This is a genomic window from Ketobacter sp. GenoA1, from assembly GCF_003671475.1.
Taxonomy (GTDB): Bacteria; Pseudomonadota; Gammaproteobacteria; order Pseudomonadales; family Ketobacteraceae; genus Ketobacter.
In genome coordinates this window covers 403,084-460,754 of the sequence record NZ_RCHM01000009.1, presented here as the reverse complement: position 1 = coordinate 460,754, position 57,671 = coordinate 403,084, and the positions used below count along the sequence as shown (strand labels likewise).

Sequence of the window (57,671 nt, the reverse complement as noted above, 5' to 3'; positions counted from 1 at the left end):
TCGCTGTTGGCGGAGATAGTGCCTACCTGGGCAATGGCTTTGGAATCTTCACAGGGAGTGGACAGCTTGTGCAGTTGCTCAACCACCGCAATGGTTGCCTTGTCGATACCCCGTTTCAAGTCCATTGGGTTCATGCCCGCTGCAACGGCACGCAGGCCTTCTGCCACGATGGCTTGCGCCAATACGGTTGCAGTGGTGGTACCATCACCGGCCACATCGTTGGCCTGGGAAGCCACTTCTTTAACCATCTGGGCGCCCATGTTTTCGAACTTGTCTTCCAGCTCGATTTCTTTGGCTACAGATACACCGTCTTTAGTGATGGTGGGGGCACCAAAAGCCTTGTCCAGAACCACGTTGCGGCCTTTAGGGCCCAGAGTTACCTTGACTGCGTCTGCCAGTACGTTAACGCCTTTGACCATTTTGGCGCGGGCGCTGTCACCGAATTTAACTTCTTTAGCTGCCATGATTGTTTCCTTTTAATTCCTGAGTTTCTTCAATCTGAGTCTTGTGTACTACGGTGAGGCTTAGCCTTCCAGAACACCGAAGATTTCGCTTTCGCCCATGATCAACAGCTCTTCGCCATCAATCTTTACGGTGCTGCCTGCATACTGACCGAAGATAACTTTGTCACCGGCTTTTACATCCAGAGGGCGGGTTTCGCCGTTTTCCGTTACGCGGCCAGGGCCTACTGCCAGCACTTCGCCTTGTGAAGGTTTTTCGGTAGCAGATCCGGGCAGAACGATGCCGCCGGCGCTTTTGGTTTCCTCTTCAACACGACGAATCACGACGCGATCATGCAAAGGACGGATTTTCATGAGTTTTTTATCTCCCAATTAGCCTTGTTTTTAGCCAAGTTGATAGTGCGTTTGGAGCGATACCAGTAATTAGCACTCCTAACCTTAGAGTGCTAATAATAGTGTCGCGAAAACTTCCGTCAAGAGCCCATTTAAGATTTCTGGGCTATTGAGCGGCGATGCCCCATAACTGGGGCTGCGAAAGGTTATTTCAAGGCCTGGGCAGAAGTTTTTTTCAGGTTCACAGAGAAACAGCGGCGCGGGTGGCCACGACCGGTTAGGGCGTGTCGTCCTTTTTCTCGACTTCCCCTTCGATTATGAAATGCCCTTGACGGTCTTCATACACCGCCGGGGCTTCCCGGGTATCGGAATCCTGGTTGAATGTCGCGCCCGGCCCGGTGCCGGTGCGCCCGGTGCTGCGCTGATACACCCACACGTTGCCCTGCCCGGGGGCCCGGGTAAACGCCTGCATCACCCCTTTCCTGACGATGTGACCGGCCATCAGGCGGCGACTCTGTGGCAGTAGCAGCAGGAAACCCACGCCGTCGGTTATGAACCCCGGCGTGATTAACAGCGCTCCGCCCAACAGCAGCATCACCCCTTCCACCATTTCCACACCGGGCATTTCACCCCGCTGCATACGGTGGTTCAGACGAATCCAGGTTTCCAGGCCCTGCCAACGAAACATCAGTGAGCCCATCATGGCCGTCAATACAGTCAACAATATGGTGACGCTCCAGCCAATGGCTTGGGCAACCTGCCCCAACACGATGGCCTCCAGCAGGGCAAAAACAAAAATAAAAAGGAATATTCGGCCAAAACCCATGCAATGTTCCCTTGACCCTCAAGGCCTTTGGTTGAGTGGTGTGCGGGCCATTTCCACCAAAATCGCCCGGGCATCTTCAGATGTGGTGACAGATCGGGCAAATTCAACCCTGTGCAGGTGATTATTCACCCACAAGACCATGCCTTCACTGTCCATGGCCGCCATGACGGCAGCCCGCCCGGGATTGGGGATGGCCGCCAGATCACAGTAATGCTGGATGGCATCGCTGTGGTCCTCATTCATATGATCCACGATGCGGGCCAATTGTTCCGTGCTGAAGGGATTCGCCAACACAACGTCCCCCGGAGACAACCAACGGGCCTGGCCAAAACCTTCAATAAATCGCAGCTGAATCAGGTTAAGCCGGTAGAACTCGAAATCCAGTTCATCATGATAGCCTCTGGCTTGGGGGAAACAACGATAATAGCGCTGCGCTGCCTCGTCCACCTGGTACACTTTCTCGGCATCGGCCAACAATGTCAGGCGCTCCACCTGCTGCACATCCCCCTGCTGGGGATTCGGCTCCAGCAAGGTCAGGGCCACCCTGGGATTGTCGGCAATATTCTGCGTGTGCTGGGCCAGCCGACTGATCAGGAGCAACGGTTGCCCGGTTTGATCCGGGCAAAACGGCACCACCGAGCCAAAGGGATAGCCGGCAAACTTTTTCGAATGGGTTGAGAGCACACCACTGAACACCGACTGCAATACCAAACGGGCCCGTTTTGCCACTGTCATGTACAGCCCCTCCTTGTTAAAAATCAACTGAGATAACCATGCTCTGATGGTAACATGCCCACTGTTTTTTTCAGTCCCGGGAGGAATCAGTGAACTCGGCAGCAAGGTGGGCAGTATGTGTCAGTGTGCTGGCAGCACTCCGGATGACAACCGCATCGTACGCCGCAGACCCACTGGAAAAAGAACCAGCCAACTATGCCTTCGCGACCTACATGGGCAGTGGCTTATACGGTGCCACCGATGCCTCTCTGTTCGTTTTGAATATTCCAATGACTTTTCAGTGGCGCGACCGTGACGATATCCGCATCCGGCTGTCCACATCGGCGGGATTTTTTGACTACGGCCCTGACCGTATTGAGGAGTTGGAGATTCCGGATTCCATTGGCACCTTGACCCTGATACCCGGTGTTGAAAAAGTGTATCGGGTCAGTGAACAGTGGGAGCTGATTCCCCATATTGACTATGGCTATGCGAAAAATTTTTCCACTAAGGAGGAAGCCCAGGTTTACTCAACCGGCCTGCATACCCGCTACTACATCAAGGGGGAAATCGACAATCATGTGTGGGTCAGCAAACTGGTTCTGGCAGGTTACCGCACCTTCAGCAGTGACTATCGCGACAACTACGCCAAAGTACTCACCGGCTTTGACTATAAAACCAGTGGGTACGTGACCTTAAAAGACGGTATTGCCGTACCCACCCTTTACGGTTTGATTTCCTGGAGCCACAACGGCATCGATTACAAAGAAAAGTGGAAGCAAGGTAACGCGCAGGATTTGAACTATGAAATCGGGGTTTCACTCTATGCGCCCAAGCCCATCGATTTGTGGATTACAGAGGTCAACCGGGTCGGGCTGGGCATTCAACGCAATCCGTTCGGAAAGGTGATACGCCTGTTCGCCGGCACCCCTTTCTAACCGGCAACCCTTCCTAAACAGCTGCCTAAACGGCTGCATTGATTATGCAAAGACTATTCATAATCCGCAGGTTTCAATAAGGGCTCACCGTCTGCATCCTTCTCCAGCGCTATGGCCATGGCTTCAGTATGCGTCAGCACCACGGTGTGACCAATCCGCAGCTTTTCCAGATTCTTGGGATCCTTGATGGCCACCGCCAGAAACTTGTTCTCAGGGCACTGCAGGGTCCCGGTCATGTTAACGCTATTGAGGGCAACGATACTGCACACCGAGCGGAACTGCTTCAGCATTGCCTGCCCCGGCAGCTGCTCGGTATTCGCCTGCACCCTATGATCCAGTTCAACGAAGGGTTCCTTAAGCTCCGCTTCCGTTGGCGCCCTGACTTCATAGAGATTGGAAACAAAAATGTCCACGGTAACCCGATCACCCACCTTGATCTCATCCAGCCGTTTGACGCGGTCATCCACTGTGACCTGTTTCAACTGACCGGAAGCATCACGCAGCACCACTTCACGGGTCTCATAATCAATAGCCTCAACTTCCTCGGTCACTGACAGGACGGAAACATCCTCCCGTACCGGAGTCTGGGCAAAGCTGCTGATGCTGCCAAACATACCGAGCAGCAGTAAAAGCCATCCCGTAAATCCTGTTTTCGAAATCATGCGTCGATCCTTCCTGCTCAATTGAAGATTAGCCCCGCAAAAGGCTGCCCTAGACTGATTAGCCTGCGTCTCAGGGCAAACATTACTCCAGTAACCAACCGCTGCCAACTGTTGCAAAGCGCCATGACGTCCCGGCCACCGACTTACGTGGCCGCTTCCCCTCTGGAAATCCGCCGCCAAAACAGGAATAATCGCGACTCGCAAGTCAAGCCGACTCATTCAGCGGACTCGTTTTCAAAGGGTCATGAGTGTTAAAGAGGGTTAAGTAGTTATGAATTTAAACGATAAAGTAGTGGTCATCACTGGGGCCGGCCGGGGTTTGGGCCGGGGTATGGCACTGGCATTTGCCGAGAAAGGCGCCAATGTAGCCGTAGTAGACCTGAACGCCGACGACATCGCGCAAACGGTGGCTCTGTGTGAGGCAAAGGGTGTCACGGCAAAAGGCTATACAGTGAATGTGGCCAAAGACGACGAAGTTGAGCAACTGTTCAGCGATGTGGTGGCCGATTTCGGCACCTTGAGTGGCGTGGTCAACAACGCCGGTATCACCCGTGACGGCCTGTTGATCAAAGCAAAAGATGGTGAAATCACCAAGATGTCCACGCAACAGTGGCAAATGGTCATCGACGTTAACCTCACCGGAGTGTTCCTGTGTGGCCGTGAAGCCGCCGCCAAGATGGTGGAACTGGGGGTGGAGGAAGGCGTCATTGTGAATATCTCCAGCCTGGCCCGGCAGGGCAGCTTCGGTCAAACCAATTACTCTGCCGCCAAGGCAGGCGTAGTGGCCATGACCGAATCCTGGGCCAAGGAACTGTCGCGCTACAATATCCGCACCGGTGCCATTGCCCCCGGCACCATCAACACCGATATGATCGCCGCCATGAAACCGGAGGCACGGGATCGCCTGATCAGCGCGGTGCCACTGAAGCGCCTGGGTGAGCCGGACAATATCGCCAAGGCTGCCACTTTCATATTCGAGAACGACTACTTCACCGGTCGGGTGATTGAGGTGGATGGCGGTCTGCGTTAATCACATCCAAGGCAACGGACTAAATTGAGGAGCGTGGCGCACCCTGTGCAGGCAGTCGCCACGCTCTTTCGGGTTTAGCTATGCCAAATGCCGAGGCGAAACACAGCGTTATTCAGGTGATCGGGGCCATTCCTGTGGGAAGGGTGTGTACTTACGGCCGGGTGGCGGAGCTGGCAGGGCTGCCGCGGCACGCCCGCTATGTGGGTACGCTGCTGAAACAACTTCCCGCCAACAGTAAGATTCCCTGGCATCGGGTGATCAACAGCCAGGGCCGGATTTCCTTTCCTGCCGGCAGCGACAAGTGGCAACGGCAGAAACAGAAGCTGGAGGCAGAGGGAATTGTATTTCTGGGAGAACGCGTGCCGCTGAAACAGTTTCTATGGTAATCAGCTGGGCTCGGTATTTCCTGCCGGATGGGCAATATCCAGACGTTTAGCCGCCAGATAAATAAAAAACAGCACAGGCACGCCCAACAAACCGGTGATGATGAAAAACGGGATGTATCCCACGGCTTCAACGATACTGCCTGAATAACCCGCCGTCAGCTTGGGAATCAGCGTCATCAGGGAACTGAAAATCGCATACTGCATGGCGGTGAAACGCACGTTGACCAACGCCGACAGGAATGCAATAAACGACGCACTGGCAATACCCGCCGCCAGGTTATCAGCCGACACCACGCCATACAGCACGTAAATGTTGTGTCCTGTGTGGGCCAGCAGAATAAAACATAAGTTGGTGAGCACCACCAGCACTGCACTGAATGCCAGCATGGCCATGACCCCGAAGCGCATGGTGAACACCCCGCCCACCAGGCCACCGAGAATGGTCATCCAGACGCCAAAGAGTTTCACCGCCGTTGCAATCTCCTCTTTGGAGAACCCCGTTTCGGTGTAGAAAATATTGGAAATTACCCCCAATACCACGTCGGAGATGCGAAACAGGCTCACCAGGCACAGCAGGATGACTGTGGTTTTGGCACCGTGACTTTCCAAAAAGTTTCGAATCGGAGCGATATAGCTGACATCCACCAATTGCCGATTGGCAAAGCCGATTTTCACCATCACCCTGGCGATTGCGTAAGCCGCTGCCACCGCCAGCGAAAACCGGGATGCCTCCAGCGAAAACGCCAGCAAAAGACTGTGGGAATAAGTGCCCGGCAACGCGCCTTTCAACTGGGTAATGGCGTCACCGGAGAGAAAAAACACACCGACAAACCCCGCCGCTGCCACTACAAACAACAGACACAGAGAGACATAATCGAAATGGGTGAATTGATCGTAGCCCCGCTTAGCCGCCAGAGGCTCCCTGATGCACAGCACCGTAACCATACCCACCAGCATGAACACCGGAATAATCAAATGAGTCAGGCGCCATGCCTCGTAAACATAATGTTCGCGGGTGGTACCGAAGTACGCTGCCAGGTACAACGCCCCGGCCCCGGTCACAATCATCCCCAGTCGATAACCGGCAATATAGGTGGCGGACATCATGGCCTGCATGTCCGCATCCGCCGCCTCGATGCGATAGGCATCGATCACAATATCCTGAGTGGCCGAGCTGAAGCCCAATAGCACCGCCGCCACGGCCATCACCAGCACCGCTGAAGCCCCCTGCGCCGGATCGGTCAACGCCATCATCACGATGGCCGCGACGATGCAGCATTGAGCCAGCAGCATCCAGGACCGCCTGGGGCCCAACAGCCGGGTCAACCAGGGGATGGGCACCCGATCCACCAAGGGTGCCCAGACAAACTTAAAGGAGTAACCCAGGGCGGCCCAGCTGAAATACGTCACCTCTGATTTCTGAATGCCGGCCTCCAGTAACCAGATGGAGAGAGAGGAAAAAATCAGCATAATCGGCAGGCCGGCGGAAAACCCGAGCAACAACATCACCCAGACCTTGGGCTGCATAAACACGGCCAGACTTTGACGCCAGGAGTGGTGAAAGGTCAGATTATTACTCATACGATGTGGGCCAAGGTAAAGACTCCGGCGGTGAAGGGCCAATGCATGCTACCCAAAAAAGCTGGCCAGGCCAAAAAAATCACATAAATCAGTGGGCTATTTCACTGAAGTTGTTGGCGTAATTAGACATATTAGCCACTCTCGACCAAACTTAATCACAATTAAACACCAATAGACGCCGCGCCAAATAATAACAAGCCGGGATTACCGAAGGTCTTATGCCAAACGCTGATTTGCCCATCATGATCGTGGACGATGCCAAGTTTTCCGGAGCGGTCATCGGCCGCACCCTGAAAGCCGCAGGGTTTAAGGATATCCGCACAGCCAGCAGTGCCCAGCAAGGGCTTGCCATGTTGGAATCCCGTCCGGTTAACGTGCTGATTGCCGACTGGCTGATGCCGGAAATGGATGGTCTGGAATTGGCCGGCAAAGTGCGCCAGCTTGACGAAGCCACCAACCACTTCACCTATATCATGTTGCTGACAGCGAAAGAAGGCGATCAGGCTTTGCGGCAGGCCTTTGACCAGGGTGTGGATGACTTCATCAACAAATCGGTGATGAACCAGCAATTGCTGCCCAGAATCTACGCGGCCGATCGGCTGTCCTGCCTGCATAACCGGTTGCTGCAGGAGAACCAATTGTTGGTGGATTCCAATCAACGCTTCAAAAAACATTCCCTGATAGACCCGCTGACCGGCATGGGCAACGGCCATTTCGCCATTGAACGGCTGAGTGCCACCATCAAGCATGCCCAGTCCCGCCAGGGGGCAGCCTGTGTCATGATTATCAACGTGGACAACTATAAGGAATTGATGAAAACCCACGGTAAAAACATCATGCGCGAGATCGTGGTGGGAACTGCCCGCCGCCTGCGCCAGTTGGTGCGTCCGCTGGATGTGGTTGCCCGCCTATCCAACGAACAATTTGCCATCGTCACCCACCAAACTGATATCATGCAGGCCAATGCCGTGACCTATCGCCGGATTTACGATGCGCTCAATGTTAAGGCGCTGAAAACGTCCAAGGGTTACGTCAACATCCGCGCGGCCATGTGCATGTCCGCCGCCGATGAGGAAACCGGGTTTCCCGCCGCCGACAGGATGCTGGCCATCACCCAGCAGCAAATCCCCACCGCCCGGGAAACCGGTCGTTTGATGGTGATACGCTGGCGTTCCGCGAAACCGAACGACTGAACCTGTTGTAACCGCCAGTAAAATTTGACACAACCCATGACAGCAGCCTTGAACAAGGACACCAGGGACACCTGGCACATTCTGGGGCCGGGTGCCATCGGTTGCCTGTTCGCCTGCCACCTGCAGCAGGCCGGGCTGGCGGTGCGATTGATCGGACGCCGGCCCGAACACGGCGTCCGGCGCATCAGGCTGAACACCGATAACGGGGAACAGGAGCAGGTGTTTGCCCCTGATCATCCCGCCCAGCCCATCACTCACCTGCTGATTACGGTGAAGGCCCACCAGACCACCGCCGCACTGCAAGCGGTGCGCCAGCGCCTGACGGCGCAAACCCTGATTGTGCTGATGCAAAACGGTATGGGTACCTGGCAGGCCCTGCAGGATCTTCCTACCCGCCGTATTGTGGTGGCCACCACCACCGAAGGGGCCCATCGCCCCGCCGCTGACAGGGTAATCCACGCGGGCCGGGGGGAAACCTGGGTGGGCACTCTGGATCCCCGGTATCAGGCAGATGCTGCCCGGGTGTGCCGGGATTGGTCCGCCACCGGCCTGGTGGTAGAAGAAGATCCTGAAATTTTGCACCGGCTCTGGCAAAAGCTCGCCATTAACTGCGCCATTAATCCACTGACGGTGCTTTATGATTGCCCCAACGGCGCGCTGCTGAACAACACAGAGGCCCTGGAACTGATGCAGCAGGTGTGCAGGGAAGTGGAACAGGTGATGGGGTCGGCACTGGGAGAGAAACCCTCCGGCCTGTTTGAGCTGGCCAAAGCAGTGTCTGCCAAAACAAGCAGTAACATTTCATCCATGTTGCAGGATGTACGCAAACAACAGCAAACGGAGATTGACCATATAACAGGGTATTTGCTGGACCAGGCCCGGCGCCTGGGGATTGCCTGCCCCTGCAATGAACGAATCCTGAAGCAGATAAAAGCCCGATAGCGTTAACACCAACCGGTGTTACACAGTGGTACTTACGGCTTTCTCCCGGGGTTTTCTGGTGGTGCCGGCAGAGTTGCAACTCAATTCGGAATGCCGGTTCAGCGCATCCAGCGCCAGCTGCTGGCAGAGTAATTCCAATTCATCATTGCCCGATCCGGCACACAGCACGTAGGCCATGTTGGCGGTGGCTTCCAGCTGCCCTAATACATAACATTCATGCTCGCTGCCACGATGAGTCAGTGCGGTTCTGGAAGCGGCATTGAGCAGTTCCCTGAGCAGCTCGGCATCAACATTCATTCGGTCCATACAGGCCTCCATCTCATTACTGCGGAGTGGCAATTACAGGTCAAATCGCGAAGCCGTCGACTTGACCCATCTAAAGCTTAGTCGTAAATTGCAGCCCAATTCTGTGACTTTTGATACAAAAGCCAGCCGCAATTCCGCATAAATTGCTCACTCAGCAGCCGATTCGTCCAAAATCTATCGCTAAAAGGAGTAACACCCATGGGCAACCGCCTTTCCAAGATATATACCCGCACCGGTGACAAAGGCAGCACCGGCCTTGGTGACGGCTCCCGAGTAGATAAGGATAGCCTAAGAGTGGAAGCCTATGGGACCACAGACGAACTCAATTCGGTCATCGGCATGATCCTCTCTGAGGCCCAGGTGACTGATCCCCTCAGGCACTGGCTGTTTGAAATCCAGCACGACCTGTTTGATCTGGGTGCCGAATTGTGTGTGCCCGGCCACAGTGTACTCACTGATGCCTTTGTGGCACGCCTGGAACAGCATATTGATGCCATGAACAGTGAACTGCCTTACCTAAAGGAATTTATTTTGCCAGGGGGTAACCGGGCCGCCACCACCTGCCACCTGGCCCGCACCGTATGCCGGCGTGCCGAACGGCGGGTGCTCACCCTTTCCAAACAAGAGCCGATCAATGACTGGGGGCTGAAATACCTGAACCGGCTGTCTGATTTTCTCTTTGTCGCCGCCCGGGTGCTGGCACGTGCCGAGGGCGGCACCGAAGTCATGTGGAACCGCACACGCTTCCAATCATGATTGACCTGATACTGGGCGGGGCCCGTTCCGGCAAAAGCCGGTTGGCAGAGCAACGTGCCCACGCCAGCGGCCAACAGGTGGTTTACATCGCCACCGCCCAACACCTGGACGGGGAGATGGCCGAACGCATTCAACATCATCAGTCACGCCGCCCGCACCAATGGACCACCGTGGAAGAGCCGGTGGCGCTGGCGCAGGCGCTGCAGACCCTGGATGCGCCGAACCGGCTGATTCTGGTGGACTGCCTTACGCTTTGGGTTTCGAATCTGCTGTGCCTGGACAACGGCAATCACTTTGCGGAACACAAGGCCGCGCTATTGACATGCCTGCCCGGATTACAAAGCGATCTTATCCTGGTCAGCAACGAAACCGGCATGGGCATCGTGCCCATGGGTGACCTGACCCGCCGCTTCGTCGATGAAAGCGGCTGGCTGCATCAGGATCTGGCCCAACTCGCCGATCGCGTTACCCTGGTGGTAGCCGGTTTACCTCATCAACTAAAGCCAGCCAATATTTCATGACAACAGACCATTGGTGGACAACACCCGCTGCACCACCCAGCGATACCATGGCCAGCCAAGCAACCGAACGCCAGAATCAATTGACCAAGCCACCCGGCGCCCTGGGCCGACTGGAGCAGCTGGCCATCCGCCTGGCTGCCATTCAAAACCGGCTCAAACCGGCCGTTGATCATGTCTTCATTTCGGTCTTCGCCGGTGATCACGGAATAGTCGAAGAAGGGGTTTCTGCCTTTCCCCAGTCGGTTACCGTGGAGATGCAACGCAATTTCGTGGCTGGCGGCGCTGCCATCAGCGTGCTGGCGAAAACCCTGGGTGCCTCCCTGGAAGTCATCAATACCGGCACTCTTGCCGATCCCCAGCAGCTACCCGGCGTCATACACGCACCCGTTGCCAGTCAAACCGCCAATTTTCTGCACCAGGAAGCCATGACGGAACTACAGTGGCAGCAAGCGCTGGCATTGGGGCGCGCCGCCGTTGACCGGGCCCTTTGCCAAAATACGCAGCTGTTTATTGGTGGTGAGATGGGTATTGGCAACACCACTGCCGCCACGGCAATGCTGTCCGCCCTGACCGGTATTCCTGCCGCTGACATTACCGGCCCCGGCACCGGCCTCAATTCCCATGGTGTGCAGCACAAAGCCCGCGTCATAAATCAGGCGCTGGCATTCCATCGCCCGTCTTTGACGGATGCCGGTCGTATTTCCCGCATTGTGGGAGGCTTCGAGATCAGCGCCCTCAGCGGTGCCTACATCGCTGCCGCCCAGGCCGGCATGGCGGTGATGGTGGATGGCTTTATCTGTACTGCCGCTGCTGCTGCCGCCCAGCAAATCAACCCCTCCATAAAACCGTATTTGTTCTACAGTCATTGCTCCGCCGAGCCCGGCCATCAACGCATCATCGCGCACCTGAACATTGACCCCATCGTGGATCTGAATCTGCGGCTGGGGGAAGGCAGTGGTGCTGCCACCGTGGTCCCGCTGTTACGCATGGCCTGTGCCCTGCACGGTCAGATGGCAACGTTTGCCGAGGCCGCCGTTTCCGAAAAGCTGGAAGACTAGACGATGTTTGGCTCCCCCACACAACAACGTAAAATTACCCTGGACCTGATGCGTCATGGCGAGCCGGAGGGCGGGATTCGCTATCGTGGCTCAATTGATGACCCACTGTCCCCCGCCGGCTGGCAACAAATGCAACACGCCACCGATCAGGCGCAGGCAAGCGGCACCCGTTGGGATGCCGTGGTCAGCTCCCCCATGCAGCGTTGCCAGGCATTTGCCGCCCGGCTTTGTCAGGCACGGGATCTGCCACTAACCGTGGTGCCCGATTTGCGGGAACTCTGTTTTGGTGAGTTGGAAGGGCTGACGCCCACCCAGGCCTGGGAACAGTATCCGGAGCTGTTGCAACGTCTGTGGGATGACCCTGAAGGCCATACTCCGCCGGCAGGTGAGCGCTTTACGGAATTCTCAGCCCGGGTCGGCAGCAGCCTGGATCGGATTCTGCAAACACCCCCCGGAACACATATTTTGATGGTGGTGCACGGCGGTGTCATTCGTTCGGCACTGTCGCATTTCATTCATATCTCACCCCGGGACAGTTTTCGCATCGACGTACCCTATGCGGGGATGACGCGCCTGAAATTGTATATAGAAGACAGCGGGCAGTACAACGCAGCGCTCACCTTCATCAATCGATTCAGCGGCAAAGCATGAACGCGCTGCTCATTGCCCTGCAGTTTCTGACCCGGCTTCCAGTGCCTGCGACGGATTACAACCCAGCGGACAGGCAAGCATCCATCTACTGGTACGCAGTGGTGGGGTTGATCATCGGTACCCTGTTGTGGCTTTCCCAGGCTTTGCTGTTGTGGATCGCGCCCCAATTGAACAACGGCATCACCGCTGCCGTGCTGTTGTGCCTGTGGGTACTGCTTACCGGTGCACTGCACCTGGACGGCTTGGCGGACAGCGCGGATGCCTGGCTTGGCGGCACTACCGTGGAACGCACCCTGGCCATCATGAAAGATCCCCGTAGCGGGGCCGCCGGCGTCACCAGCATTGTGTTGTTGTTGCTGCTGAAATTTGCCTGTTTGCAGCAGTTGCTGGAACAGGCGACGCTTTCGTTACTGCTGGCACCGGCTTTGGCGCGCAGCCTGATGCCGGTTTTGTTTTTACACACGCCCTACGTGCGCGAAGATGGGCTGGCGACACCGTTCTCATCCGGGCTGAGCAGCAAACGGAGTTATCTGGGTGTGGCCTGCATCAGCCTGCTCTGGTGTGTGTGGCTGGGGCCAATGGCAGCCTTTGCCCTGTTGCCGGTAGGCCTGGTTTTGCTGGGCCTGCGCTCGCTGATGCTGGCCCGAATCGGTGGCACCACCGGTGATACCGCCGGTGCCGCGGTGGAAATTCTGGAAGCCGTAGCGTTGCTGGCCATGGTGATTATGCTGGGTTAAACCAGCAGTGACCGCACCCTCGCCATGTCCAGGTGCTGCTCGGCGGCATCCGCCAGACGTTCAATCTGCCGCTCACGTTCGAGGTTGTAATCAAACCCCTGCACCTGGGTCAGCCCGGCCCACTGCAACAGGCTATCAAGGGCTGATTCCGTATCAAACACACCATGCAGGTAGGTTCCGATCACCTGATCATCGCCAGAACGGGCACCATCCTGTGCGCCGTCATCAAACCGGATCAACGGCCGTTGCAACGCCGCACCCCGGGTGACCCCGGCGTGGATTTCGTAACCGCTGCAAACCGCATCGCCGGGCAACAACACACCTTGCCGGCGCTTAAGCTGCTTCTCCGGCAACAGGCGGGTTTCCATGTCCAGTAACCCCAGCCCGGTCTCTTCAGAGCGCGCGCCTTCAATGCCCAAATCATCCAGCAGGCGCTGTCCCAACATCTGAAAACCGCCACAAATGCCCATCAGTTTGCCGCCATAGCGCAAGTGCTTGCGGATCACTTCCGGCCAACCGTTCTGTTTCAGCCAACGCAGATCCGCGATGGTGTTTTTGCTACCGGGCAGGATAATCAGATCGGCCGCGGGCAGGGTTGCACCCGCTCCTACATACTGAAAGTCCACCTGAGGATGCAGGCGCAGGGGGTCGAAATCCGTATGGTTACTGATGCGCGGTAACACCGGCACCACCACCTTCAACGGGTGCTCCGCTTTGGTGTCCGTTTCCAGCGGGTTAATGCCATCCTCACCATCGATGTGCAGTCCATGCAGATAGGGCAACACCCCCAGCACCGGCTTGCCGGTGTACTGCTGCAACCAATCCAGCCCGGATTGCAGCAAGGCGATATCGCCACGAAACCGGTTGATGACAAACCCTTTCACTCGTGCCTGTTCGGATTCGCTGAGCAACGCCAGCGTCCCCACCAAATGGGCAAACACACCACCCTTGTCAATATCCGCCACCAGAATCACCGGGCAATCCACGGCCTCCGCAAACCCCATATTGGCAATATCCCGCTCCCGCAGGTTGATCTCTGCCGGGCTGCCAGCCCCCTCCACCAGAATCAGTTCGTATTGCCGCTGCAGGCGTTGGTGGCTCGCCAACACCGCCTCCATCGCCAGGGTTTTGTACTGGTGATATTCCACGGCATTCATCTGGTAGCGGGCCTTGCCATGAATTATAACCTGGGCTCCGATGTCGGTGGTGGGTTTCAGCAACACAGGATTCATGTCCACCACCGGCTCCAGCCCGGCCGCCACCGCCTGCAGGGCCTGGGCACGGCCGATCTCCCCCCCATCGGCGGTGACCGCACTGTTTAAGGCCATATTCTGGGGTTTGAAGGGCACCACCCGAACCCCCTGGCGGGCGAAAACCCGACACAACGCCGCCACCAACGTGGATTTACCCGCATCCGAGGTGGTGCCCTGCACCATCAAAGTATTGGCCGTCATGTTACAATCGCTTCCTTTTTCAGCGGGCTGAAGAACGTGCCTATTGTAGTGATTAAAATTCTGATTGCACTGGGTTTAGACCAGTGGCTGGGGGAGCCTAAACGCTTTCACCCCCTGGTGGGCTTCGGGCGCATGGCCCATGGGCTGGAGGCCCGCCTGAACCAGGCCAGCGGGCAGGAGAGTTCGCCTCACAACCGGCCGGCAAGGCAAAAGCTGAACGGGGCTCTGGCCTGGAGCATTGCGGTAATACCCGCCGCGCTTTTGGTTGGAGTGCTGTCGCAATCCATGGCGGGATCGTTGGCTGCCGTGATCATTGACTGCAGTGTGCTGTACCTGTGTATCGGCCGCAGGAGCCTGCGCGAGCACGCCGACCGTGTGCGCAACGCGCTCAGTGCCGGCAATCTGGAACAGGCGCGCCATTACACCGGCATGATGGTCAGCCGCGACTGCGCGCAACTGGACCCGGCCGGCTGCGCCCGCGCCACCATCGAGTCCGTGTTGGAAAACGGCAATGACAGTGTTTACGGCACGCTGTTCTGGTTTGCCCTGCTGGGAAGTGGTGGCGCTGTACTGTATCGACTGGCCAACACCCTGGACGCCATGTGGGGCTATCGCAACCGGCGCTTTCTGCATTTTGGCTGGGCGGCCGCCAGACTGGATGACCTGCTGAACTATCCCAGCGCCCGCCTGTGTGCCCTCAGTTATGCCCTGGCCGGGCGCCGCGACCTGGCCCTGTCCTGCTGGCGCCAGCAGGCGCAGCAGCTCAGCAGCCCCAACGGCGGGCCGGTGATGTGTGCCGGAGCAGGCGCGCTCAATCTGCAATTGGGTGGGCCCGCCAGCTACCATGGTCAAATGGTGCAAAAGCCGTTTTTTGGCGGGACCGACACCCCCGGGCCCCAACACATCACTCAGGCCAGTCAATTACTGGATCGCGGTTTGATTCTCTTTGTGGCAGGTTTGTGGCTGTTGTTGATGACGCTGCCTGCGGGGTGGAACGGGTGGAACCCATGAACAACCTGCAGCCACCGCACCATGGCGGCCACCTGCAGGCAGCCGCCCGGCAATTCAAGATCCCAGTGAACGACTGGCTGGATTTATCCACCGGCATTAACCCTTTTTCCTGGCAACCGCCCCCTATACCGCAATCAGTGTGGCAATGTTTGCCGGACACCTATGACGGGCTCGAACAGGCTGCCCACAGATTCTATGGCGCACCCATGATGGCCATTCCCGGCAGCCAGTGGGCCATCCAGACACTGCCTGCTGTGATTCCGTCAAACCGGGTCTGGCTTCCCCGGGAAGCCTATGAGGAGCATCGCTTCTGGTGGCAGTATCATCAACACGATGTGAGGACCTATGCTGCCCTGGATGCAATTGAGCCGGCATTCCGTGATGTGGTGGTGGTGGTCAACCCCAACAATCCAACTGCCGAATTTGAATCCCGTGCAACCCTCCTGCAGATGGCCCAAAGACTGCAGGCACAGGACGGCCACATGATCATTGATGAGGCCTTTATGGATTGCACGCCGGAACAATCCGTTTTTCATGGCGACAAAACGTTGCCGGAAAATCTGATTGTGCTGCGTTCCCTGGGCAAGTTCTTTGGCCTCGCCGGGTTGCGGCTTGGCTTCTTGTTTGGTGCTGACTCACTGCAATCCCAACTCAAACAAAAACTTGGCCCCTGGGCGGTCAGCCACCCGGCAGCCTACGTGGGGGAACTCGCCCTATTGGACAGCCACTGGCAGCAACAAACCCGGCGTACCTTGCAGCAGGCATCAACGGAGCTGCAGGGCTTACTGGCCCGTCATGTCCCTCCGACACAGATTCAGGCCACCAACCTGTTTTGCACCCTTGATCTGAGATCGGAGATGGCCGTGTCACTTCATCGGCACTGTGCCCGTCAGGGCATCTTGCTGCGACACTTTGAACACTGGCACCGGATCAGAGTGGGATTAACGACAAAAACTGGCCGCCAGCGGCTGGAAATGGCATTGCAGTGTTGGAATTTTTAACAGGTTTGCCCAACGGACAACCTGCCAAATACAACTTCAGTGGGCGTGCGTTAATATAATTATTTATATTCAGCAACCGACTCAGAATTACTTCCTCTAAAGGGGGAGTTTCAATACCGCGTTGCAGGCCGTTTGGTTATTCCAAATTTTACTGCGGCGGGGTGAGAATAGGCGCATATCGTTCTTAGTAACAAGCCACGCCAAACAGCCGATCAGCGCACTCAACTGCAAAGCCATTATTTTTAAAGACACTTTATGACAATTAGCGTCACATGGCCAAAATCCCATATAGCGCCACATTACTAAACGCAACATTAATCAACCGTAATTTCATTGAAACATTTCCATATCAGGCCGATCTTAATACTAGAAGATGACAAAACAGGAATGGCAAAAGATGGCAGGTTCCTTGCTTTGCTCAGTAGTAGGCAGTGTTTTGACGGGAGTACGATCATGGGCATTAACTGTCATGAATTCCTAGAGTATGTAATTCAACCCACCCTCAAACAATTGGGTGTGGATTCTGCGAAAGCAGCGCAGCTTTTACTGGCAACAGCGTGCCATCAGTCGGAAATGGGGCACCACCTGCAACGCAGTGACGGCATTGGCATTTACGGCATAACAGCAGAGATGCATCAGGATGTGTGGGATAACTATCTGGCCATGGACTGCGAGCTGGCCAGCCAGATTCGCGGCATGGCATCCCAGCACGAATTCCCCAAATCCCCCCACAGCGAGCTGGTCACAAACCTGCTCTACGCCACGGCCATCGCCTGGATGATCTACCGGCACAAGGGCATCAAACTGAATGACGATACCTCTGCCGACGACCTAACCAACCTATGGCAGCGCTGTTTTATGGACCGCCCCATCAGTTTCAAGGAACGGGATGAGTTCACGCGCTGTTGCGCCAAATTCGCACCATCCGGCAAGAAATCCATTGCCGCCTGAAAGGCAGCAATGGATGAGACCAACGAAAGGCCTGCCGCACCTACAGTAAGAGGCGACGAATGTCCGCCAGCAAAGCAGACAGATAGGTGGTAAAACGGGCGGCATCCGCACCATCGATGACGCGATGATCATAGGATAATGACAGCGGCAACATCAACCTTGGATCAAAGCCTTCACCATTGAATACCGGCTTCATCTGCGATCTGGATACCCCCAGTATGGACACCTCGGGCCAGTTCACGATAGGCGTAAACGCTGTACCGCCAATGCCCCCCAGGGACGATATTGAGAAGCAGCCACCCTGCATATCACCCGGAGACAGTTTCTTGGCCCTGGCTTTCTCGCTCAGGGTTTGCATATCCACGGCAATATCCTTTACCGACTTCTTATCCGCATCACGAATCACCGGCACCACCAGGCCATTGGGTGTATCCACGGCAATACCAATATGGATGTAGCGTTTGAACACCAGGTGTGTGCCTTCCGGATTCATGGAGCTGTTGAAGCGGGGAAACTCCTGCAATGCCTTGGCACAGGCTTTTACCAGAAACGCCAGTAACGTCAGTTTGACCCCCTGCTCTTTCAGTGCCTGGGATTCAGATTTACGAAATGCTTCCAGGCTGGTGATATCGGCTTCATCAAACTGCGTCACGTGGGGAATATGCACCCAGGACCGATGCAGATTGGCCGCACTGAGTTTGTTGATCTTACCCAGCTCCACGGTTTCCACCTCACCCCACCGGCTGAAGTCGATCTCAGGCAACGCAGGTAAACCGGTGCCGCCGGCAACGGATTCCGCTTTGCCCTGCAGGCGCCCTTTCACATAATCATGCACGTCTTCCTTCAGGATGCGAGCGCGGGGACCACTGGCTTTTACCGCCGCCAGATCCACCCCCAGTTCACGAGCCAGACGCCGCACTGCCGGTCCGGCATGTACCCGTTTACTGGGGCCGGTTGACGCGGCAGCGCTAACTGCGGCAGCTGCCGGTTGCCGTTCGACTATGTCAGATTGCGGTTCAGCTTTGGGCTGTTGTGCCGTACTGGCAGACTCCGTTTCCGCCGCCGGCGCTGTGGATGACGTTGAGCCGTTCTCGCCCACCACCATCAGTTCCAGCACCGCCGTGCCCTGGGACACCTTATCACCCACTTTCAACAGTACCTTGCGTACGGATCCGGCCTTGGGACTGGGTACTTCCATGGTGGCCTTGTCGGATTCCAGCACCACCATGGTCTGCTCCGGTTCCAGCCGATCTCCTTCCTGCACCGATACCTCGATCACCTCGACGTCTTCAGCACCGCCAATGTCCGGCACGGTGACGGTTTCCATCCGGCCGCTGCCAGCTGCGGCCGCCTCCGCTTTGCCGGATGCCTCGGCCACACTGCTGGCGGAGGTTGCTGCCGGCTCATGCCCCGACGACTGATCCGGTTGCTTGTCCGCACCTTTATGAGGTGCGTCTTTATTGGATGAGTCTTTACTGGAAACAGCACCGTCCTCAATTTCCATCCTGGCCAGCAAATCACCTTCTTTCACGGTTTGGCCCTGTGACACCTCGAAGGAAGACACAACACCACTGTAGGGAGAAGGCACTTCCACGGTGGCTTTATCGGACTCCAACACCAGCAAGGTGTCCTCTTTTTCAACCCGATCACCGGGCTGCACGGATAACTCAATTACGTCCACCCCATCTGTTCCGCCCAGATCGGGTACTAACACGTCTTTCACTGCCACGGTCGTTCTCCTCGATCACACATAGGGTGGGTAGGGTTTTTCAGCATCAATATTGAAACGGCGCAAGGCGTCGGCCACCTTACTGCGGCCCAACAGGCCCTTATCCGCCAATGAATTCAATGCCGCCACGGTGATAAAGTAACGATCCACTTCAAAGAAGTGCCGCAGTTGTTCACGGGAATCACTGCGTCCGAAGCCATCGGTTCCCAGCGCGGTATAGTGATTGCGCACAAAGGGGCGAATCTGATCGGCGTGGGTCTTGATATAATCCGACGCGGCCACTACCGGCGCCTTGCGCGCCCGCAATGCTTTGGTCACATAGGGCACCTGCGGCTCTTCTTCCGGATGCAACAGGTTCCAGCGCTGCTTTCTCAGGCCCTCGCTGCGCAACTCAGTAAAACTGGTAACACTCCACACATCCGAAGTCACCCCATACACATCCTGCAGAATCTCGGCAGCGGCTTCCACCTCACGCAGAATCGACCCGCTACCCAGCAACTGCACTCGCAATTTGTTGTTATCATCCCCTTCTTTCAGCAGGTACATGCCTTTCAGAATCGCTTCCTCGATGCCCTCCGGCATGGCGGGATGCTCGTAGTTTTCATTCTCAACGGTGATGTAATAGAACAGGTTTTCCTGTTCCTGATACATGCGGCGCAGGCCATCATGCAGCACCACCGCCAGCTCATAGGCGTAGGCAACATCGTAGGCAACACAATTGGGAATGGTTGCCGCCAGCACGTGGCTGTGGCCATCCTGATGCTGCAGGCCTTCCCCATTCAATGTGGTGCGGCCGGCGGTGGCCCCAATCAAAAAACCACGCGCCTGGGCATCACCGGCGGCCCAGGCCAGATCACCAATGCGTTGGAAACCAAACATCGAATAGAAAATATAGAAGGGGATCATGGGGTGATTGTTCACAGAATACGACGTTGCCGCCGCAATCCAGGCTGACATGGCACCGGCCTCATTGATACCCTCTTCCAGAATTCGCCCTTTTATATCCTCCCGGTAGAACATTACCTGCTCGGCATCCGCCGGTTTATAGAGCTGACCCACCGCGGAGTATATGCCCAATTGACGGAACATCCCTTCCATTCCAAAGGTGCGGGCTTCATCCGGCACGATCGGCACAATTCGGTCACCAATGGATTTCTGTTTAATAAGGGAATTCATCATGCGCACCAACGCCATGGTGGTGGACATTTCCCGCTTGCCGGAGCCCTCCAACAGCGGGCCAAAAACGCCTAACTCCGGAATTTCGAGTTTCTCACTTTCCGTGCGCCGTGCTGGCAGATAGCCGCCCAGAGCTTTGCGCCGCTCATGCAGGTAGCGCATTTCGTTACTGTCATCGGCTGGACGATAGAATGGAATTTTCTTCAGTTCTTCATCATTGAATGGCATATCAAAACGATTGCGGAACGCTTTCAGGCTATCCATATCCAGGGTTTTCATCTGGTGGGTTTTATTAGCGGCTTCGCCGGAACCCATGCCATAGCCTTTCACCGTTTTCGCCAGAATCACAGTGGGCTGCCCTTTGTGATGCATGGCATCATGGTAAGCCGCGTATACCTTGAACGGATCATGCCCACCCCGGTTCAGGTGGTAGATCTCTTCATCGGTCATGTGCTCCACCATGGCCTCAAGTTCAGGGTACTTATTGAAAAAGTGCTCACGGGTAAAAGCACCACCGTGATTTTTAAAAGCCTGGTATTCACCATCAACGCATTCTTCCATGCGTTTGCGCAACACACCTTCGCTGTCACGGGTCAACAGCGGATCCCAGCGCCGGCCCCAGATCACTTTGATAACGTTCCAGCCTGCACCCCGGAAAACTCCTTCCAGTTCCTGAATAATTTTGCCGTTACCCCGTACCGGCCCGTCCAACCGCTGCAGATTGCAGTTCACCACAAATATCAGGTTATCCAGCTTTTCGCGTCCGGCCAGAGAGATACAGCCCAGCGATTCCGGCTCGTCCGTTTCGCCGTCCCCTAAAAATGCCCATACCTTGCGGTCATCCTTTTTGATCAGCTCCCGATTCTGCAGGTACTTCATGAAATGAGCCTGATAGATGGCCTGAATCGGCCCCAGCCCCATGGATACGGTGGGAAACTGCCAGAAATTGGGCATCAGCCAGGGGTGCGGATAGGAGGGCAGCCCCTCCTTACTCACCTCACGGCGAAAATTCTCGATTTGCTTCTCTTCGATGCGGCCTTCAAGAAAGGCACGAGCATAAATTCCCGGCGCGGAATGCCCCTGGTAGAAGATCAGATCTCCGCCAAAGGTTTCATTGGAGGCACGAAAAAAATGGTTGAAGCCAATATCATAAAGGGTGGCAGAGGAGGCAAAACTGGAGATGTGCCCCCCCAGCTCATCATCGGAAAGATTGGCCCTTTGCACCATGGCCAACGCATTCCAACGGATCAGGGAACGGATGCGACGTTCCATAAAATGATCGCCCGGCATCTGCGCCTGGTATTCGGGGGCGATGGTGTTGATATAAGGCGTGGTGAGATCATTTACCTGTAAACCCGACTGGCGCGCTTTCTCACCCATCTTGTCGAGGAGATACTTGGCCCGCTCGGGCCCCTCGTTCTCGAGCACCGACGCCAGCGCGTCCAGCCACTCCTGGGTTTCGACAGGATCACTGTCACCATAAAAACGTTCACGAGTCATATAGACAAAACTCCTGGTCACTGAGGGCTTGTGGCCCTGCATTACTTTTCCGTCATTCTCAACAGTATAGGATTGGGATGACATTTTTGGCGCCTGAGCACCGAATGGTGTTCCGGGTCAGGCAATGATGGTTAGTACCGCAATAACGACCAACCAAAAAACAAACACATTACTGCGCAAATCTTGAACAGCATGGATGCGGCGGGCCCCCTCTGAAGCCATTTCCTCATCGCTCATCGGCAGTTCCTGGAACGCAAGCCCCATCTTCACCGCCAACTTCAATACCACCTCGGCTTCCCGGTCAGTGGCGCGAAAACGACGCAGTGCCACCGCAACCACCTTGCCGTTGAAGCACAATGCCGCAATGGTGAGCGCAATGGCGCGGGCGGGAACACCGTCCAGCGCATACAAAAATTCAGTCCCGAGTTTTTTCCAGCCCGGCCGATCATCGCCACCGCTGCGCTCCAACAAAGAGGTCAGCACATACAACACCAATCCGGCCAAACCAAAAATGGCAAACCAGAACAGGGGGGCAAACAGGGTCTGGTTTACCCGCACCCAGTATTGGGTGATGGTTTGGTTCAATAGCTGGCTGGGACTCACCATGCGCCCGTAATCAAAGCTCTGGGAGCCGTGCTCGTAAGCGGATTGCCATTCCTGACTGCGCCAGCGCTTCAAAAAGGGCGTCAACGCAGCCTCTACCTTGCGATAATCCAGTATGGCCACAAACACAATGACCGCAGCCACCGCCTCCAGCAATGAGAAAAACCAGCGGTCATGCATCTCTGCAAAATACCAGGCCAGCAACACGGGAGGAAGAATGTAGAACCCGTAACCCAGGGCGGGATGGGCATTGTTCAGAAAGGAGAGCTGTTCGGCCTGCTTCATGTAGGCACGGCCCCACTGGCATTCGGCAAAATAGCTGGGCACGTAGGATTCCTTGACGCCCCATAACGCAACCAACAACGCCAGTAATGTCATTCAGCACTCCTTTTTATTGTTAATTAATAGCGTAACAGATAATTATCATCTTTCCTGATAAAACTGTTTACAAATCATGACAATCCAAGCGCTTTGCGCAACTTTTCCCAATCGAAAAACGGGCCGGGATCCGACTTTCGGCCCGGTGCTATATCGCTGTGCCCCACCAGGGCATCGAGCTTCAGGCTTGGATAATACGAAACCAGCGTTTCAATCACCTGTTTTAATCGCTCGTATTGCACCGCCTCGTAGCGGCTGTCGTCGGTTCCCTCCAACTCAATTCCGATCGAGAAATCGTTACAGTTTTCCCGCTCTCCATAGCAGGATTGCCCGGCGTGCCAGGCCCGCTTGTCAAACGGTACAAACTGAATCACCTCGCCATCGCGACGTATGAACACATGGGAGGACACTTCCATGTTATGGATTTCTCCAAAGTAGGGATGCTCTTCGGCACACAGGCAATTCTGAAAGAACTGTTCCACATAGGCGCCACCAAACTGCCCCGGCGGCAAGCTGATACAGTGCACCACAATCAGTTCCGGCACGATGCCGGCCGGCCGCTCATTGAAGTTGGGAGATGGCACATGCTTGGCCTCAGACAGCCAGTGCTGTTCAATTTTCACGGTGATAAACCTCCAACAAGAGGCGCTAACGTTACAGGCAAAAAAAAGCTGCCACAAGGGCAGCCAGGAAGGGTGTAGAAAAAGGGGGGGGGGCGGGGCTACAGGTTCGCTTCTTTCACTTTGCGTAGATTACCGATCACATTCTGCAGCGCGCGATCGAACAGCTGGGAATCTTCCAGAATAAGGACTTCACCCTTCTTCAGGGCATGAGCCAGACCCAATGTGGTTTTCTCATCAATTTTCACACCGGTGCGGTTCACAAAAATCATCTTGTCGGCTGACTTGATGTGGGCGGCCAGCTTGGATCGGGTTTTCGCGCCGTTGTCGCCACGAAACTCCATCCAGGCCCCCACGTTGACCTTCTTGGCCTGCTGCAAATAGGGATCGTCATCCGGCAATGCCGCCAGTTCTGAATCCGGAATCGCGCTGGGAGTGCGTGTGATATCCAATCGCGAAACCTTGTTTCGATCCGGAATCACCGGTGAAGCACCCATGCGCTCCATATCTTCGGTCACAGCCGCAACCAGATCCTTGGCCGGATCCTTGCGATTGTCCAGATGCTCCGGAGTTTCGCCGCGCAGCACCTGCATCTGCAGCTGCTCCAACTCAGTCAGCATCTCCCCCATCTCAAAGGGGTTAAAGGAGACACTATTCAGCCCCTGACGCAAATTCTTCAACAGAATGGGAACGATATTGAACAGTTTTTTGCGCGCTGCATCGTCCTCTGTCGGAGCAACGCTCAACAACAGATGATCAATGGTTTTCACTGCGCCCAGCCAGTTATTGCTTTCCGGACCGTATTTCAGGAACACCAGTTTCAATACGCCCATCCAGCCATCGGTCAGCAAGCGCACCACCACTTCGGGAACCGTCTTGCCGTCCAGCCGCTGGCGTACAGTTTCCAGAGCGGTTTTCTCGGCCAACTGGGCTTTCGCTTTTCCTTCTTCCGCCGCTTTGGTGCGCTGCTCTATCATCTGTGAGCGCCGCACTTCGGTCTGCATGAACTGGCTGAAATCGTGCAGCAGCTCATCGAACAGCACGGCTTCTTTCTCATATTCCGTCAGGATACGTTGCGCCGTGGATTGAATCTTTTTGAACACCATGTCCTTCTTCAGGTGATCGGCATCCTCATTCAGGCCAATCCCCGCCCGTGCCAATTCGTTAAGCAACTTGCGGGCAGGATGGCCACCACGGCTGAAGAAACTGTAATCCTGGATGGCAAGCTTTAGATAGGGAATCTGCAGTCGGCCCAACAAGGCCTTTACCGGTACAGGCAAGTTGTCATCATCCAGAATGAAATCAAACAGCATGGAAACCAGATTAATCACATCGCTGTCGGTCTGCCCTACCCGTTCAGGGCCCTGCTTGGTTTCGCGCTGGCGCAGCAAATTGGATACAACACCACGTACATTGACTTTCGGCAGACTGACGTTGCCGCTAATGACATCCTCACCCTGAGGCTGAACCTGTTGCAGGCGGGACAACATATCAAACAGTTCGGCGTTTGACATCTCGCGAGCATTTTCTGCCGCCGAACCGATCGGCCCGGTGACCATATCCGTTACTGTAGGCACATTCCTGACGGAAGCCAGCAGAGTTTGCAATTGGGTAAAAAATTCATTGGCCGCCTGCTTGGCTGCACTTTCCCGCGGCTCTGCTTTCTGATCTTCTGTTGTGGCCTCTTTGGAGCGGCGACGAATGGACGCCAATTTGGGCGTGCCTTTCAGATCAGGCAGCACCCCTGCGTCGGCCAACACGGCATTGGCGGTATCCAGCACCACGTCATATTCGGATATTACAAACTTATCGAACAGCTTATAGAGCACCAGCCGCTTCTTAATATCACACTGCACGATCTGTGAGGCGCTACTGAAGGCCTCACACACCTGCTGGGGATGAAACGGGTTATTTCGTTCGTTCACCTTGATATGGGCATGCACCAACACCGCTTCCATTCGGGTGTTGAGCTGATAGATGCGCTCTGCGAACTTGCTCTTGGCCTTGGACACCATGCCATCCAGGGCGACATTCATTTCCAGGTCGTCATCCGCCACCAATGACAATCCTTCCAGGGACGATACCGCTTCCAATGCGACACCGCCTTCATCATTGGAATGCGGCAGTTTCTTGAACAGTACGTTCAACTTCTGATAGAAGCTACGCTCGATTTCTTTGCGGTTGAGACGCAGTTGACGCATGGTTTCGATGTAGGCGTCCTTATCCTGCTCACTGCCGGATTTCTCTGCGTACTCAAAGAAAGTATCGTCAGCCTTATCGAACACATCAGCCAGTAGTTGGTGTAATTCCTCCAAAGCAGAACGGCGCGCTTTCATCAGCACGCTGGGCAAACCGGTATTCTGTTGCTGAGCTTTATCGTTCAGCATGGTGGAAGCACCAGTGGGGGAAGCCGACATCCCGTTTCCGTTGATACACCGAAGTTCTGGCTTCTGATTCATGGCTGTTAGCCTCGTCTATGCGCATACATCTATTACACAAATTCACTCAACATCCACGTGTTGCGAGCGTCATTCCTGCCTGCTTGTGCTGACTGACAAACTTTGTCAGGTTGTGAACGGTTCCAGCACCTTCACCTAGCAGTATAGGTACGAATTCTGAACCCACCTGTCGGTGTTGACCTATTTGGGACTCAGATCACAAAGATTTTTGTCTGTTTTTTGTCCATTTGTCGCCGTTTTTTTGACGGCAAAAATGACCACTCAGTAAGCCGTTGATATTCGTAAAAATACCCGGTTTCGCGTAAAATCGATCTCCGAAACTAACCCGATTCAGGTGTACCCGATGCAAACCCTAACCGAATTTCTTTCGTGGCTCAGCGGCAACATTCTTTGGGGTGCCCCTATGCTGGTGGCCCTTTCGCTTACCGGCATCATCCTGACAGTGGGCTTGCGTCTGGTGACCCTGCGCAAAATTCCCTACGCCTTCAGCCTGCTGCTCAAAGGCCGGCATTCAACTGAATCCGGCGACATCCCGCCATTCAATGCGCTGATGACCGCCATGTCCGCCACCGTGGGTACCGGCAATATCGCCGGGGTGGCCACCGCCATCGCCATGGGTGGCCCGGGTGCCTTGTTCTGGATGTGGTGCATTGCCCTGGTGGGTATGGCCACCAAATACAGTGAAGCGGTATTGGCCGTAAGGTTTCGGGAACGTGACAATAAAGGGCACTATGTAGGCGGGCCCATGTACTACATCAAAAACGGCATGGGCAGCGGCTGGGCCTGGCTCGGCACCCTGTTCGCAATCTTCGGCCTGGTGGCGGGCTTTGGCATCGGCAATACCGTTCAATCCAACTCCGTGGCTGATGCTCTGGAAGCCACCTATGCAATACCTCATTGGGTAACCGGGGCCATTCTCGCCATCATTGCCGGGCTGGTGTTACTGGGTGGCATCCAGCGCATCGGCCAGGTAGCGGCCCGATTAGTGCCCTCCATGGCATTGCTGTACGTTGCCACCGGGATTTTGTTTATTGCCCTTAACGCCGGTGAAATTCCTGATGCCATCGCCACCATTGTGGACAGCGCCTTTAACGGTCACGCCGCCGTGGGCGGCTTCGCCGGCGCCAGCGTCATGGCAGCCATTCGCTTTGGGGTGGCTCGAGGCGTGTTTTCCAACGAAGCCGGCCTGGGCAGCGCCCCTATCGCCCATGCCGCCGCCCAAACCAACAACCCGGTGCAGCAAGGTTTTATTGCCATGCTGGGGACCTTCATCGACACCATTATTATCTGCTCCATTACCGGCCTGGTGATTGTCATCAGTGGTGCCTGGACCCAGGGCGCCAGCGGTGCCGAATTGACACAACAGGCCTTCGACATCCTGGGCTACAACTATGGTGCCCATGTGGTGGCCATTGGCCTGGCGCTGTTTGCCTTTACTACGATTCTGGGCTGGAGCTACTATAGCGAACGCTGTGCGGAATACCTGTTCGGCACCGGCATGATCCTTCCTTTTCGCATCGTTTGGATTGTGGCAATTCCCGCTGGCGCCATGCTCTCCCTGGACTTTGTCTGGCTGTTGGCAGACGTGCTCAATGCCATGATGGCCATCCCCAACCTGATTGCCCTGCTGGTACTGAGCCCGCTGGTATTTAAGTTAACCAAAGATTATTTCAACAAGTAGCCTGAATATGACCATCGATTACCGACTGCAAGACCTGAAGCGCACTGTAGCCTTCGCCATTGAGGAAGATGTACGGGACGGCGACATTACCGCCGCCCTGATTCCCGCTGCCAATACCGCCCAAGCCAGGATCATTACCCGGGAGCAGGCGGTGATTTGCGGCACAGAGTGGGTGGATGAAGTGTTTCGCCAGATTGACCCGGAGGTGAAGATTACCTGGCAGGTACAGGATGGCGATCAGGTACATCCTGATCAGGTGTTGTTCGAACTGGAGGGCAATGCACGCAGCCTGCTCACCGGTGAACGCTGTGCACTGAATTTTCTGCAGACCCTGTCAGGAACGGCAACAGTGTGCCGCCATTACGCCGACAAGGTTAAAGGCACCGGTGTCAAACTGCTGGACACCCGCAAAACCCTGCCGGGCTTGCGCACCGCGCAAAAGTATGCGGTAACCTGCGGCGGTTGCCATAATCACAGGGTGGGCCTGTATGACGCATTTTTGATAAAAGAGAATCACATTGCGGCCTGCGGTGGCATTCGGGAAGCGATCTCCACCGCTCGCCTTCAGGCGCCGGGAAAACCGGTGGAAATCGAAGTGGAGACCTTTGAGGAGTTACAACAGGCATTGGAGGCCGGAACCGATATCATCATGCTGGATGATTTCAGTATTGAAGATATGGCGAAGGCTGTGCAGTTGACCGACGGACGTGCCAAGCTGGAAGCATCGGGGGGCGTGACTGATGACACGCTAAGAGCGATAGCTGAGACGGGTGTTGATTATATTTCAATTGGTGGGTTAACCAAACATTGTAGAGCGGTGGATTTGTCGATGCGGGTTAAATAACACCTTACTGACAGGCAGCCGGTCGCGCATTAGCAGGAGCATCGGTTGAACAGCTCCAAGAACCATCAACTTCGCGAGTCCAGGTCAACAATGAGGGCACGCCACTTAAAACCGGCGATGCATTATTGCCAAACGTTGCCACAATACTTATTACACCAGCCAAGGGATCAGTAACCACCGGAACGCCACCCGCCATTAAATTGGATGCACTAACCCCAAGATCGCATTGGTTGGCACCAAGGCCAAGAGTGGTTTTTCCTTCGGCAATACAGTGCTCTATAACTGATCGAATAGCACCCGTTTCAGACATCACTCGACTCACCTGTGAGCGAGTAACATAGTTCTGGTAAAGAGGGATCGCAACTGCAGCCAGAATTCCGATGATCGCAACCACGATCATCAACTCGATGAGCGTGAAACCTTTCTGACCCATAGATTTCATTTCAAATCTCCAGGAATTGACGAGCAAACTGGCCACCCGCTTCACCGCAATCTTCAGAAAAAAGGGGCGCTAAGCGCCCCTTTTCATACTTAGACCCATTCTGATTTAAACTTATGGGCAGCCAGTTGGGTTCAGGTTGTCAGGTGCAGTAGAATCACAAGTCCAAGAGCCTGTATTATCGCGCGTCCAAGTTACGGTAGCCGGGCCAGCCTGAAGAACTGCCGCCGCATTTTGACCAAAAGTCGCGACAATAGTTGTACCCACAACCAGCGGGTCAGAAACAACCGGTAAGCCACCATTGTTCATCAGATTAGACGCTGTCGCACCAATATCACATTCGCCTGCAGCAGTACCCAAGGCCAAACGACCATCGTTGATACAGGCTTCAACAGCCGTTTTAATCGCACCGGTTTCCTGCATTACACGAGTAACCTGTGAACGAGCGATATAGTTTTGATACTGAGGAATCGCCACGGCCGCCAAGATACCAATGATCGCAACCACGATCATCAATTCAATAAGAGTAAAACCCTGTTGCATTTGCTTCTTCATAGATGTTTCTCCAAGCGTTTTGTGTACAACGTTAATTGTCATTGGCATCGGCACTGTGCCAACCAACTAATCCTAAGAAAAGCACAGCTCGTGCCAGAATCAAGAATTTTATCAAACCCCATCAATTCAACACCTTAGCCGAACAAAAAACGACCAACCATAATTCAAGGATTAGCCCTGCGACAAGCAGCGCCAGTTGCTGACAAAATTTGTCACTTGGTTCACCCCTTCAGGTGATTTATTTATTCACTTTGCTTTGCGTTCTGCGGGTTTGATCTACTATTAAAAAAGAATCAATATATACAATTGATTAACGCATTTATCTCATCTGGACCCGCAACCTTTACGGTAATTGACTTTCTGACTATGAATTTAAGCGGCCTGGCCAAAAAACTGTTGAACGAAGGCGCTATCGCGGAGGAAGCCATCCGCAATGCCTCCGACACTGCCCAAAAGCAGAAGATTCCCCTGGTGACCTATCTGGTACAGAACAACCTGATACCAGCCAGAACCATTGCCCTGGCGGCGTCGGACGAATTCGGTACCCCCTTGATTGAGCTGGATTCCATGTCCCCCGACGCCTTCCCCAAGGAGTTGGTGGCAGAGAAGCTGATTCGAAAACACAGGGCATTGCCGTTGTTTAAACGGGGCACCCGACTCTACGTGGCCGTATCAGACCCCACCAACCTGCAGGCACTGGACGAAATCAAGTTCAACACCGGCATGAGCACCGAAGCGGTCATTGTTGATGAGGATAAGCTGGACAGTGCCATCGACCGCTACCTGGAAAGCTCCGATAGCGGGTTCAGCGATCTGGGTGATTCGGACCTGGATGATCTGGATATCGAAGCCGGCGTAGAAGAGGACAAAGGCAACGATGTCAGCGCTGAAGCAGCAGACGATGCGCCTATTGTGCGCTTTGTCAACAAGATCCTGCTGGATGCTATCAAAATGGGTGCGTCTGACATCCATTTCGAGCCATACGAAAAGGCTTACCGCATTCGATTGCGGGCCGATGGCATATTACGGGAAGCCGCACGCCCCCCGGTGAATCTGGCCACTAAGCTGGCCGCACGCCTGAAGGTCATGTCTCAATTGGACATTTCCGAACGCCGGGTGCCGCAGGATGGCCGAATCAAGTTAAAGCTATCAAAAACCCGTGCCATCGATTTCCGGGTTAATACCCTACCCACGCTGTTCGGTGAGAAAATTGTACTGCGTATTCTGGATCCGGACAGTGCCAAACTGGGTATTGATATGCTGGGATACGAGGAAGATCAAAAAACGCTGTACATGAAAGCCCTGGAACAACCCCAGGGGATGATTCTGGTCACCGGGCCCACCGGCTCGGGCAAAACCGTATCCCTGTACACTGGCTTGAATATCCTCAATACACCGGAGCGGAACATCTCCACCGCCGAGGATCCGGCTGAAATCAACCTGGAAGGCGTGAATCAGGTTAATGTAAACAATAAAGTCGGGCTGAACTTTGGGGCTGCCCTGAGGGCCTTCCTGCGCCAGGATCCGGATGTAGTCATGGTGGGGGAGATCCGGGATCTGGAAACCGCCGAAATCGCCATCAAAGCGGCCCAAACCGGTCACCTGGTGCTGTCCACTCTGCACACCAACAGTGCCCCGGAAACCCTCACCCGATTGCGCAATATGGGGGTGCCCGCCTTCAATATCGCCACCTCCGTTTCGCTGATCATTGCCCAACGCTTGGCGCGCAGACTGTGTAAACACTGCAAGAAACCACTGGATATTCCCAACGACACGCTTATCGCAGAAGGTTTTAAAGAAGAAGAAGTCGGTACCTTTACCGTATATGGGCCCCAAGGTTGTGATAAATGTGTGAACGGGTACAAGGGACGGGTGGGTATTTATGAAGTAGTTAAGGTCACCGATGCCATATCCCGCATTATAATGGAAGAAGGCAATGCAATTCAGATTGCAGACAGTGCAAGACAGGAAGGTTTCAATGACCTTCGAACCAGCGGCCTTAAAAAAGTAAAGGATGGCTTAACCAGCCTTGAAGAAGTCAACCGCGTAACAACAGGGCATTAATAATGGCTACGGCAGCACAAGCGCAAACAAAACAATCCAAGAAAGCAGCCATCTCCAAGGTACAAACGTTTAGTTGGGAAGGGCTGGACAAAAAGGGCAATAAGGTAAAAGGCGAAATCCCTGGCCAAAATGTCACGCTGGTGAAGGCAGAACTGCGCAAGCAGGGAATTGTTGCCAACAAGGTGAAGAAAAAAGCCACCTCAATGTTAGGCGCACGCAAGAAAAAGATTACACCGCTTGATATCGCCTTATTTACCCGGCAATTGGCTACCATGATGAAAGCCGGGGTGCCCCTGGTTCAATCTTTTGAAATTGTCGCCGATGGCCACGACAACGCCTCCATGCGCGAACTGCTCCTCAAGATCAAATCGGACATTGAAGGGGGTAACAATCTGGCCACTTCTCTGCAAGCTCACCCTGCCTATTTTGACCCATTGTTTGTCAGCCTGGTGGAATCGGGGGAGCAGTCCGGTGCACTGGAAACCATGCTGGATCGTATCGCCATCTACAAAGAAAAAACCGAAGCGCTGAAAGCCAAGATCAAAAAAGCGGTTAAATACCCCATTGCCGTGTTAGTGGTGGCTGCCGTCGTAACTGCGATTCTACTGATCAAGGTGGTGCCCACATTTCAGGAGCTGTTCGGCAGCTTCGGTGCTGAACTACCTGCCTTCACCCAAATGGTCATTAATATGTCGGAATGGCTGCAGACCTGGTGGTGGGCCGTATTGCTTATCGGCGCGCTGACCGGCATTGCTTTCACGGAAGCCAAAAAACGCTCGGAAGCATTCCGGGATGCAATTGACCGTTTTGTGCTCAAACTACCGGTGGCCGGTGATATCATTTACAAGGCCACCATTGCCCGTTATGCCCGGACCCTCGCGACCACTTTTTCTGCGGGTGTACCTCTGGTGGACGCTCTGGACTCGGTTTCCGGCGCCACCGGTAATGTAGTTTATCGGAATGCAGTAGATAAAATTCGCGATGATGTTTCCAGTGGCACCCAATTAAACTTCTCCATGAAATCCTCCGGTGTATTTCCCGCCATGGCGGTACAAATGACTGCTATCGGTGAAGAATCCGGCGCCCTGGATACCATGCTGGAAAAAGTCGCCACCTACTATGAAGATGAAGTTGACAACGCTGTAGATGGGCTTACAAGTTTATTGGAACCCATCATTATGGCCTTTCTGGGCGTTGTAGTAGGTGGTTTGATCATCGCCATGTACCTACCCATCTTCCAACTGGGTTCTGTCGTATAAGGACACGCTTGCCAACAATGACCAACCAGATAATTCAGTATCTCTCCAATAACCCCGACTACTTCGCCGGGGTTATTTTTTTCTTCGGGCTGATGTTCGGCAGCTTCTTTAACGTGGTGATTTATCGTGTCCCAGTCATGATGCACCTGGAGTGGCTGGAGAACTGTCGGGATTTCATCAAAGAAACGTTCGGCCAACTCCCTGCGGAGCTGGAGGCCCATCCTGACAGTCTGCCCAAAGCGCCCTTCAATATCGCCAAGCCGGATTCCACCTGTCCACACTGTGGTCACCTGATACGCTGGTATGAAAATATCCCTGTTGTCAGTTACATTGCGCTGAAAGGCAAATGCAGCCAATGCAGCAACCCCATTTCAGTACGCTATCCCATTATTGAACTGGTTACCGCGGTGCTTTCCTGCTTCGCGGCCTATCATTTCGGCTTCAGTTGGGAGGCCGCTGCGGCACTGGTACTGACCTGGACACTGATTTGCCTGACCATGATCGACTTCGATCACAAGCTGCTGCCTGATCACATCACCCTGCCCTTGCTGTGGCTGGGGTTGATCCTCAACATCAATGGCATGTTCGCCTCGCTACAGGACGCCGTTATCGGCGCTGCTGTGGGCTACCTGTGCCTGTGGTCCCTGTATTGGGTGTTCAAACTGCTCACCGGCAAGGAAGGCATGGGGTATGGCGATTTCAAACTCCTGGCTGCACTGGGAGCCTGGATGGGCTGGCAATACCTGCTGCTGATTCTGGTACTTTCTTCAGTGGTCGGCGCCGCTGTGGGCATCAGCCTCATAGTGATCAAAGGCCGCGATAAAAACATTCCCATCCCGTTCGGCCCATATCTGGCCGCCGCCGGCTGGATCGCCTTCTTCTGGGGTGAGAGAATTCTCGTCAATTACCAGAACTTCCTGCGCTAACCGCTCCAGACTCACCCTTTACATCCCCCTGCTCTATCGTAACAATAGGCCACTTCGAATATGAGGTGGTCTATGTTGGTAATTGGGGTAACCGGTGGTATCGGCAGCGGAAAAACCGCTGCAACGGATCGCTTCCAGGAGCACGGTATTACCGTGGTGGATGCGGACCTGGCATCCAGGGTGATCGTGGAACCAGGGCGCCCGGCCCTGCAGGCCATCGCCGAACATTTTGGCCCCCACCTCATCGCCGCCGACGGCAGCCTGGATCGCCGTGCCTTGCGGGAGATTGTGTTTACTGACCCCGCCCAGCGCCAATGGCTGGAACAGCTTACCCACCCGCTGATCGGCCAGGAGATTGTCGCTCAGATCCAGGCCAGCACCTCTCCTTACACCATCCTGGCCTCCCCCCTGCTTCTGGAAAGCAGTCAACATCAGATGGCGAGCCGGATACTGGTGATTGATGTACCGGTAGAGATGCAAATCGCCCGTACTGTGGCCCGGGATAAAACCACGGAAGCGGGAGTGAAAGCCATCATCGCTGCCCAGATGTCACGGGCGGAGCGCCTGTCGAAGGCGGACGATGTGATTTGCAACGATCAGGATCTGAATCATCTACACAGCGAAGTGGACAGGCTCCACCAAACGTATCTGCAACTGGCGAGGGATGTATGAAAGTAAAGTGCCCCACCTGCGACAAGGAAATCGAGTATTCCACCAACAACCCGTACCGTCCTTTTTGCTGCGAGCGCTGCAAATTGATCGATCTGGGGGAATGGGCCAGCGGCGAGCGTTACATTGCCGGCGAAGCGGACTGGTCCATCGGCGACGACGAACCACAGGATAAGCCCTTGCACTGAACTCTAAGATTGGGAAAACCGAAATTCAGCCCGTCTATTGAGCTTCACTCCCTTTACTTCCAGGCCAATAACCGGAGATCCCGGCACCACCCTGGGCCCCCAGCGCAACCAGTTGCCCGAGATCAGCCGGCGCCACTCCTCCCAAGCCGTACACGGGCAGCTTTGCAGCGCTTACCCATTGGGAAAATAGTGTCAACGGTAGGGGCTGTGCGTGGGGATGGCTGGCGGTAGGTTTAAAGGGCGAAAGCGTAACAAAATCCAGCCCCAGTTTTTCCGCCTGCTGAATATCCGACAAACTATGACAGGAAGCCGCCACCCATCTGTGCTGTGATGGCCGTGAAGTGATGCGATGCAACTGCCCTGAGGTGAGATGCACCCCATCCAATTGAGATTGCACCGCATCACTCATATCGCTGTTCACCAACACCCAGGCGTCGTGTTCCTGCTTCATGGCACTGATTGCGGATACCAGCTGCGCCGTGTCCTGTGCTGAGAGCGCTTCTTTGATACGCAATTGGAACAGGCGGTACCCCGCCTCCAGAGCCCGCCTGAAACCACCGCAGAATGCCGCCACCGAATCATCAAGCGATGGCGTAATCACATAGTGCCGTGGCAGCTGTGCTGCACTCACAATGGGAACATTGGCATCCGGAAACTCAAATTCACTGAGTGAATGAGGACTGGTCCAGCGGATTTCCTGCCCCTCGGCGCCGATCGCCTGCCCGTCAAATTCAGTCACCCGCCAAACGTCCAGCAGCACCTGCTTGTCCACATAATCATGGGCAACCGTAATCAAAGGCTCGAAGCATTTCGCCTGAATACCCAACTCCTCTTCCAGCTCCCGGCACAGCGCCGTCTGCACCGGTTCCTGGGGCTCCACCTTGCCCCCTGGAAACTCCCATTTGCCCCCCTGATGCACGTGATCGTGACGGCGGGCGATAAGGATGTCCCCATCCCGTTCGATCACGGCAGCAACAACATGGACGCGCTTCATTGCTCAGGAACGGTAGTCGGCATTGATTTTCACATAATCGTAGGAAAAGTCCGTAGTCCAGATAACGGCTTTTGCGTCACCACGCCCCAGCTTCACGGCAATGGTAATCTCTTCCTTCTGCATTTCCGCTACCCCGGCCTGCTCGGTATAACTGGCGGCAACCGCACCGTGTTCGGCGATCAACACATCGTTCAGGGCCACCGACACCTGATTCACATCCAGCTCAGGGATGGGTGCCCGCCCCACCGCCGCCAAAATGCGTCCCCAGTTGGGATCACTGGCGAACAAAGCCGTTTTCACCAGGGGAGAATGCGCAATCGTATAAGCAACCTCCCGCGCTTCCTCCAGAGAGGCCGCCTCCGCCACGTCTACCGCAACAAACTTGGTGGCCCCTTCCCCATCCCGCACAATGGCATGGGCCAACTGCAGATAAACTGCCATCAGTGCCGTTTTGAAGCGCGATAAACCCTCCGGATCCTGTTCTGAAACACGAACACCGGACTTGCCGGTGGCCACCAACATACAGCAATCGTTGGTGGAGGTATCGCTATCCACCGTAATGGAGTTGAAGGATGCCTGGGTCGCCTCTGCCGCAAGCTGCTGCAACAGCTCAGGCTCTACCAGGGCATCCGTTGCCACATACGCCAACATGGTGGCCATGTTGGGTTTGATCATACCGGCACCCTTGGACAGACCGGACAGCGTCACGGTATCAGCGCCGAACTGCAGTTGCACGGAGACCCCTTTGGGCCGGGTATCGGTCGTCATAATGCCGTGAGCCGCATCACTCCAGCCATCTTCACTCAATGCCGAGAGGCAGGCAGGCAGACCGGCAATGATCCTTGCCACCGGCAACGGCTCACCAATCACGCCAGTGGAGAAGGGAAACACGCTGATCTCAGAAACGCCGGCCTGCTGTGCCAATGACTGACAAACCGCAACAGCATTCTGCATCCCCTGCTGACCTGTTCCGGCATTGGCGCAGCCGGTGTTGGTAACCAGGTACAATGTCTCATTGGAGCGCCCCGCCAGTTTGGCCAGATTGTTTTTGCATAGAGTCACCGGTGCAGCACAGAATGCATTGCGGGTAAAGGTTCCGGCAATAGTGCTTCCTGCCGCCGCCTCCATCACCACCAGGTCGCGACGATCAGAATACCTTACCCGTGCCTGAGTCGTACCCAGGCGAAATCCTTTCACCGGATGCATGACACCAAAGGTTTCTTTTCCTACCGCCATTGTCTATTCCTCTTGATATTGTGCTGACACTATTGCACTGACCGGCCCCACGAAAAAGGGGCCTTAACAGCCCCTTGTTTGGATTCCGGTATGTTACTCAACCTGCCCATGGCAGTGTTTGTATTTTTTCCCGGAACCGCAGGGGCAGGGCTCGTTACGCCCCACTTTGCGTTCCTGCCGCTGGAAGGGGGTATTGCCCTGCTGATCCGGCTGCTCGTTTTCCGCGGTAGCAGAGGCATCGGCATGTTGTAAGGTCAGCTCCCGCTCTGCCGCGGCACGACGCTGCCGCTCCAGCTCTTCCACCTCTTCCTGACGACGCAGTTCAACTGTGGTCAATACGCGAACCACTTCCAGTTTCACGTTCTCGAGGAAGGTCTGGAACAGCTCAAAGGCTTCCCGCTTATACTCTTGCTTGGGATTCTTCTGCGCATAGCCCCGCAGATGAATGCCCTGCCGCAAATGATCCATATTAGCCAGATGCTCTTTCCAGAGCCGATCCAGCGTGGCCAGCATCACATGCTTCTCCAACTGGCGCATCACATGAGCTTCGTCACCCAGGTTGGCTTCCTTGGTGGCATAGGCCTCTTCCAGAACACCGATAATCTTTTCTCTCAGGGTTTCTTCATGCAGGGATTTATCGTCGTCCAACCACTGTTGAATGGGCATCTTGATGCGGAAATCGGTTTCAATAGCATGCTCCAAACCGTCCACATCCCACTGCTCCACCATGCTCTGGGGAGGAATGTAGCCACTGATAAAGTCGTTCACCACATCAACCCGAATGGCTTTGATGTTCTCCGACAGATCCTCGGCGTGCAGAATATCATTACGTTGTTCATACACAACACGGCGCTGGTCATTGGCCACATCATCGTATTCCAACAAAGATTTGCGGATATCGAAGTTGCGCCCTTCCACTTTCTTCTGGGCATTTTCAATGGATTTGGTCACCCAGCGATGCTCAATGGCTTCGCCCCGTTCCATACCCAGGGTCTGCATCAAACCTTTAACACGGTCGGAGGCAAATATTCGCATCAGTCCGTCTTCCAGTGACAGGAAGAAACGGGTGGAACCCGGATCACCCTGACGGCCGGCACGACCACGCAATTGATTATCGATACGGCGGGATTCATGGCGCTCGGTGCCGATGATGTGCAAGCCACCAGCGTCCTTCACGGCCTGGTTGCGTGCCTGCCACTCCGTTTTCAGCTTTTCGATCTGCTCCGGGGTGGGGTTTTCCAGCGCATCCACCTGCGCCTGCCAACTGCCACCCAAGACGATATCGGTGCCCCGACCGGCCATGTTGGTGGCAATGGTCAAGGCGCCAGGCTGGCCGGCCTGAGCGATGATGTCCGCTTCCTGGGCGTGAAACTTGGCGTTCAATACCTTATGCGGCACTTTTTGTTTTTTCAGCAGGGCCGACAGGTATTCAGAAGTTTCGATAGACGCTGTGCCCACCAACACCGGACGCTCGGCCTTGATTGCTTCCTGAATGTCTTCAATGATGGCCTCGAATTTCTCTTCCGCTGACATGAAGATCAGATCATTCATGTCATCACGCACCATCGGTTTGTTGGTGGGAATCACCACCACATCCAGGCCATAAATTTGGCGGAATTCGAAGGCTTCCGTATCTGCGGTACCGGTCATGCCAGACAGTTTGGAGTAAATGCGAAAATAGTTCTGGAAGGTGGTGGACGCCAGGGTCTGGTTCTCATTCTGGATGCGCACACCTTCCTTAGCCTCAATGGCCTGATGAATCCCATCCGACCAGCGGCGGCCAGCCATCGTACGGCCGGTATGCTCATCCACTATCACAATCTGGTTATTCTGGACAATATAGTCAACGTCACGCTGGAACAGGCAATGGGCTTTCAGCGCAGCATGCACGTGATGAAGCAGGTTCAGATTGTTGGCGGCGTACAGGCTATCGCCTTCGTGGAGCAACTTGAATTCGGTGAGCAACTCTTCAACGTACTGGTGCCCTTCTTCCGTCAGTTCGACCTGCCGGTTTTTCTCATCAATGGTGTAGTGATAGGTTTTGGCTTCCTCGCTGATCTCCCCTTCCTCATAACCTCGTTCGAGTTTGGGAATCAGAACGTTAATCTTTTTATACAGTTCGGAACTGTCTTCACTGGGGCCGGAAATGATCAGGGGTGTACGCGCCTCATCGATCAGGATCGAGTCCACCTCATCCACAACGGCAAAATTCAACGGCCTCTGCACCCGGTCTTCCAGGGTGAAGGCCATATTGTCACGCAGATAGTCAAAACCGAACTCGTTGTTGGTGCCGTAGGTAATATCGCAGGCGTAGGCAGCGCGTTTGGTGGCCGGATCCTGTTGCGACAGAATAACGCCAACACTCATACCCAGGAATTCATACAGGGGCCGCATCCAGTCTGCATCCCGCTCCGCCAGATAATCGTTCACCGTCACCACATGCACTCCCTCCCGGGAGAGCGCATTCAGGTAGACCGCCAGGGTAGCAGTCAGGGTTTTACCTTCACCGGTGCGCATTTCGGCGATTTTACCTTCGTGCAGGGTAATACCACCGATCAACTGACAATCGAAGTGACGCATGCCCATAACCCGCTTACTGGCTTCGCGAGCCACCGCAAACGCTTCCGGCAAAATGGTATCCAGAGCTTCGCCCTGCTCAAGACGGGATTGGAACGCAGGGGTTTTGGCTTTCAGTTCCTCGTCGGACAACGCCTGGATCTCTTCTTCCAGAGCATTGATCTGCGCAACCAACTTGCCCATTCTCTTGAGTTCGCGATCGTTCTTGCTGCCTAAAATCTTGCGAAACAGTGGTCCTAACATAGGTTTTCACTTCTATTACTGAGGCTTTCCTGACCGGCTGACATGTGAGCCATTTAATAATCTCGGCAGTGCATTAGAGACTGAAACAGCGTCGACTCTCCCAAATGCCAACAGGAATAAAATTAAAGGGCCAATTCTAACGTTATTTTCCCAGTAGGATAAAGCATTTACGCGCGGGAATAATGCTTGGCGCACCCTGATGATGCGCTAACTTGACGATCAAACGCGCCGATTGATCAATCAGCTGCGTTTGCGGTAGACATAGCGGGCAGGGTCAACCGCCTTACCATTTTTACGAACTTCAAAATGCACATGGGGGCCCGTGGAGCGTCCGGTACTTCCCATACGGGCCAGGGTTTGACTCTGCTTGACGATATCGCCCACAGAGACCAGGATCTCTTTGGCGTGACCATAGCGCGTGGTGATACCACCACCATGATTAATTTCCACCATCAGCCCGTAGCCATAACGCTCTCCGGCCCAGGTTACCACTCCGGAACCCACCGATACGATGTCCGAACCTTCCTTGCCGGCAAAATCAACCCCCGCATGCCAGGCCGGGCGCCCGGTAAACGGGTCCGTACGCCGACCAAAGCGCGAGGACAGCCAGCCCCAGGTCACCGGGCGCCCGGCAATGGAGACTTCCTTCTGCAGTTTACGATTGGCCAGCAGGCTTTCGAGCACTTCCAACTGCTGCTCACGTGCCTCAATATCGGCGGCTAACTGGTCAAGGTCGGCAAGAAAGCTGGGCCGATCCACCTCCACCTGCAATTCACCTTCTTCCGGGCCACCGACGGCGGGGATGCGTGAAAACTCAAATTCTCCGCCATTCAGCTTGGCCACTTCCACCAAACGCTCACCCAAGGCATCCAGCCGCATCAGGCGCGCCTGCAATTCCGCCATTCTGACGGTCATGGCGATTAATTGATCTTCTGCCTGTTTTCGCGCCTGCTCTATTCGTTCGGCGTTACTGGCGATATCACTCTGCAGAAAGGCGGCCAGATCCCCGGGCTCGCTGGCCTTGGTTCCAGACAGATACACACCGGCCCCCAACCCCAGTACTGCTGACAGGCCCAGGCCCAGAACCAACGTAACCACCAACAGAGGGGTTCGCAGCTTCAGTGTTCGCGATTGGCCAGTTTTGGGATCAAGAAGAATAATGTTCATTACTAATTACTACTCTAGAGCTAGCCGCCATTTTAGTTCAGAATCCAATCAGGGACAGTTACACCCGATTGTTGAAATCCACCCAGAGAATTGAGCAATTTCTACCAATGGCGCAGGACGGTACCATAAAAAATATAAGAGATCTCATGCTTTGCAACAAAGAAGTGAAGTCTCTCACCGAAAATTCCTTGCAGGTTGCTGAACTGAATCACATTTTGGCAACTTCGTTGCCCAGCAAGCTGGCTCAGTTCTGTAAAGTGGCCAGCTATCGCAACGGTGCCTTGCACCTGGAAACCAGAACCGGTGCAGCCGCGACGCAACTTAGATTCATGCAACCACAAATCTTTTCCAAACTAAAAAAATCAAGCAAATTCAGGGCATTGCAGAGCATCAACATTCGCATCGCTGCGGCTCCAGCGCAATTGGACCGACATTACAAACGGTCTCTGCCCACCGTTTCCCGGCAAAACTGCTTACTGATACGACAAACCGCTGACACGATAGCGGACCATCAGCTGGCCGACTCCATGCGGAACCTGGCCGATACACTGAAAAACCGGGGCAACTAAAACTATGGCAGAAAACAGGGGAATTTCCATGCAACCCTGCCCGAAAGCCAGGTTGCATGGACGGAAGGAAGTTTTTAACTAATCAGCTTTGGCTTAATCCATTGCCAAAACAGGTCTTGCATAAGAGATGGGTGCCACTTTCTCATCATCAAAGGTGACGATTTCCCAGGCATCCTCCTGCACTAACAGCTCTCGCAACAGCATGTTGTTCAATGCATGACCGGATTTGTAACCTTGAAATTCACCGATCAGGCTCTTGCCAAGCTGGTACAGGTCGCCAATGGCATCCAGTACCTTGTGTCGAACAAACTCATCGTCGTAACGCAAGCCGTCTTCGTTGAGAATACGGTAATCATCCACCACGATGGCATTTTCAACGCTGCCACCCAAGGCCAGATTACGCTCACGCAGATATTCGATATCGCGCATAAAGCCGAAGGTTCTGGCTCGACTTACTTCCCGTACGAAGGAAGTACTGGAGAAATCCAGAGCGATATGCTGACTGCGATTTTTGATCACAGGGTGATCAAAATCGATGGTGAAGCCCACTTTGAAGCCATTAAACGGCAGGAAGGTGGCCGTTTTGTCTCCATCCTTGACTTGCACCTTGCGCTTGATGCGGATGAACTGCTTCAGCGCATTCTGCTCTTCAATGCCTGCAGACTGCAGCAGGAATACAAAAGGCCCCGCGCTGCCATCCATAATCGGCACTTCAGGTGCGCTCAGATCCACATACGCATTGTCGATACCCAGACCAGCCAAAGCAGATAACAAATGCTCTACTGTGGATACACGGACATCACCGTTCTCCAACGTAGTGGACAGGGTGGTGTCACCGACGTTCAGCGCATCAGCGCGCACGGTCACCACCGGGTCCAGGTCTGTGCGGCAGAATACAATCCCGGTATTCACCGGAGCGGGTCTCAGGGTCAAATAGACCTTGTCACCTGTATGCAGACCGATACCGGTCGCACGAATTGTATTTTTCAATGTGCGTTGTCTAATCATGTTGCTCCACACAAATCAAAGAGTTAAAAGCTCAAAAGGCACGAAATCTTAGTCTGCCGCAATATTAGCAGTAACTGTCAAGATAACCAAATATTTAGCAAACAATTGTGCACCTTTTAACCTATTTAATCCGCCTGGCGTCTCAAAAACGTCGGTATATCCAGATATTCACGATTCACATCTGATTCCATTACCGGACGACGGCGGCTTTCCGTAACAGGTTCACGGCGAATGCGATCCACTGCCGGTTTGTCGAACTGCTTATAGTCTGAGACAGCCTCAACAGGAGACCGTTTAGTCACACCTTCAACAGCCCGTACAGGGGACACTTGTTCGCCCACTGCGCCCAGCCCGGTGGCAACCACCGTTACCCGCAGATCTTCACCCATGGATGGATCAATCACCGTACCAACCACCACGGTGGCATTTTCAGACGCAAACTCTTCCACCGTATCGCCCACTTCAGAGAATTCGCCCAGAGACAGGCTCTCACCGGCAGTGATGTTCACCAGAATACCGCGGGCGCCCTGCAGATTCACATCTTCCAGCAACGGGCTACGGATGGCTTTTTCCGCCGCTTCGCGGGCACGGTTCTCACCGGCGGAAAATCCGGTTCCCATCATGGCCATACCCATCTCGGACATCACGGTACGCACGTCGGCAAAGTCCACGTTAATCATACCGGGGCGAATGATCAGGTCAGCAATACCCTGTACCGCACCCAGCAGTACATCGTTGGCTGCCTTGAATGCATCCAGCAGGCTGGTTTTAGGCCCCAGTACCGCCAACAGCTTTTCATTGGGAATGGTGATCAGAGAGTCCACATTTTCAGTCAGCTCCTTCATCCCTTCCATCGCAACCTGCATGCGCTTGCGGCCTTCAAAAGGAAATGGTTTGGTGACCACTGCAACAGTCAGAATACCCATTTCTTTAGCGATCTCGGCAACGATCGGAGCGCCGCCTGTACCGGTACCGCCGCCCATGCCTGCCGTAATGAATACCATATCAGCGCCTTCCAGCACTTCACGGATGCGCTCACGATCTTCCAGCGCCGCGTCACGACCCACATTGGGATTGGCACCGGCACCCAAACCTTTGGTCACCGCACCACCCAGCTGCAACAGGGTTTTGGCATTCATGTTTTTCAGCGCCTGGGCATCCGTGTTGGCGCAGATAAACTCTACGCCATCCACTTGATTGGACAGCATGTGCTCGACGGCATTACCGCCACCGCCACCAACGCCTACTACTTTGATGACTGCGTTCTGAGGAACGTTATCAACTAGTTCAAACATATTTATCTCCCTTCCTTTCCTTCAGCTATGGTTTCTCGTGTTGAGAACTTTTCAATTTTGTTGTTGTGACAATCAAAAGTTGCCTTTGATCCAGGTCTTCATTTTGTCCATAAAGCCAACCTGCTCAGTGGCAGGAAGGTTTTGTGTCGCGGCGCCGGACGCAACCTGCTTCTGGCCGTACTTGAGCAAGCCTACGCCAGTGGCATAAATGGGGTTCTTCACCATTTCCGTCAAACCGGTGACGGTCTGTGGTGATGCCAATCGCACCGGCATATGAAAGATTTCTTCGGCCAACTCCACCGCGCCTTCCATTTTTGAGGAGCCACCAGTCAAGACGATGCCGGCGGCGATCAGATCTTCGTAGCCCGAGCGGCGCAACTCAGCCTGCACCAGCGAGAACAGTTCGTCATAGCGCGGCTCCACCACCTCAGCCAATGCCTGGCGCGACAACTCCCGGGGCGGACGATCTCCGACGCTGGCTACCTTGATGGTTTCATCCGGCCCGGCCAATTGAGTGAGGCAGCAGGCATACTTAACTTTGATGTCATTGGCATGCTCAGTGGGGGTACGCAACGCCATGGCGATGTCATTGGTTACCTGATCACCTGCGATGGGAATCACTGCGGTATGACGAATGGAACCTTCAGTGAACACGGCAATATCGGTGGTACCACCACCAATATCCACCATACAAACCCCCAGCTCTTTCTCATCGTCGGTCAGCACTGCATAAGCTGATGCCAGTTGCTCCAGAATTATGTCCTCCACTTCCAGGCCACAGCGGCGTACACAGCGCTCAATATTCTGTGAGGCATTTACTGCACAGGTGACCAGATGCACTTTTGACTCCAGTCGCACACCCGACATCCCCATAGGCTCTTTGATGCCTTCCTGGGAGTCGATAATGTATTCTTGGGGCAAAATGTGCAGAACTTTCTGATCGGCTGGAATAGGAACCGCCTGGGCGGCATCAATTACCCTCTCCAGATCAGCCCGGGTGACCTCCCGATCCCGCACCGCGACAATCCCATGACTGTTCAGGCTACGAATATGACTTCCGGCAATACCAACGTATACAGAGTGGATCTGGCACCCGGCCATGAGTTCGGCTTCCTCAACCGCCCGCTGAATGGACTGAACCGTGGACTCGATATCCACCACAACTCCTTTTTTCAGCCCACGGGAGGGACAGGACCCAATACCGATCACCTCGATAAAGCCATCGCCTTTCAGCTGGCCGACTATCGCAACCACCTTGGTGGTCCCAATGTCCAGCCCTACAATCATTCGGCTACCCATACTTCTCACTACCCCACTGGACTTTTCCTGTGTACTTACGGGATGGGAATCTCCCAGGCCAAACATGTTACGCAGCGTCTGTGTCACCATCATCATTCTTCCACTTGATTGCCAGTCCATTTTCGTATCGCAAGTCGACTTTGAACAGTTGTTGTTTTTGTTGCTCGGTGAACATCGAGTACAGCCGGGTAAACCGTTTCAGTTTTTCCACACTGTGCTTATCATCAACCACCAACATCAATCCGTTGTCGAGTTGCGCCTTCCAGGAAATTCGATCTTCCAATTCAAGACTGTTAACTGAAAGACCAACTTCGCGCAAAATTTCCTGCATTTTACTAAAACGTTGTGCAATAACCGCAGCTTGATCTGGCTTGCCTATAAAAGTAGGCAAATTTACATCAGGCTGCACGTGTTCTGCAGAAAATATTTCACCTTTTACACTTAAAAATTCATTTTTTTGCCAATTAGCCACCGGCACACGTTCCTGCAGGTAAACGATCAGCGTATTGGGCCATTCTTTTTTGGCGTCAGCGTAATCGATCCAGGTCAACGACTCCGTTGTTTGTTTCACTTTTTTCAGATCAACTGTAAAAAAGTTTTCCACCATATAGGGTGCCAACGCCGCTTCCAAAACCGACCGATCCACATACTTGAGATCCCCCATTACCGTAATTTTCTGAATGGGGTATTGCGCAAACCAACGCTGCAGCACCAGTCGGCCGGATAACATCAGGGCCGCTACCATTAGCAACACAAACACCAACACCATCAAACGCACGGTATCTCGGTTAACAGGCTGCTTTTTGGCTTGCGCTTTACTCACTTCATTACCCTTTTGCACCCAGAGCTATGGCCTCAACCAGTTGCTCGAAACTGTATCCTTTTGCCTTTGCCGCCATCGGCACCAGGCTGTGATCGGTCATACCCGGCACAGTATTGACTTCCAGCAACCAGAAATGTCCGGCCTCGTCCATCATGGCGTCAACTCTGCCCCACCCTTTACAACCCACCGCGCTGAACGCCTGCAGCGAGAGCTGCTGTAACCGTTCTTCCTGCGCATCACCCAGGCCGGAAGGAATTAGGTATTCGGTGGTGCTGGATTGATACTTTGCGTCAAAATCATAAAACTGGTTGGGTGTTTTCAAGCGAATCACCGGCAGCGCTTCCTCACCCAGGATCGCGCAGGTGTATTCCGCCCCCTGCACCCACCTTTCCAGCAGAATAACGTCATCATGATCCAATGCCTTATCCACTGCTGCCACCAGCTCCGCTTCAGTAGTAGCCCTGGACATACCGATACTGGAACCTTCATGGGGCGGCTTCACCATCACAGCACCGCCCATGCCCTCCAACACCCCGTCCAGCCCTTCGCTGCTGGTGACCGATTTAAAATCGGGGGTTGGCAAACCAAGCCCCGACCAAATCAGCTTGGTCCGAAGTTTATCCATGCCGATAGCCGATGCAGAAACGCCACTGCCGGTATAGGGTATATTCAATACTTCCAGCAAGCCCTGGATCACCCCGTCTTCTCCACCGCGGCCATGCAGTGCAATAAATGCGGTATCAATTTTCGATAACTGCTTAAACAGTTCTTCATTAAAGCGTACGTCAATACCGACCACATCGGCGTGCAACGATTGCAGAGCCGCCAGCACTGCGTGGCCGCTGCGCAGCGATATGGCTCGCTCAGCGGACTCTCCACCGTACAACACGCCAATTTTTCCCAAAGCCGCTAATGCACTCATCGTCAGGTCACACCTCGGTTAACTGGCTGGATGCCAGCTTGCTGGAAATCGCACCCACATTTCCGGCTCCCTGTGTAATCAACACATCACCGGGCTTGAGGATGTTGCGCAGTATTTGAGGAATATTCTTAACATCCTCTACGAACACCGGGTCTACGGCCCCGCGCTGACGAATACTGCGACTCAAGCTGCGCCCATCAGCACCGGGAATCGGATCTTCTCCTGCGGAATACACCTCCAGCAGCAGCAACAGATCCACTTGGGATAGCACTCCCACAAAATCTTCATACAGATCACGGGTACGACTGTAGCGATGTGGCTGATACATCATAACGATACGCCGATCAGGCCACGCACCCCGCGCCGCATTCAAAGTGGCAGCCACCTCAGTAGGGTGATGACCGTAGTCATCCACCAGCGTAACCGAACCGCTTTCAATCTGCAGATCGTCACACACCTGGAAGCGACGTCCCACACCCTGGAATCTGGCCAGCGCATTCACTATCGCCTGATCTGAAATCCCCTCATCAGTGGCCACAGCAATCGCTGCCAGGGCATTCAGTACATTGTGGTGCCCGGGAATGTTCAGGGATATTTTCAATACTCCCTGCCGATCCTTTCGCACCACATCAAAGTGCGAACGTGTACCTTCCATAATGATATTTTCAGCCCTGACATCCGCATCTGCATGGGTGCCATAAGTGACAATGGGCCGCGACACCAAGGGCAGCAAGCCCACGATAACGGGATCATCGATGCACATCACCGCCAGCCCATAGAACGGCAGGTTATGCAGAAACTGAATAAAAGTTTCCTTCAGTTTGTTAAAATCACCGCCATATGTTGCCATATGATCGGCTTCTATATTCGTCACCACCGAAATCATAGGCTGCAGATGGAGAAACGATGCATCGCTCTCGTCAGCTTCTGCCACAAAATAGCGGCTGTCGCCCAACCTGGCATTGGTTCCGGCGCTGTTAAGCAATCCACCGATCACAAACGTGGGGTCCAATTCGCCTTCCGCCATAATGGAGGCAATTAAACTGGTGGTGGTGGTTTTTCCGTGCGTACCCGCCACCGCGATACCATGTCGGTAACGCATCAGTTCACCCAACATCTCTGCCCTGGGCACCACAGGAGTCCGCATTTCCTGAGCTGCCAGCAGTTCCGGGTTATCCTGCTTCACGGCAGAGGACACCACCACCACACTGGCTTGGGCCACATTGCTCTCATGATGCCCAATAAACACTTTGGCACCCAATTGTTCCAGTCGCTGCGTGATTTCGCTGGTCCGAATGTCGCTTCCGGTAATGCGGTATCCCTGATTCAGGAGCACTTCGGCAATCCCACACATACCCGCGCCACCAATGCCGACAAAATGGATGGTACGAATACGGCGCATCTCGGGAATCTCAATCATTCGGGCAATGGCTTTTCGATCACTCATCAGGCCATCTCCATGCAACGTTGCACCAGTTTTTCGGTGGCATCGGTCATCGCCAGTGCCCTTGCTTTTTCCGCCATACTTTTCAATTTTTCTCTACTTTTCAGTTGCTGTTTCAACAACGCAGCGAGTGCCGCCGCGTTCAGGCCCTGTTGCTGTATCAGAACCGCTGCCCCGGCGAAACTAAGATATTCACCATTCTTAGTCTGGTGATCGTCAACCGCATAGGGATAGGGTATCAACACTGAAGCCACCCCGGCAGCTGCCAACTCACTGACGGTTAATGCGCCGGAGCGACAGATCACAACATCCGCCCAGGCGTAAGCTGCGGCCATATCATCAATAAACGGCACCACGTCTGCATCCACGTTCGATTGCAGATAGTGCTGGCTGGCCGCTTCGATATTCTTGGCGCCGCACTGATGCCGTACCAGGAACTCAACATCAGATTGGAGTCTGGCCAGCGCCTCGGGTACCAATTCATTCAATGCCACCGCGCCCTGGCTACCGCCCAAAACAAGAATCCTAAGAGGCCCTTCACGCTGCTCATAGCGCAACGCAGGAGGATCTATAGCAACGATTTCCCGGCGCACCGGATTACCCGTTGTTTCAACATCGGCACCGGCAGGAAACGCACTGGGAAAGGCCTGAAATACTTTGCGAGCAAAACGCGACAACATCTTGTTGGTAAAGCCTGCAACCGCATTCTGTTCATGTATAAATACCGGGCGTCGACATAACCAAACACCAACTCCGGTTGGACCAGTTACAAAACCACCCATGCCCAATACCAAATCGGGCTGATAACGTCGCACAATGCCAATGACCTGCATAACCGATTTGACTATTTTTAATGGGGCCCAGATTAAACGTGCCAATCCCTGCCCACGCACACCGGCGACATCCAGAAACTCCATTCGAATATCATTGGTGCGGACAATATCGGCTTCAATACCCTGACGGGTGCCAACCCAACATACTTCAACACCGTATTCCTGAAACAACCGGGCGGCTGCCAGCGCTGGAAACACATGGCCTCCGGTACCACCGGCGGTAATCAAAACGCGCTCGATTTTCTTGACCGCCGTCATAATACCGGCTCCTTACGGGCACCAGCCACTTTCTGCTTGCGCCCGCCAGATGATTTTTTTTGAGGCGCGGCAGAATTCGCCTGGTTTTCCATATCAGCACGCATTATCAACGCCAACACGACACTCATTATGATCAGACTGCTGCCACCATAACTGATAAACGGCAGCGTCAGCCCTTTGGTGGGCAACAGGCCGCTGGCAACACCAACATTGACCAATGCCTGCAAGCCTATCAATGTCGCCAATCCATAGACCAGATATGCATTAAACAGGTTTCCCAGCAACTCCGCGCGGCGCCCCACACCGAATGCCACTACCACCAACATCACAAACAATCCAATTACCAGCAAATTGCCCACCAGGCCGAGCTCTTCCGCCAATACCGCAAACACGAAATCCGTGTGCGCCTCCGGCAGGTAAAAAAGTTTTTGAATCGAGTTACCCAGCCCTACCCCTGTCCATTCACCGCGGCCAAATGCGATCAGGCTCTGCACAAGTTGATAACCACTGGAATACTGATCCGCCCATGGATCGATATACCCCATCACACGCTTCATCCGGTATTCAGAGGAGGCCACTAAAAGATAGGCCGACCCAACACTGCCACCTACCACCAGCAGGAACTGGGTAAGACGCACCCCGGCTAAAAACAACATGGTGAAAACAGCGCTCATAATAACCACTACGGCACCGAAATCTGGCTGCCTGAGCAACAACAGAACCATCACTGACAGAACCACCACCGGCTTCATAAAGCCCCAAAAGGTTTGTCGAACCTCCTCAACCCGGCGCACAAGGTAGCCAGCCACATACATCAGGGCACAGACTTTGACGATCTCGGACACCTGAATGTTAATGGGCCCCAAATGAATCCAACGGGTACTGCCGTTGACGGTTTTTCCTATCCCTGGCATCAACACCAGGGCCAGCAAAATATAGGCAATGATGAGCAAAGCTCCGCTGCTTCTTTCCCAAACGGCCAGGGGTATCTGATAGACAAGCAGGGCACATACTATGCCTGCCGCCAGATAGACGCCATGGCGCTTCACGAAGAAAAATGGCGAATCATAATTGAGTGATGCCATATCCATTGATGCGGAACCAACGACAACCAGCCCAACACACATCAGCGCGCAGACAATCAGCAGCAACCATTGCCGGGAAGACAACGCGACTGAATGTGAACTGACTGTTGTTGACTCTAATGTGCGCATTGAGTGCATTAACCCCTGACCGCAGTCATAAACTGATGACCACGATCCTCGTAATTTTTAAATTGATCAAACGAGGCGCAGGCGGGAGAAAACAACACGACATCACCCACCTTTGCTCGACCCTTGATCCATTCCACCGCTGCTTTCATGTTCTCCATTTTCTCCACCGGTTTCGCACCAGCGACAGCATCGGCAATTTCCTGAGCGTCCCGCCCGAATACAACCACCTGATCCACTTTCTCCTCTATTGCGGTGGCCAATGGCTGAAAATCCGCATCCTTACCTTCGCCTCCCGCCAGCAAAAAAAGCCGCCCTTTGATGTTTTCCGCCAAACCGCGGATGGCAGCAACACTGGAACCGACATTGGTGCCTTTCGAATCATTGAACCAGGCCACACCATCCACATCAGCGACCCACTGACAACGATGTGGCAATCCCGGAAAGGCCTTGATCGCTGGCAAAGCATCGCTGTAGCGATCGCCTGAAAACTCTGCAATCACGGCGAGACAGGCAGCAACATTTAATAAATTATGTGCGCCACGCACATGCAGCTCTGCGTCGGTTAACACCGCCTTTGTCCCATCCATTACACAGGTTTCTGTGCCCGAATCATCCACATAGAATCGGCCATGGGCTTGCGTATCCCCCCCGAAAGGCAGCAATGTAGGTACCGCCTGTATGGGTTTGGTCCGGTGATCACTCAGCCAGTAAACCGCCGCCTCACAGCCTTCAAAGATTCTCTGTTTTGCCATTGCGTAATCTTCAAGTGAATCATATCGATCCATATGATCCTCAGTAACGTTGAGATTCACTGCAATTTTGGCCCGTAAGCTGTGGGTGGTCTCCAGTTGAAAGCTGGACAACTCCAACACCCACACATCCACATCCAGAGCCGTTGACAACGCATCCAGTACAGGCAAGCCAATATTGCCGGCCACACAAACGTTGTAACCCAACGCTTCCAATGCCTTGCCGATAATACTGACCACAGTACTCTTACCGTTAGAACCGGTAACAGCGATCACGGGAGCATCTACCGATTTTGCAAACAACTCCACATCACCAGAACAAGGCACACCCGCCGCTATGGCTTTCGCAATCGCCGGTGTGCTGATGGCTATGCCGGGGCTTACCACCAGCTCCTGCGCCTTGCTTAAATCAAACTGTTCCAACTCTCCGCAATACAACTGCACTGTGGGGAATTCCTGGGCTAATTCTTGCCTTCCCGGCGGCTCCGTCCGGGTATCAATTACGGCCACCTCGCAATCCAGGCGTTTTAAGAAACGCACGCAGGAAAGCCCGGTTTTACCCAAGCCTATCACCACATGTTTGTTCTTTATTTTCGCCACGTTGCCCTGCCTTTGTTCAGATATAGTTAACGAAGTTTGAGCGTTGACAGCCCAATCAGTACCAGAATCACCGTAATGATCCAAAACCTCACAATCACCTTTGGCTCAGCCCAGCCTTTCAATTCAAAATGATGATGAATAGGCGCCATCCGGAATATGCGCCTGCCTGTTAATTTGTAGGATGCCACTTGCAGGATCACGGAAACGGTTTCCATAACAAACACCCCACCCATGATGAACAACACTATTTCCTGTCGGGTGATAACCGCCATGACACCCAAGATCGCCCCCAGTGCCAACGCGCCCACATCGCCCATAAAGACCTGTGCTGGGTACGTGTTAAACCACAGAAAACCCAGGCCCGCGCCAATCAACGAACCGCAAACCACGATCAACTCACCGGTCCCTTCAATGTAGGGAACACCCAGGTATTTGGAGAAGCCAACGTGCCCCGATGCGTAGGCAAACACCCCCAATGCACCACCTACCAGCACCGTCGGCATGATTGCCAACCCGTCCAGGCCGTCGGTCAGGTTCACTGCATTGGAGGTGCCCACTACCACAAAATACGCCAGCACCACATACATCCAACCCATTTCCAAGGCAACATCCTTGAAAAAGGGAACAAACAACTTCACTTCATTAAAATCGCAGGTGGCACCGCCTGCATCATCGCAGGCAGGCACAGTCAGATACAAAAACAAAGCCACCCCCGCACCTCCCAGAGATTGCCCCAGGTACTTCCACCGGGCGGCCAAACCTTTTGAGTTGCGCTGTACCACTTTCAGATAATCATCAAACCAGCCAACGGCGCCAAAGATCACGGTTACGGCGATCACTGCCCAAATATAGCGATTGGAAAGATCTGCCCACAACAGCGTGCTGACCAGAATCGCCACCAAAATCAACGCGCCACCCATGGTAGGGGTGCCCGCCTTACTTAAGTGGCTCTGGGGACCATCGTCACGCACCGACTGACCGATCTGGTGATAGCTCAAACGTTTAATCAAATAAGGGCCAACGATAAAGGCAATCACCAGTGCCGTAAGCACACCCAGGATTCCCCTGAAGGTGAGGTACTGAAACACATTGAAGACAGACGCATACTGCTGCAGATATTCAGCCAACCAAAGTAACATTATTGATTACCTCTTTTGGCCTGCTGGCATCCCAGCATGCGTTCGATTACTTTTTCCATTTGCGCGCTTCTTGAGCCTTTAATTAATATGGTTTTATCCTGGTGATTGGCATACAGATCCTCAGCCAGTCGCTGATGATTCTGCGCCGTAACAAACACACCATTGGGAGAACCTGCGAGAAAACCTTCGCGGTATAATGAGGCCGCCTCTCCGACAGCGAACACCGTTTTTATTCCTTTATCTGCGGCGTAGCGTCCCACCTGTTGATGGAGGCTGCGCCCTTCCGGACCCAGCTCAGCCATTCCGCCCAGCACCAGACAGGTTTCCCCCGGCAGGGAACACAACACATCGATTGCTGAATGCATGGAGTCCGGATTGGCATTGTAGGTATCATCAATCACATTGCAGTCGGACAATTCTTCAACCACCCGCAATCTGCCGGGAACTGCCTTGACCTGAGCCAACCCTTTCGAAATATCGTTTGGAGAGCAGCCGGCAAGATGCGCAATGGTCATCGCTGCCAAAGCATTTGCCACGTTATGCCGGCCTATCAGCTGTAATTCGACCGTAACCTGGCTACCCAGTACCGAGGCGGTGAACTGATACTGCCCAAGTGCGTTCATGTGGCAATCCAGTAAGTGAACATCTGCGCTGCCGCCTTTCATGGAATAGGTAGTGCAATGCGTGTGCTGTGCCTGCTGCATCAGAAATTCTGCAAAGGCGTCGTCCAGATTGATAACCGCAGACTTACCCGCCGCAAGCGTGGCATAGATTTCTGATTTAGCCTGTGCAATTCGCTCACGGGATCCAAACCCTTCCAGGTGGGCTACCCCAACATTGTTGACCAGGGCTATGTCCGCTGCCACCAAGGCTGACGCATACGCTATCTCACCCACATGATTTGCACCCAATTCAATGATTGCGAATCGATGCTGATTGGTTAATCTGCATAATGTCAGCGGCACTCCGATATCATTATTCAGATTGCCTTCAGTGAATAACGTTGGGCCAACCAGCGAGCATATTGAAGCCACCATTTCTTTGACGGTGGTCTTCCCGCTGCTTCCGGTAATAGCCACTTTCTTGGCTGAATACTGTGCCGCCCAGATTCGACCAAGAGCCCCCAAGCCCAGGCGGGTATCCGCTACCTGAACCAGAGTCAGCTCAGCGTCCACTTTATCTGATACCATGGCGGCAACTGCCCCGGACTGCCTGGCCAGCTCCACATACTCATGCCCATCAAACCGCTCACCCTTGAGAGCAACAAAAAAATCGCCGGTCTGAAGCGTTCGGGTATCGGTGGACACTCGCGAAAACTCCACATCTTCACCCAGCTGGATCGCATTGATTTTTTTGGCGAGAGAGGATACCAACATATCAGTCCTCTCCTCGTGCGTCGTCGTTGCCCGGTGTTTCCAACAATGCTTTTGTGGCTGCGGACAAATCGCTATAGGGATGCTTCACCCCCCGGATCTCCTGATAGTTTTCGTGGCCTTTACCAGCAATAAGCACCACATCATCAGCCTCCGCATTGCTGATGGCATGCGCCACCGCCGCACTACGATCTTCGATTACCTGAAAAGCGACTTTTTCGGGAACGCCTTTTACCATCTGCGCCACAATACGACCAAACGACTCACTGCGCGGGTTGTCTGCCGTGATCACCACCTCATCGGCCAGATCAGCGACCACCTCCGCCATCAAAGGGCGTTTCCCGGCATCCCGATCACCACCACACCCAAACACACACCAGATTCTCCCCGGAACATGCCGGCGCAACGACAACAACACCTTTTCCAGCGCGTCTGGAGTGTGCGCAAAATCGATCACAACCATGGGCTGACCCGCTGCCGAAGGCACCCTTTGCATTCGCCCCGCAACGGGTTGGGCTACACTCATTGCCGCTGCAGCCTGCGACAACGGGATGCCGGTTGACATCAGCAACGTCAAGCCGGCCAGCAGGTTGGCGCCATTAAATTCACCAATCAGTGAACTTTGAATAGTGGCGGTTTGATCTGCGTAGCGAACCTGGAGACTGATACCATCTTGGTCAAAATGCACTTTGGTTGCCGTAACCGTTGCATCATCCCGGTTTTGCAGCGAAAACGTCCAAAGAGCACACTGTGGTTGCCGGTCCCGGCTCATTGCGGCAACCCGCTCATCGTCCAGGTTCAGTACCAGATGCTCAAGGCCCGGATGGGACACCAACAGCGATTTTGCCCGCGTGTATTCCTCCATCGTGCCATGGTAATCCAGATGATCGCGGCTGATATTCGTCACCAAAGCGCCAAAGATGGACAACCCATCCACGCGCCCCTGCACCAGGCCATGGGATGAGGTCTCCATGGTGACACAGCGCGCTCCCCGCTGGAGCATTTCATGCAATACGCGATTGCATTCAACGATATCCGGCGTGGTGTTGGAGGTCGGTTCCAACTCACCCACCAAACCATTGCCCAACGTTCCAATCACGCCACAAGCGCTACCTAGATAATCCAGTGCCTGGGCCACCAATTGGCTCACGCTGGTTTTGCCGTTGGTTCCGGTGATAGCCAACAATTTCAATTGCGAACTGGGGTTTCCGTAAAAAGCGGATGCGATTTCACCCAGCCTGGATTTCAGATCGGGCACCTTAACAACAGGAACCGCAAAGTTTTGTGAATCATCGAAACCAGTAGCCTCCACCAGAGCCGATTCGGCCCCGGAGTGCAACGCAGCCGCCAGAAAATCCCGGCCATCACTGTGATGACCAGGATAGGCAACAAAGCAATTGCCTTTCTGAATTTTGCGACTGTCCACTGCCAAACCTGTCACGATCGTTGTCTTCCAGCTCTCATCTAATGGTAAAAAGGGAACAACATCTTTCAGATACCGCTCCGCAATAAATTTTCTGCTCATGAATCCGGTGTCGCTGCCTTGGCCAATCCGACATAGGTTTCCACCGTTTTATCCGGCGGTATGTTCTTAACCCTGAGCAAACCGGCCATCACCCGGGAGAAAACCGGTGCGGCTACCTGGCCACCGTAGTACATGTCACCTTTGGGGTCATCGATCACCACCACCAATGCAATGGCCGGATCCTCCACCGGAGCAACACCGGCAAACATCGCCAGATAGCGGTGATCCTGATAGCCGCCGGCAGACACCTTATGCACCGTGCCGGTTTTGCCTGCAACGCGATAACCCGGTACCCGTGCTTTTTTCGCGGTTCCGTGGACGTCCACCACACCTTCCATCATCTGTACTACCTGGCGGGCTACGGTTTCATCCATTACCCGCTCGCCTGGCACATCACCATCCACCTTCAGCAGGCTAACCTGGCGCTTGATCCCACCGCTGCCAAGAATGGCGTAGGCTTGCGCCAACTGCAGAGCGGTCACCGACAGGCCATAACCGTAGGATAGAGTTGCAACTTCGATGCGGCGCCATTTCTGTCGCGCCGGTAACATCCCTACGCTCTCACCGGGGAAACCAACACCGGTTGCCTGCCCCAGACCCACTTTACGGAAAAACGAGCTGAGGTATTGATCGTCCATTGACAATGCCAGCTTACTGGCACCCACGTTGCTTGATTTCGCAATAATCTTTCCCAGGTCGATAACGCCGTAATTGCTCATATCCCGTATCGATTTACTGCCGATACGCAAGTAACCCGGCGATGTATCCAGTTTGCTGTAAGCCTTCCACTTGCCACTGGATAATGCTGCTGCCACCGTAAACGGCTTCACCGTAGAGCCCGGCTCAAACACGTCGGTAAGCGCCCTGTTACGAAAATTGGGTACGTCCCCACGAGTACGATTGTTCGGGTTATAGGAAGGCTGATTTACCAACGCCAACACCTCACCGGTTTTGATATCAATGGCTACGGCACTGCCGGAGCTGGCACGATATTCGGTGACGGCCGACAACAACTCCCGATACGCAAGATACTGTGCCCGCAAATCAATGCTCAGGGTTATATCCGTACCAGGTGCCGCCGGCTTGATTAGCCCCACATCCTTCACAATACGACGGCGCAGATCCTTGATGACCCGTTTTTTACCCGCCTCGCCTTTAAGAAACTCGTCAAAGGAAAGTTCGATACCCTCCTGCCCTTCCTCATCTATATTGGTGAACCCCACCAGATGGCTGGTGACTTCACCCGCAGGATAGTAACGACGGTGCTCTTCGATGCTGTAGACACCAGGAATGTGCCGTCCGAGAATATCGTCTGCCTTGGACGGATTCATGTGGCGACGCAAATAGATAAACTGCTTTTCCTGATTACGCAGGATGCGGTCCCGCAGGCTTGATTCGCTGACCCCGGTGCTTTTGGCAAGAAAACCCCATGCGTACTGGGCGTCGATCAACTCCTGCGGATTAGCCCACAACGTTTGCACCGGTGTACTCACTGCCAGCGGCTCACCATTACGATCTTCAATCAATCCGCGGTATGCAGGTATCCTTTCCACCCGCACTACCCGGCGATCGCCCTGATCCTGCAAGAACGCCTGCGACTCCACCTGCAGGTAAATCAGGCGCCCGATCACCACCACTGCGAGCACAGCAAACATGGCCAGCACCATATAATAGCGCCAGCCAAATTGTGACTGCTTCAGTTGCTCACTCATGGCTCCACCATTACGATTTCATTAGGGGCCGGCACTCTCATTTTCAGTTTGGTTCCGGCCAGCTGTTCAACGCGGTTATAGGAACCCCA

Annotated in this window: 54 protein-coding genes (2 of these 54 only partly in view); 21 read left to right on the top strand and 33 right to left on the bottom strand. The window is 54.3% G+C overall.

The genetic code is table 11. From position 1 onward, the window contains the following. The 4 genes from groL to D9N13_RS03505 all read right to left on the bottom strand — a co-directional run. On the bottom strand, positions 1-464 hold the 5' portion of the coding sequence (gene groL / locus D9N13_RS03520) for a chaperonin GroEL (protein ID WP_290585896.1). The gene continues 1,189 nt to the left of window position 1, outside the view; only the first 464 of its 1,653 coding nucleotides appear in the window; its start codon is at positions 462-464; its stop codon lies beyond the left edge, outside the window. 60 nt (positions 465-524) lie between these two features. Next, on the bottom strand, positions 525-815 hold the full coding sequence (locus D9N13_RS03515) for a co-chaperone GroES (RefSeq protein ID WP_290578773.1): 291 nt from the start codon (positions 813-815) through the stop codon (positions 525-527). A 256-nt stretch (positions 816-1,071) separates the two neighbouring features. Continuing rightward, a complete protein-coding gene (locus tag D9N13_RS03510; protein WP_290585893.1) occupies positions 1,072-1,620 on the bottom strand; it encodes an FxsA family protein in 549 nt (182 codons plus the stop codon). Positions 1,621-1,638: 18 nt separating this feature from the next. Next, on the bottom strand, positions 1,639-2,355 hold the full coding sequence (locus D9N13_RS03505; RefSeq protein WP_290585890.1) for a HugZ family protein: 717 nt from the start codon (positions 2,353-2,355) through the stop codon (positions 1,639-1,641). A 143-nt stretch (positions 2,356-2,498) separates the two neighbouring features. On the opposite strand from D9N13_RS03505, the gene D9N13_RS03500 reads away from it, so the two are divergent. Then, positions 2,499-3,272 (top strand): hypothetical protein, encoded by a 774-nt coding sequence (locus tag D9N13_RS03500; RefSeq protein WP_290585887.1) that lies wholly within the window; start codon positions 2,499-2,501, stop codon positions 3,270-3,272. Between the two features lie 53 nt (positions 3,273-3,325). Here the strand turns inward: D9N13_RS03500 and D9N13_RS03495 are convergent, their stop codons facing one another. Then, positions 3,326-3,934: a hypothetical protein gene (locus tag D9N13_RS03495; RefSeq protein ID WP_290585884.1), complete on the bottom strand. Its 609-nt coding sequence runs from the start codon at positions 3,932-3,934 to the stop codon at positions 3,326-3,328. 271 nt (positions 3,935-4,205) lie between these two features. Here D9N13_RS03495 and D9N13_RS03490 point away from each other — a divergent pair, with 271 nt between their 5' ends. Together D9N13_RS03490 and D9N13_RS03485 are read left to right on the top strand one after the other, a co-directional pair. Next, positions 4,206-4,964 (top strand): SDR family oxidoreductase, encoded by a 759-nt coding sequence (locus D9N13_RS03490; protein ID WP_290585882.1) that lies wholly within the window; start codon positions 4,206-4,208, stop codon positions 4,962-4,964. An 80-nt stretch (positions 4,965-5,044) separates the two neighbouring features. Further along, the gene (locus D9N13_RS03485) at positions 5,045-5,350 is read left to right on the top strand and encodes an MGMT family protein (protein ID WP_290585879.1); all 306 of its coding nucleotides are present in this window, start codon (positions 5,045-5,047) and stop codon (positions 5,348-5,350) included. On the opposite strand, the gene D9N13_RS03480 is transcribed toward D9N13_RS03485, so the two are convergent. Next, positions 5,351-6,931 (bottom strand): AmpG family muropeptide MFS transporter, encoded by a 1,581-nt coding sequence (locus tag D9N13_RS03480; RefSeq protein ID WP_290585876.1) that lies wholly within the window; start codon positions 6,929-6,931, stop codon positions 5,351-5,353. It lies immediately after the preceding gene. Between the two features lie 218 nt (positions 6,932-7,149). Here D9N13_RS03480 and D9N13_RS03475 point away from each other — a divergent pair, with 218 nt between their 5' ends. After that, on the top strand, positions 7,150-8,124 hold the full coding sequence (locus D9N13_RS03475; RefSeq protein WP_290585873.1) for a response regulator: 975 nt from the start codon (positions 7,150-7,152) through the stop codon (positions 8,122-8,124). 36 nt (positions 8,125-8,160) lie between these two features. Beyond that, the gene (locus D9N13_RS03470; RefSeq protein WP_290585870.1) at positions 8,161-9,066 is read left to right on the top strand and encodes a ketopantoate reductase family protein; all 906 of its coding nucleotides are present in this window, start codon (positions 8,161-8,163) and stop codon (positions 9,064-9,066) included. A gap of 18 nt (positions 9,067-9,084) precedes the next feature. On the opposite strand, the gene D9N13_RS03465 is transcribed toward D9N13_RS03470, so the two are convergent. Next, the gene (locus D9N13_RS03465) at positions 9,085-9,372 is read right to left on the bottom strand and encodes a hypothetical protein (protein ID WP_290585868.1); all 288 of its coding nucleotides are present in this window, start codon (positions 9,370-9,372) and stop codon (positions 9,085-9,087) included. Between the two features lie 198 nt (positions 9,373-9,570). Between D9N13_RS03465 and D9N13_RS03460 the strand changes: the two genes are divergently transcribed. The 5 genes from D9N13_RS03460 to cobS are packed head-to-tail and all read left to right on the top strand — an operon-like array spanning position 9,571 to position 13,095. Continuing rightward, the gene (locus D9N13_RS03460) at positions 9,571-10,128 is read left to right on the top strand and encodes a cob(I)yrinic acid a,c-diamide adenosyltransferase (RefSeq protein WP_290585865.1); all 558 of its coding nucleotides are present in this window, start codon (positions 9,571-9,573) and stop codon (positions 10,126-10,128) included. Further along, the gene (gene cobU / locus D9N13_RS03455) at positions 10,125-10,649 is read left to right on the top strand and encodes a bifunctional adenosylcobinamide kinase/adenosylcobinamide-phosphate guanylyltransferase (RefSeq protein WP_290585862.1); all 525 of its coding nucleotides are present in this window, start codon (positions 10,125-10,127) and stop codon (positions 10,647-10,649) included. The genes D9N13_RS03460 and cobU overlap by 4 nt, the downstream gene beginning before the upstream one ends. Beyond that, the gene (cobT, locus tag D9N13_RS03450) at positions 10,646-11,707 is read left to right on the top strand and encodes a nicotinate-nucleotide--dimethylbenzimidazole phosphoribosyltransferase (RefSeq protein ID WP_290585860.1); all 1,062 of its coding nucleotides are present in this window, start codon (positions 10,646-10,648) and stop codon (positions 11,705-11,707) included. The genes cobU and cobT overlap by 4 nt, the downstream gene beginning before the upstream one ends. A 3-nt stretch (positions 11,708-11,710) precedes the next feature. After that, positions 11,711-12,358, top strand: coding sequence for a histidine phosphatase family protein (locus D9N13_RS03445; RefSeq protein WP_290585858.1), 648 nt, complete (start codon positions 11,711-11,713; stop codon positions 12,356-12,358). Then, positions 12,355-13,095, top strand: a complete 741-nt coding sequence (cobS, locus tag D9N13_RS03440; protein ID WP_290585855.1) for an adenosylcobinamide-GDP ribazoletransferase — start codon at positions 12,355-12,357, stop codon at positions 13,093-13,095. The genes D9N13_RS03445 and cobS overlap by 4 nt, the downstream gene beginning before the upstream one ends. Here cobS and D9N13_RS03435 read toward each other — a convergent pair. Beyond that, positions 13,092-14,549 (bottom strand): cobyric acid synthase, encoded by a 1,458-nt coding sequence (locus tag D9N13_RS03435; RefSeq protein ID WP_290585852.1) that lies wholly within the window; start codon positions 14,547-14,549, stop codon positions 13,092-13,094. The two genes, cobS and D9N13_RS03435, sit on opposite strands and share 4 nt — an antisense overlap. A 36-nt stretch (positions 14,550-14,585) precedes the next feature. Between D9N13_RS03435 and cbiB the strand changes: the two genes are divergently transcribed. The 3 genes from cbiB to D9N13_RS03420 all read left to right on the top strand — a co-directional run bounded on the left by cbiB (position 14,586) and on the right by D9N13_RS03420 (position 17,512). Next, positions 14,586-15,560, top strand: coding sequence for an adenosylcobinamide-phosphate synthase CbiB (cbiB, locus tag D9N13_RS03430; protein WP_290585848.1), 975 nt, complete (start codon positions 14,586-14,588; stop codon positions 15,558-15,560). After that, a complete protein-coding gene (cobD, locus tag D9N13_RS03425) occupies positions 15,509-16,561 on the top strand; it encodes a threonine-phosphate decarboxylase CobD (RefSeq protein ID WP_290585845.1) in 1,053 nt (350 codons plus the stop codon). The genes cbiB and cobD overlap by 52 nt, the downstream gene beginning before the upstream one ends. 453 nt (positions 16,562-17,014) lie before the next feature. Next, on the top strand, positions 17,015-17,512 hold the full coding sequence (locus D9N13_RS03420) for a hypothetical protein (RefSeq protein WP_290585842.1): 498 nt from the start codon (positions 17,015-17,017) through the stop codon (positions 17,510-17,512). Positions 17,513-17,552: 40 nt separating this feature from the next. On the opposite strand, the gene aceF is transcribed toward D9N13_RS03420, so the two are convergent. From aceF to D9N13_RS03395, 5 genes are all read right to left on the bottom strand, one after another. Beyond that, entirely contained in the window at positions 17,553-19,241 is a 1,689-nt protein-coding gene (aceF, locus tag D9N13_RS03415) for a dihydrolipoyllysine-residue acetyltransferase (RefSeq protein ID WP_290585840.1), read from the bottom strand. Between the two features lie 15 nt (positions 19,242-19,256). After that, positions 19,257-21,917, bottom strand: a complete 2,661-nt coding sequence (gene aceE, locus D9N13_RS03410) for a pyruvate dehydrogenase (acetyl-transferring), homodimeric type (protein WP_290585837.1) — start codon at positions 21,915-21,917, stop codon at positions 19,257-19,259. Between the two features lie 117 nt (positions 21,918-22,034). Beyond that, positions 22,035-22,898: a hypothetical protein gene (locus D9N13_RS03405; RefSeq protein ID WP_290585835.1), complete on the bottom strand. Its 864-nt coding sequence runs from the start codon at positions 22,896-22,898 to the stop codon at positions 22,035-22,037. A gap of 74 nt (positions 22,899-22,972) precedes the next feature. Further along, positions 22,973-23,527: a 1,6-anhydro-N-acetylmuramyl-L-alanine amidase AmpD gene (ampD, locus tag D9N13_RS03400; protein WP_411268129.1), complete on the bottom strand. Its 555-nt coding sequence runs from the start codon at positions 23,525-23,527 to the stop codon at positions 22,973-22,975. 92 nt (positions 23,528-23,619) lie between these two features. Next, on the bottom strand, positions 23,620-25,977 hold the full coding sequence (locus tag D9N13_RS03395) for a DUF1631 domain-containing protein (protein ID WP_290585830.1): 2,358 nt from the start codon (positions 25,975-25,977) through the stop codon (positions 23,620-23,622). A gap of 343 nt (positions 25,978-26,320) precedes the next feature. Between D9N13_RS03395 and D9N13_RS03390 the strand changes: the two genes are divergently transcribed. Both D9N13_RS03390 and nadC read left to right on the top strand, forming a co-directional pair. Next, positions 26,321-27,658 (top strand): alanine/glycine:cation symporter family protein, encoded by a 1,338-nt coding sequence (locus D9N13_RS03390; RefSeq protein ID WP_290585827.1) that lies wholly within the window; start codon positions 26,321-26,323, stop codon positions 27,656-27,658. A 7-nt stretch (positions 27,659-27,665) separates the two neighbouring features. Then, on the top strand, positions 27,666-28,502 hold the full coding sequence (gene nadC, locus D9N13_RS03385; protein ID WP_290585825.1) for a carboxylating nicotinate-nucleotide diphosphorylase: 837 nt from the start codon (positions 27,666-27,668) through the stop codon (positions 28,500-28,502). A 4-nt stretch (positions 28,503-28,506) separates the two neighbouring features. Here the strand turns inward: nadC and D9N13_RS03380 are convergent, their stop codons facing one another. Both D9N13_RS03380 and D9N13_RS03375 read right to left on the bottom strand, forming a co-directional pair. After that, entirely contained in the window at positions 28,507-28,935 is a 429-nt protein-coding gene (locus D9N13_RS03380; RefSeq protein WP_411268128.1) for a pilin, read from the bottom strand. 120 nt (positions 28,936-29,055) lie between these two features. Beyond that, positions 29,056-29,496, bottom strand: coding sequence for a pilin (locus D9N13_RS03375; protein WP_290585820.1), 441 nt, complete (start codon positions 29,494-29,496; stop codon positions 29,056-29,058). A 366-nt stretch (positions 29,497-29,862) separates the two neighbouring features. Here D9N13_RS03375 and pilB point away from each other — a divergent pair, with 366 nt between their 5' ends. From pilB to yacG, 5 genes are all read left to right on the top strand, one after another. After that, positions 29,863-31,560 carry a type IV-A pilus assembly ATPase PilB gene (gene pilB, locus D9N13_RS03370; protein ID WP_290585817.1) on the top strand — a complete coding sequence of 566 codons (1,698 nt, stop codon included), beginning with the start codon at positions 29,863-29,865 and terminating at the stop codon, positions 31,558-31,560. A gap of 2 nt (positions 31,561-31,562) precedes the next feature. Beyond that, a complete protein-coding gene (locus tag D9N13_RS03365; protein WP_290585814.1) occupies positions 31,563-32,819 on the top strand; it encodes a type II secretion system F family protein in 1,257 nt (418 codons plus the stop codon). A gap of 17 nt (positions 32,820-32,836) precedes the next feature. After that, positions 32,837-33,745 carry a prepilin peptidase gene (locus D9N13_RS03360; protein WP_290585811.1) on the top strand — a complete coding sequence of 303 codons (909 nt, stop codon included), beginning with the start codon at positions 32,837-32,839 and terminating at the stop codon, positions 33,743-33,745. 72 nt (positions 33,746-33,817) lie between these two features. Next, entirely contained in the window at positions 33,818-34,417 is a 600-nt protein-coding gene (gene coaE / locus D9N13_RS03355; protein WP_290585809.1) for a dephospho-CoA kinase, read from the top strand. Next, positions 34,414-34,602: a DNA gyrase inhibitor YacG gene (yacG, locus tag D9N13_RS03350; RefSeq protein ID WP_290585806.1), complete on the top strand. Its 189-nt coding sequence runs from the start codon at positions 34,414-34,416 to the stop codon at positions 34,600-34,602. The genes coaE and yacG overlap by 4 nt, the downstream gene beginning before the upstream one ends. Positions 34,603-34,636: 34 nt before the next feature. Here yacG and D9N13_RS03345 read toward each other — a convergent pair whose 3' ends face one another. The 4 genes from D9N13_RS03345 to D9N13_RS03330 all read right to left on the bottom strand — a co-directional run bounded on the left by D9N13_RS03345 (position 34,637) and on the right by D9N13_RS03330 (position 40,819). Then, a complete protein-coding gene (locus tag D9N13_RS03345) occupies positions 34,637-35,596 on the bottom strand; it encodes a Nudix family hydrolase (protein WP_290585803.1) in 960 nt (319 codons plus the stop codon). Between the two features lie 3 nt (positions 35,597-35,599). After that, entirely contained in the window at positions 35,600-36,832 is a 1,233-nt protein-coding gene (gene argJ / locus D9N13_RS03340; RefSeq protein ID WP_290585801.1) for a bifunctional glutamate N-acetyltransferase/amino-acid acetyltransferase ArgJ, read from the bottom strand. A 93-nt stretch (positions 36,833-36,925) separates the two neighbouring features. Next, the gene (gene secA, locus D9N13_RS03335) at positions 36,926-39,652 is read right to left on the bottom strand and encodes a preprotein translocase subunit SecA (protein ID WP_290585799.1); all 2,727 of its coding nucleotides are present in this window, start codon (positions 39,650-39,652) and stop codon (positions 36,926-36,928) included. 240 nt (positions 39,653-39,892) lie between these two features. Then, on the bottom strand, positions 39,893-40,819 hold the full coding sequence (locus tag D9N13_RS03330) for a M23 family metallopeptidase (RefSeq protein WP_290585796.1): 927 nt from the start codon (positions 40,817-40,819) through the stop codon (positions 39,893-39,895). A gap of 146 nt (positions 40,820-40,965) precedes the next feature. Here D9N13_RS03330 and D9N13_RS03325 point away from each other — a divergent pair, with 146 nt between their 5' ends. Further along, positions 40,966-41,388, top strand: coding sequence for a DUF721 domain-containing protein (locus tag D9N13_RS03325; RefSeq protein ID WP_290585794.1), 423 nt, complete (start codon positions 40,966-40,968; stop codon positions 41,386-41,388). A gap of 93 nt (positions 41,389-41,481) precedes the next feature. Here the strand turns inward: D9N13_RS03325 and lpxC are convergent, their stop codons facing one another. From lpxC to ftsL, 14 genes are all read right to left on the bottom strand, one after another. Then, positions 41,482-42,396 (bottom strand): UDP-3-O-acyl-N-acetylglucosamine deacetylase, encoded by a 915-nt coding sequence (gene lpxC, locus D9N13_RS03320; RefSeq protein ID WP_290585792.1) that lies wholly within the window; start codon positions 42,394-42,396, stop codon positions 41,482-41,484. A gap of 125 nt (positions 42,397-42,521) precedes the next feature. Beyond that, positions 42,522-43,691 (bottom strand): cell division protein FtsZ, encoded by a 1,170-nt coding sequence (ftsZ, locus tag D9N13_RS03315; RefSeq protein WP_290585789.1) that lies wholly within the window; start codon positions 43,689-43,691, stop codon positions 42,522-42,524. A gap of 72 nt (positions 43,692-43,763) precedes the next feature. Further along, entirely contained in the window at positions 43,764-44,978 is a 1,215-nt protein-coding gene (ftsA, locus tag D9N13_RS03310) for a cell division protein FtsA (RefSeq protein ID WP_411268127.1), read from the bottom strand. 79 nt (positions 44,979-45,057) lie between these two features. Next, positions 45,058-45,735, bottom strand: coding sequence for a cell division protein FtsQ/DivIB (locus D9N13_RS03305; RefSeq protein WP_290585787.1), 678 nt, complete (start codon positions 45,733-45,735; stop codon positions 45,058-45,060). Positions 45,736-45,817: 82 nt separating this feature from the next. After that, positions 45,818-46,735: a D-alanine--D-alanine ligase gene (locus D9N13_RS03300; RefSeq protein ID WP_290585784.1), complete on the bottom strand. Its 918-nt coding sequence runs from the start codon at positions 46,733-46,735 to the stop codon at positions 45,818-45,820. A gap of 7 nt (positions 46,736-46,742) precedes the next feature. After that, the gene (gene murC / locus D9N13_RS03295) at positions 46,743-48,185 is read right to left on the bottom strand and encodes a UDP-N-acetylmuramate--L-alanine ligase (protein ID WP_317622457.1); all 1,443 of its coding nucleotides are present in this window, start codon (positions 48,183-48,185) and stop codon (positions 46,743-46,745) included. Next, entirely contained in the window at positions 48,182-49,270 is a 1,089-nt protein-coding gene (murG, locus tag D9N13_RS03290; RefSeq protein ID WP_290585780.1) for an undecaprenyldiphospho-muramoylpentapeptide beta-N-acetylglucosaminyltransferase, read from the bottom strand. Before murG ends, murC begins: the two co-directional genes overlap by 4 nt. Further along, positions 49,267-50,493, bottom strand: a complete 1,227-nt coding sequence (gene ftsW / locus D9N13_RS03285; RefSeq protein ID WP_317622808.1) for a putative lipid II flippase FtsW — start codon at positions 50,491-50,493, stop codon at positions 49,267-49,269. The genes murG and ftsW overlap by 4 nt, the downstream gene beginning before the upstream one ends. Further along, a complete protein-coding gene (gene murD, locus D9N13_RS03280) occupies positions 50,493-51,833 on the bottom strand; it encodes a UDP-N-acetylmuramoyl-L-alanine--D-glutamate ligase (protein ID WP_290585775.1) in 1,341 nt (446 codons plus the stop codon). The genes ftsW and murD overlap by 1 nt, the downstream gene beginning before the upstream one ends. A gap of 26 nt (positions 51,834-51,859) precedes the next feature. After that, entirely contained in the window at positions 51,860-52,972 is a 1,113-nt protein-coding gene (gene mraY, locus D9N13_RS03275) for a phospho-N-acetylmuramoyl-pentapeptide-transferase (protein WP_290585773.1), read from the bottom strand. Further along, complete coding sequence (locus D9N13_RS03270) at positions 52,972-54,348, bottom strand: UDP-N-acetylmuramoyl-tripeptide--D-alanyl-D-alanine ligase (protein ID WP_290585771.1); 1,377 nt, start codon at positions 54,346-54,348, stop codon at positions 52,972-52,974. Before D9N13_RS03270 ends, mraY begins: the two co-directional genes overlap by 1 nt. 1 nt (position 54,349) lies before the next feature. After that, positions 54,350-55,786, bottom strand: coding sequence for a UDP-N-acetylmuramoyl-L-alanyl-D-glutamate--2,6-diaminopimelate ligase (locus D9N13_RS03265; RefSeq protein ID WP_290585768.1), 1,437 nt, complete (start codon positions 55,784-55,786; stop codon positions 54,350-54,352). Between the two features lie 80 nt (positions 55,787-55,866). Then, positions 55,867-57,582 (bottom strand): peptidoglycan D,D-transpeptidase FtsI family protein, encoded by a 1,716-nt coding sequence (locus D9N13_RS03260; RefSeq protein WP_290585766.1) that lies wholly within the window; start codon positions 57,580-57,582, stop codon positions 55,867-55,869. Then, a protein-coding gene (gene ftsL / locus D9N13_RS03255; RefSeq protein ID WP_290585764.1) for a cell division protein FtsL crosses the window boundary here: on the bottom strand, positions 57,579-57,671 show its end. The gene runs 198 nt beyond the window's last position; only the last 93 of its 291 coding nucleotides appear in the window; the start codon falls outside the window, past its right edge; it ends in the stop codon at positions 57,579-57,581. The genes D9N13_RS03260 and ftsL overlap by 4 nt, the downstream gene beginning before the upstream one ends.

What these genes read in the sequence shown, in the direction of transcription:
- D9N13_RS03375 (WP_290585820.1), bottom strand. Translation starts at nt 29,496, where the DNA reads ATGAAGAAGCAAATGCAACAGGGTTTTACTCTTATTGAATTGATGATC.
- D9N13_RS03305 (WP_290585787.1), bottom strand. Translation starts at nt 45,735, where the DNA reads ATGGTAGCGGCCCTGATGTTATCCGGCCGACTGGTGCTGCAGCGTTGG.
- D9N13_RS03485 (WP_290585879.1), top strand. Translation starts at nt 5,045, where the DNA reads ATGCCAAATGCCGAGGCGAAACACAGCGTTATTCAGGTGATCGGGGCC.
- aceE (WP_290585837.1), bottom strand. Translation starts at nt 21,917, where the DNA reads ATGACTCGTGAACGTTTTTATGGTGACAGTGATCCTGTCGAAACCCAG.
- D9N13_RS03465 (WP_290585868.1), bottom strand. Translation starts at nt 9,372, where the DNA reads ATGGACCGAATGAATGTTGATGCCGAGCTGCTCAGGGAACTGCTCAAT.
- D9N13_RS03500 (WP_290585887.1), top strand. Translation starts at nt 2,499, where the DNA reads ATGACAACCGCATCGTACGCCGCAGACCCACTGGAAAAAGAACCAGCC.
- D9N13_RS03395 (WP_290585830.1), bottom strand. Translation starts at nt 25,977, where the DNA reads ATGAATCAGAAGCCAGAACTTCGGTGTATCAACGGAAACGGGATGTCG.
- D9N13_RS03260 (WP_290585766.1), bottom strand. Translation starts at nt 57,582, where the DNA reads ATGAGTGAGCAACTGAAGCAGTCACAATTTGGCTGGCGCTATTATATG.
- pilB (WP_290585817.1), top strand. Translation starts at nt 29,863, where the DNA reads ATGAATTTAAGCGGCCTGGCCAAAAAACTGTTGAACGAAGGCGCTATC.
- D9N13_RS03405 (WP_290585835.1), bottom strand. Translation starts at nt 22,898, where the DNA reads ATGACATTACTGGCGTTGTTGGTTGCGTTATGGGGCGTCAAGGAATCC.
- D9N13_RS03510 (WP_290585893.1), bottom strand. Translation starts at nt 1,620, where the DNA reads ATGGGTTTTGGCCGAATATTCCTTTTTATTTTTGTTTTTGCCCTGCTG.
- D9N13_RS03360 (WP_290585811.1), top strand. Translation starts at nt 32,837, where the DNA reads ATGACCAACCAGATAATTCAGTATCTCTCCAATAACCCCGACTACTTC.
- D9N13_RS03515 (WP_290578773.1), bottom strand. Translation starts at nt 815, where the DNA reads ATGAAAATCCGTCCTTTGCATGATCGCGTCGTGATTCGTCGTGTTGAA.
- cobS (WP_290585855.1), top strand. Translation starts at nt 12,355, where the DNA reads ATGAACGCGCTGCTCATTGCCCTGCAGTTTCTGACCCGGCTTCCAGTG.
- D9N13_RS03435 (WP_290585852.1), bottom strand. Translation starts at nt 14,549, where the DNA reads ATGACGGCCAATACTTTGATGGTGCAGGGCACCACCTCGGATGCGGGT.
- D9N13_RS03495 (WP_290585884.1), bottom strand. Translation starts at nt 3,934, where the DNA reads ATGATTTCGAAAACAGGATTTACGGGATGGCTTTTACTGCTGCTCGGT.
- D9N13_RS03445 (WP_290585858.1), top strand. Translation starts at nt 11,711, where the DNA reads ATGTTTGGCTCCCCCACACAACAACGTAAAATTACCCTGGACCTGATG.
- secA (WP_290585799.1), bottom strand. Translation starts at nt 39,652, where the DNA reads ATGTTAGGACCACTGTTTCGCAAGATTTTAGGCAGCAAGAACGATCGC.
- cobT (WP_290585860.1), top strand. Translation starts at nt 10,646, where the DNA reads ATGACAACAGACCATTGGTGGACAACACCCGCTGCACCACCCAGCGAT.
- D9N13_RS03330 (WP_290585796.1), bottom strand. Translation starts at nt 40,819, where the DNA reads ATGAACATTATTCTTCTTGATCCCAAAACTGGCCAATCGCGAACACTG.
- D9N13_RS03300 (WP_290585784.1), bottom strand. Translation starts at nt 46,735, where the DNA reads ATGAGTGCATTAGCGGCTTTGGGAAAAATTGGCGTGTTGTACGGTGGA.
- argJ (WP_290585801.1), bottom strand. Translation starts at nt 36,832, where the DNA reads ATGGCGGTAGGAAAAGAAACCTTTGGTGTCATGCATCCGGTGAAAGGA.
- D9N13_RS03345 (WP_290585803.1), bottom strand. Translation starts at nt 35,596, where the DNA reads ATGAAGCGCGTCCATGTTGTTGCTGCCGTGATCGAACGGGATGGGGAC.
- D9N13_RS03470 (WP_290585870.1), top strand. Translation starts at nt 8,161, where the DNA reads ATGACAGCAGCCTTGAACAAGGACACCAGGGACACCTGGCACATTCTG.
- yacG (WP_290585806.1), top strand. Translation starts at nt 34,414, where the DNA reads ATGAAAGTAAAGTGCCCCACCTGCGACAAGGAAATCGAGTATTCCACC.
- coaE (WP_290585809.1), top strand. Translation starts at nt 33,818, where the DNA reads ATGTTGGTAATTGGGGTAACCGGTGGTATCGGCAGCGGAAAAACCGCT.
- D9N13_RS03490 (WP_290585882.1), top strand. Translation starts at nt 4,206, where the DNA reads ATGAATTTAAACGATAAAGTAGTGGTCATCACTGGGGCCGGCCGGGGT.
- D9N13_RS03475 (WP_290585873.1), top strand. Translation starts at nt 7,150, where the DNA reads ATGCCAAACGCTGATTTGCCCATCATGATCGTGGACGATGCCAAGTTT.
- D9N13_RS03365 (WP_290585814.1), top strand. Translation starts at nt 31,563, where the DNA reads ATGGCTACGGCAGCACAAGCGCAAACAAAACAATCCAAGAAAGCAGCC.
- D9N13_RS03420 (WP_290585842.1), top strand. Translation starts at nt 17,015, where the DNA reads ATGGGCATTAACTGTCATGAATTCCTAGAGTATGTAATTCAACCCACC.
- ftsA (WP_411268127.1), bottom strand. Translation starts at nt 44,978, where the DNA reads ATGATTGTAGGGCTGGACATTGGGACCACCAAGGTGGTTGCGATAGTC.
- D9N13_RS03325 (WP_290585794.1), top strand. Translation starts at nt 40,966, where the DNA reads ATGCTTTGCAACAAAGAAGTGAAGTCTCTCACCGAAAATTCCTTGCAG.
- D9N13_RS03270 (WP_290585771.1), bottom strand. Translation starts at nt 54,348, where the DNA reads ATGTTGGTATCCTCTCTCGCCAAAAAAATCAATGCGATCCAGCTGGGT.
- ftsZ (WP_290585789.1), bottom strand. Translation starts at nt 43,691, where the DNA reads ATGTTTGAACTAGTTGATAACGTTCCTCAGAACGCAGTCATCAAAGTA.
- D9N13_RS03480 (WP_290585876.1), bottom strand. Translation starts at nt 6,931, where the DNA reads ATGAGTAATAATCTGACCTTTCACCACTCCTGGCGTCAAAGTCTGGCC.
- cobU (WP_290585862.1), top strand. Translation starts at nt 10,125, where the DNA reads ATGATTGACCTGATACTGGGCGGGGCCCGTTCCGGCAAAAGCCGGTTG.
- murG (WP_290585780.1), bottom strand. Translation starts at nt 49,270, where the DNA reads ATGACGGCGGTCAAGAAAATCGAGCGCGTTTTGATTACCGCCGGTGGT.
- nadC (WP_290585825.1), top strand. Translation starts at nt 27,666, where the DNA reads ATGACCATCGATTACCGACTGCAAGACCTGAAGCGCACTGTAGCCTTC.
- D9N13_RS03505 (WP_290585890.1), bottom strand. Translation starts at nt 2,355, where the DNA reads ATGACAGTGGCAAAACGGGCCCGTTTGGTATTGCAGTCGGTGTTCAGT.
- D9N13_RS03390 (WP_290585827.1), top strand. Translation starts at nt 26,321, where the DNA reads ATGCAAACCCTAACCGAATTTCTTTCGTGGCTCAGCGGCAACATTCTT.
- D9N13_RS03380 (WP_411268128.1), bottom strand. Translation starts at nt 28,935, where the DNA reads ATGGGTCAGAAAGGTTTCACGCTCATCGAGTTGATGATCGTGGTTGCG.
- D9N13_RS03460 (WP_290585865.1), top strand. Translation starts at nt 9,571, where the DNA reads ATGGGCAACCGCCTTTCCAAGATATATACCCGCACCGGTGACAAAGGC.
- mraY (WP_290585773.1), bottom strand. Translation starts at nt 52,972, where the DNA reads ATGTTACTTTGGTTGGCTGAATATCTGCAGCAGTATGCGTCTGTCTTC.
- ftsW (WP_317622808.1), bottom strand. Translation starts at nt 50,493, where the DNA reads ATGCACTCAATGCGCACATTAGAGTCAACAACAGTCAGTTCACATTCA.
- lpxC (WP_290585792.1), bottom strand. Translation starts at nt 42,396, where the DNA reads ATGATTAGACAACGCACATTGAAAAATACAATTCGTGCGACCGGTATC.